The 40635-nt window shown below is 66.7% G+C and carries 34 protein-coding genes and 1 pseudogene (1 of these 35 cut by a window edge); 19 read left to right on the top strand and 16 right to left on the bottom strand.

Annotated elements, in window-relative coordinates:
- The first annotated feature begins 121 nt into the window (after positions 1–121).
- Positions 122–715, top strand: a complete 594-nt coding sequence (locus ACZY0B_RS09390; protein ID WP_463763819.1) for a TetR/AcrR family transcriptional regulator — start codon at positions 122–124, stop codon at positions 713–715.
- A gap of 19 nt (positions 716–734) precedes the next feature.
- Here ACZY0B_RS09390 and ACZY0B_RS09385 read toward each other — a convergent pair whose 3' ends face one another.
- Complete coding sequence (locus tag ACZY0B_RS09385; protein ID WP_463763818.1) at positions 735–1874, bottom strand: acyltransferase family protein; 1140 nt, start codon at positions 1872–1874, stop codon at positions 735–737.
- Positions 1871–3589 carry a DEAD/DEAH box helicase gene (locus ACZY0B_RS09380; protein ID WP_463763817.1) on the bottom strand — a complete coding sequence of 573 codons (1719 nt, stop codon included), beginning with the start codon at positions 3587–3589 and terminating at the stop codon, positions 1871–1873. Before ACZY0B_RS09380 ends, ACZY0B_RS09385 begins: the two co-directional genes overlap by 4 nt.
- A 247-nt stretch (positions 3590–3836) precedes the next feature.
- Here ACZY0B_RS09380 and ACZY0B_RS09375 point away from each other — a divergent pair, with 247 nt between their 5' ends.
- The gene (locus tag ACZY0B_RS09375) at positions 3837–4421 is read left to right on the top strand and encodes an LppP/LprE family lipoprotein (protein ID WP_463763816.1); all 585 of its coding nucleotides are present in this window, start codon (positions 3837–3839) and stop codon (positions 4419–4421) included.
- Positions 4422–4479: 58 nt separating this feature from the next.
- The gene (locus ACZY0B_RS09370) at positions 4480–7884 is read left to right on the top strand and encodes a TM0106 family RecB-like putative nuclease (protein ID WP_463763815.1); all 3405 of its coding nucleotides are present in this window, start codon (positions 4480–4482) and stop codon (positions 7882–7884) included.
- A 19-nt stretch (positions 7885–7903) separates the two neighbouring features.
- Here the strand turns inward: ACZY0B_RS09370 and ACZY0B_RS09365 are convergent, their stop codons facing one another.
- Positions 7904–9919, bottom strand: coding sequence for an MFS transporter (locus tag ACZY0B_RS09365; protein ID WP_463763814.1), 2016 nt, complete (start codon positions 9917–9919; stop codon positions 7904–7906).
- A 266-nt stretch (positions 9920–10185) separates the two neighbouring features.
- Here ACZY0B_RS09365 and ACZY0B_RS09360 point away from each other — a divergent pair, with 266 nt between their 5' ends.
- The 4 genes from ACZY0B_RS09360 to ACZY0B_RS09345 all read left to right on the top strand — a co-directional run bounded on the left by ACZY0B_RS09360 (position 10186) and on the right by ACZY0B_RS09345 (position 16734).
- Positions 10186–10974, top strand: coding sequence for a hypothetical protein (locus ACZY0B_RS09360; protein WP_463763813.1), 789 nt, complete (start codon positions 10186–10188; stop codon positions 10972–10974).
- Positions 10975–11164: 190 nt separating this feature from the next.
- Entirely contained in the window at positions 11165–14878 is a 3714-nt protein-coding gene (locus tag ACZY0B_RS09355) for a multifunctional oxoglutarate decarboxylase/oxoglutarate dehydrogenase thiamine pyrophosphate-binding subunit/dihydrolipoyllysine-residue succinyltransferase subunit (protein ID WP_463763812.1), read from the top strand.
- A gap of 78 nt (positions 14879–14956) precedes the next feature.
- Positions 14957–15823 (top strand): SDR family NAD(P)-dependent oxidoreductase, encoded by an 867-nt coding sequence (locus ACZY0B_RS09350; RefSeq protein ID WP_463763811.1) that lies wholly within the window; start codon positions 14957–14959, stop codon positions 15821–15823.
- Positions 15824–15903: 80 nt separating this feature from the next.
- Positions 15904–16734: an SDR family NAD(P)-dependent oxidoreductase gene (locus ACZY0B_RS09345; protein WP_463763810.1), complete on the top strand. Its 831-nt coding sequence runs from the start codon at positions 15904–15906 to the stop codon at positions 16732–16734.
- Positions 16735–16738: 4 nt separating this feature from the next.
- Here ACZY0B_RS09345 and ACZY0B_RS09340 read toward each other — a convergent pair whose 3' ends face one another.
- Genes ACZY0B_RS09340 through ACZY0B_RS09330 form a run of 3 tightly spaced genes read right to left on the bottom strand, consistent with a single transcriptional unit; the run spans position 16739 to position 19821 of the window.
- Complete coding sequence (locus tag ACZY0B_RS09340; protein ID WP_463763809.1) at positions 16739–17617, bottom strand: glycine betaine ABC transporter substrate-binding protein; 879 nt, start codon at positions 17615–17617, stop codon at positions 16739–16741.
- Positions 17614–18810: an NAD(P)-dependent malic enzyme gene (locus ACZY0B_RS09335; RefSeq protein ID WP_463763808.1), complete on the bottom strand. Its 1197-nt coding sequence runs from the start codon at positions 18808–18810 to the stop codon at positions 17614–17616. The genes ACZY0B_RS09340 and ACZY0B_RS09335 overlap by 4 nt, the downstream gene beginning before the upstream one ends.
- Positions 18811–18831: 21 nt before the next feature.
- Positions 18832–19821, bottom strand: coding sequence for a malate dehydrogenase (locus tag ACZY0B_RS09330; RefSeq protein WP_463763807.1), 990 nt, complete (start codon positions 19819–19821; stop codon positions 18832–18834).
- A gap of 206 nt (positions 19822–20027) precedes the next feature.
- On the opposite strand from ACZY0B_RS09330, the gene corA reads away from it, so the two are divergent.
- The gene (gene corA, locus ACZY0B_RS09325) at positions 20028–21128 is read left to right on the top strand and encodes a magnesium/cobalt transporter CorA (protein WP_463763806.1); all 1101 of its coding nucleotides are present in this window, start codon (positions 20028–20030) and stop codon (positions 21126–21128) included.
- A gap of 105 nt (positions 21129–21233) precedes the next feature.
- Here corA and ACZY0B_RS09320 read toward each other — a convergent pair whose 3' ends face one another.
- Genes ACZY0B_RS09320 through ACZY0B_RS09295 form a run of 6 tightly spaced genes read right to left on the bottom strand, consistent with a single transcriptional unit; the run spans position 21234 to position 26764 of the window.
- Entirely contained in the window at positions 21234–21845 is a 612-nt protein-coding gene (locus ACZY0B_RS09320; protein WP_463763805.1) for a suppressor of fused domain protein, read from the bottom strand.
- Complete coding sequence (locus ACZY0B_RS09315) at positions 21842–23023, bottom strand: ABC transporter ATP-binding protein (RefSeq protein ID WP_463763804.1); 1182 nt, start codon at positions 23021–23023, stop codon at positions 21842–21844. Before ACZY0B_RS09315 ends, ACZY0B_RS09320 begins: the two co-directional genes overlap by 4 nt.
- Positions 23024–23027: 4 nt before the next feature.
- Positions 23028–23867 (bottom strand): carbohydrate ABC transporter permease, encoded by an 840-nt coding sequence (locus ACZY0B_RS09310; protein ID WP_463763803.1) that lies wholly within the window; start codon positions 23865–23867, stop codon positions 23028–23030.
- Positions 23857–24759 carry a carbohydrate ABC transporter permease gene (locus ACZY0B_RS09305; RefSeq protein WP_463763802.1) on the bottom strand — a complete coding sequence of 301 codons (903 nt, stop codon included), beginning with the start codon at positions 24757–24759 and terminating at the stop codon, positions 23857–23859. Before ACZY0B_RS09305 ends, ACZY0B_RS09310 begins: the two co-directional genes overlap by 11 nt.
- Positions 24760–24808: 49 nt before the next feature.
- Entirely contained in the window at positions 24809–26221 is a 1413-nt protein-coding gene (locus tag ACZY0B_RS09300) for an extracellular solute-binding protein (protein WP_463763801.1), read from the bottom strand.
- A 15-nt stretch (positions 26222–26236) separates the two neighbouring features.
- The gene (locus ACZY0B_RS09295; protein ID WP_463763800.1) at positions 26237–26764 is read right to left on the bottom strand and encodes a YflT domain-containing protein; all 528 of its coding nucleotides are present in this window, start codon (positions 26762–26764) and stop codon (positions 26237–26239) included.
- A gap of 86 nt (positions 26765–26850) precedes the next feature.
- On the opposite strand from ACZY0B_RS09295, the gene ACZY0B_RS09290 reads away from it, so the two are divergent.
- The 5 genes and pseudogenes from ACZY0B_RS09290 to ACZY0B_RS09270 all read left to right on the top strand — a co-directional run bounded on the left by ACZY0B_RS09290 (position 26851) and on the right by ACZY0B_RS09270 (position 31916).
- The gene (locus ACZY0B_RS09290) at positions 26851–27423 is read left to right on the top strand and encodes a DUF4190 domain-containing protein (RefSeq protein WP_463763799.1); all 573 of its coding nucleotides are present in this window, start codon (positions 26851–26853) and stop codon (positions 27421–27423) included.
- Between the two features lie 59 nt (positions 27424–27482).
- A pseudogene (locus tag ACZY0B_RS09285) lies at positions 27483–28791 on the top strand (magnesium transporter MgtE N-terminal domain-containing protein); the annotation flags it as partial.
- On the top strand, positions 28790–29299 hold the full coding sequence (locus ACZY0B_RS09280) for a DUF1003 domain-containing protein (protein ID WP_463763798.1): 510 nt from the start codon (positions 28790–28792) through the stop codon (positions 29297–29299). The pseudogene ACZY0B_RS09285 and the gene ACZY0B_RS09280, both read left to right, overlap by 2 nt.
- 184 nt (positions 29300–29483) lie before the next feature.
- Positions 29484–30713: a lytic transglycosylase domain-containing protein gene (locus ACZY0B_RS09275; RefSeq protein WP_463763797.1), complete on the top strand. Its 1230-nt coding sequence runs from the start codon at positions 29484–29486 to the stop codon at positions 30711–30713.
- Between the two features lie 45 nt (positions 30714–30758).
- Positions 30759–31916 (top strand): Mrp/NBP35 family ATP-binding protein, encoded by a 1158-nt coding sequence (locus ACZY0B_RS09270; RefSeq protein ID WP_463763796.1) that lies wholly within the window; start codon positions 30759–30761, stop codon positions 31914–31916.
- A gap of 8 nt (positions 31917–31924) precedes the next feature.
- Here the strand turns inward: ACZY0B_RS09270 and tatB are convergent, their stop codons facing one another.
- The 4 genes from tatB to sigE form a co-directional block, all read right to left on the bottom strand.
- The gene (gene tatB / locus ACZY0B_RS09265) at positions 31925–32335 is read right to left on the bottom strand and encodes a Sec-independent protein translocase protein TatB (protein ID WP_463763795.1); all 411 of its coding nucleotides are present in this window, start codon (positions 32333–32335) and stop codon (positions 31925–31927) included.
- Positions 32336–33850 carry a serine protease HtrA gene (htrA, locus tag ACZY0B_RS09260; protein WP_463763794.1) on the bottom strand — a complete coding sequence of 505 codons (1515 nt, stop codon included), beginning with the start codon at positions 33848–33850 and terminating at the stop codon, positions 32336–32338.
- A 159-nt stretch (positions 33851–34009) separates the two neighbouring features.
- A complete protein-coding gene (gene rseA, locus ACZY0B_RS09255) occupies positions 34010–34405 on the bottom strand; it encodes an anti-sigma E factor RseA (protein WP_463763793.1) in 396 nt (131 codons plus the stop codon).
- A gap of 120 nt (positions 34406–34525) precedes the next feature.
- On the bottom strand, positions 34526–35281 hold the full coding sequence (sigE, locus tag ACZY0B_RS09250) for an RNA polymerase sigma factor SigE (protein ID WP_463763792.1): 756 nt from the start codon (positions 35279–35281) through the stop codon (positions 34526–34528).
- Positions 35282–35483: 202 nt separating this feature from the next.
- Between sigE and ACZY0B_RS09245 the strand changes: the two genes are divergently transcribed.
- The 6 genes from ACZY0B_RS09245 to ACZY0B_RS09220 form a co-directional block, all read left to right on the top strand.
- The gene (locus ACZY0B_RS09245) at positions 35484–36152 is read left to right on the top strand and encodes an O-methyltransferase (protein WP_463763791.1); all 669 of its coding nucleotides are present in this window, start codon (positions 35484–35486) and stop codon (positions 36150–36152) included.
- 152 nt (positions 36153–36304) lie between these two features.
- A complete protein-coding gene (locus tag ACZY0B_RS09240; RefSeq protein WP_463763790.1) occupies positions 36305–36943 on the top strand; it encodes a TetR/AcrR family transcriptional regulator in 639 nt (212 codons plus the stop codon).
- Positions 36933–37853, top strand: coding sequence for an ABC transporter ATP-binding protein (locus tag ACZY0B_RS09235; protein ID WP_463763789.1), 921 nt, complete (start codon positions 36933–36935; stop codon positions 37851–37853). Before ACZY0B_RS09240 ends, ACZY0B_RS09235 begins: the two co-directional genes overlap by 11 nt.
- On the top strand, positions 37853–39484 hold the full coding sequence (locus tag ACZY0B_RS09230) for an ABC transporter permease (RefSeq protein ID WP_463763788.1): 1632 nt from the start codon (positions 37853–37855) through the stop codon (positions 39482–39484). The genes ACZY0B_RS09235 and ACZY0B_RS09230 overlap by 1 nt, the downstream gene beginning before the upstream one ends.
- Positions 39481–40155 carry a methyltransferase family protein gene (locus ACZY0B_RS09225; RefSeq protein ID WP_463763787.1) on the top strand — a complete coding sequence of 225 codons (675 nt, stop codon included), beginning with the start codon at positions 39481–39483 and terminating at the stop codon, positions 40153–40155. The genes ACZY0B_RS09230 and ACZY0B_RS09225 overlap by 4 nt, the downstream gene beginning before the upstream one ends.
- Positions 40156–40184: 29 nt before the next feature.
- Positions 40185–40635: the start of a CocE/NonD family hydrolase gene (locus ACZY0B_RS09220; protein ID WP_463763786.1), read on the top strand. Its footprint extends 1238 nt past the window's final position; only the first 451 of its 1689 coding nucleotides appear in the window; the start codon lies at positions 40185–40187; its stop codon lies beyond the right edge, outside the window.

Below are 40635 nucleotides of genomic sequence, written 5' to 3'. Positions count from 1 at the left end.
TCGCGCTGACCGAACTGTTGGCCCGTTGCCCGGATTTCGACGTCGACGAGAATTCGATCGTGTGGGCGGGCGGTAGCTATGTGCGGCGTCCGGTGTCGGTGCCGATCACGGTGAAGTCCTGATGCCCGGCTCGGCAAAGGGGAAAGACTGGCTTGCGTTGAGCCGCAGCGAAGCTGCCGCGGACCGGATACTCGACGCAGCCGAGCACCTCTACACGCAGCGCGACTCGGATTCGATCGGCATGAACGAGATCGCCAGGGCCGCAGGCTGTTCCCGCGCGACGCTGTACCGGTACTTCGAAAACCGGGAGGCGCTGCGAACCGCGTACATCCACCGCGAGACGCACCGGCTGGGCCGCGAGATCATCGCACGGACCGGCGGCATCGAGGAGCCCCGCGAAAGGCTGATCGTGAGCATCCTCGTCACGCTGGGTATGGTTCGCGAAAGCCCCGCGCTGGCATCGTGGTTCGCCACCACCCGGCCGCCGGTCGGTGGCGAGTTGGCCGGACAGTCCGACGTGATCGCGGCCTTGGCGGTGGCGTTCCTGCACTCGCTGGGCCCCGACGATCCCGCCGTCGTCGAACGCCGGGCCCGTTGGGTAGTCCGGGTGATCGTCTCGCTGCTGACGTATCCGGGACGCGACGCTCAAGAGGAGCGGGCGATGATCGAGGAGTTCGTCGTCCCGATCGTCGCCCCGGCGAGCGCCCGCCGTTAATGGCGCGCCGCGGTAGAACTCAGCCGGGTACGCGGGTGAAGCGGTGCAGCAGCCAGGCCAGCGGGATCGTCACCACCAGCGTCGCGATGAACAGGTAGAGCATCGACCCGGTATAGACGTGGGCCCGCACGATGTAGACCATCGCGAATTCCATGGTCACCAGGTGGATCAGGAAGATCTCGTAGGAGATCTCGCCGACCCACACCATCGGCCGGCTGGCCAGCAGCTGCCAATACCAACCGTGGCCCTCCAGGGCCAGCGGTGCCACCGCCAGGGTGGCGATCACGGTGTAGAAGACCGTCTTGACGACCGCCTCCGGCGTGGATGCCGGTGACGTCGTGGGTGCGCCGCCTATCGGGGTGGCGACGATGAAGTAGCAGATGACCGCCAGCGGTATGGCCGCGAACGCGTAGCAGCGCACCCCCATCGCCTGCAGCACCGCGAGCAACATGCCGCCCAGAAACCAGGCCAGGTAGGTCGGCAGCCACAGCCGGGCGCCGTCGGGAAACCAGTGATCGGTGTGCACCAAGACAACCCATGCCGGGCTGATCAAGGCCATCGCCAGCAGAGTCCCCACCACCAACCTGGGCTGCCAGCGCCGCCGGCAGATGACGGCAAACAGCAGGTATGCCAAGAACGGCAGGACTATGTAGAAGGACGCCTCCACCGCGAGGCTCCACATCTGGGTCAGGCCCTGATGCAGGTACTTGCCGAGGTAGCCGTCGGTGTAGATCTGCGTCAACGTGAGGTTGCGGACCAGCCCGTACCAGCTGTGCCCCGGGTTTGGTCCGGCTTCGCGGTAGTGGTACAGCACATAGGCGATCAGCACGGTGATGACGTAGGCGGGCATGATGCGCCGAACCCGGTGCCGCGCATAGCGACTCACCGAGGGTGACGGCCCGCCGGTCCGAGCCGACTTCACCCAGGGGCGGAACAGCAGGAAACCGGACAGCACGAAGAAGATCGGCACGCCGATCTCCATCCGGGCACCGACCAGGCCCCAATACCCGTGCGTGTACTTGCCGGTGCTGTAGGCGGCATGAGTGCCGACAACCAGGACCGCGGCGACCGCGCGGATACCGGTCAGGGAAGCGACCCGGTCGACGTGCGAGACCTGCTCGAGTCCGCCTTGGGCGTCCCGCTCCTCGGACAGGGTCATCCAGCGTCTTTTCTGCGTGGTTTGCCACCACCGCGACGGGGTTTCTCGGAGGACTTGCCGGACGATCGGTCCGGCTTGAGGTCGATCAGCACGCCCGAAATACGGGTTTTTTCTAGCTTTTTCAACGTCGCGGGAGAAAGTTTTGGCGGCAGCTCCACCAGTGAGAAGTCCGGTCCGATCGAGATGTGGCCGAAATCGCTGCGGTGCAGACCGCCCTCGTTGGCGATGGCGCCGACGATGGCGCCCGGCCCGATCTTGTGACGCTTGCCCACCGCGATTCGATAGGTCGCGAAATCTCTTGTTTGCCTTGGCTTGTCCGTGTGATCCCGACGTTCGGTGTTGCGTTCGGGCCGCTCACGTCGCTGCGGCGGCGGTTCGGGTGACATCAGGAACGCCTCGCCATCGCGGGACTGCAAGGCCAGCGCCGCGGCGATGTCAGCCATTGGGACGTCGTGCTCGCGCTCGTAGTCCTCGACCAGCCTGCGGAACAGCTCGATTCCCGAACCCCCGAGCGTGTCGGTGATGGAATCGGCGAATTTCGCCACCCGCTGGGCGTTGACGTCCTCGACGCTGGGCAGCTCAACCTCGGTCAACGTTTGCCGGGTCGCTTTTTCGATCGCCTTGAGCATGTGGCGCTCGCGCGGGGAGACGAACAGCAGCGCGTTTCCCGAACGTCCGGCCCGGCCGGTGCGTCCGATGCGGTGGACGTAGGACTCGGTGTCATGCGGGATGTCGTAGTTGAGCACATGCGAGATGCGCTCGACGTCCAGCCCGCGCGCAGCCACGTCGGTGGCGACCAGGATGTCGACTCTTCCATTCTTGAGCGCGGCGATGGTCCGCTCGCGCTGCGCCTGCGCGATGTCGCCGTTGATTGCGGCCGCGGAAAACCCTCGGGCACGCAGCTTTTCGGCGACCTCCTCGGTCGCCTGCTTGGTGCGCACGAAGACGATCATCGCCTCGAACGGCTCCACTTCGAGGACCCTGGTCAGCGCGTCCATCTTGCGCGGTCCGGCCACCTGGACGTAACGCTGCGAAATGTTCTCGGCTGTCGTGGTTTTCGCTTTGAAGGTGACTTCGAGCGGATCGTGCAGGTACTTGGTGGTGAGCTTGCGGATGGCCGACGGCATGGTCGCCGAAAACAGGGCCACCTGTTTGAATTCCGGCGTCTCGCTCAAGATGCGGTCGACCTCTTCGGCGAACCCCATGGTGAGCATCTCGTCGGCCTCGTCGAGCACCAGGTAGTCCACGTGCGATAGATCCAGCGTGCCGCGTTCCAGGTGGTCGATGACCCGGCCCGGGGTGCCCACCACCACCTGGGCGCCGCGCCTCAAACCGGCCAGTTGGACGGTGTAGGACGCGCCGCCGTAGATCGGCAGCACGTTGATCTGGGGCAGGTGAGCGCCGTAGCGACTGAACGCCTCGGCGACCTGCAAGGCCAGCTCGCGGGTGGGCGCCAGCACCAGGGCCTGAGTCGCCTTGTTGGTGACGTCGATCTTGGACAGGATCGGGATGGCGAACGCCGCAGTCTTGCCGGTGCCGGTCTGCGCCAGCCCCACCACGTCGGAACCCGCCACCAGCGCCGGAATCGTCGCCGCCTGAATCGCGGTCGGCGATTCGTAGCCGACGTCGGCGATGGCCCGCATGACCGACGGGTGAATCTGCAGGTCGGCAAAGGAAGCAGCGGCCGCGCCAGGCGAGCCGTCGGGGACTGTCATCGTGCATGAAGTTTAGTGGTGATCGCGAGCGCAGCGCAGCTGGGCGTGGCGGGTCACCACCAGTCAGGCCCAGTAGTGATCGCGAGCGCAGCGCAGCTGGGCGTGGCGGGTCACCACCAGTCAGGCCCAGTGGTGATCGCGAGCGCAGCGCAGCTGGGCGCGTGGCGGCACTCCCCCGCAAGCGGGAGGTACCCCCACCCGCTCGCGGGGAGGGTCACCACCATCGGGCCCGCAGACACCGGTACGGTTGCCCAACGTGTGGTCGCTACCGTGCCGTGCCCAGCTACTGACCGTCGGCGTCGTGCTCGCCGTGACGTTGACCGGCTGCGGTTCTGGAGATTCGACGGTCGCGAAGACGCCGCAAGCCACGACGGCAACCGCGTCGATCACCGCCCCCGCCACACCCAGGCCGAACGAAGCCGCGTCACCCGGCAGTAGCGCGCCGGCCGACCCGTGCGCGGTCAACCTGGCCTCGCCGACGATCGCGAAAGTGGTCTCGGACTTGCCCCGCGATCCGCGCAGCCAGCAGGCATGGAACCCGGAGCCACTGGCCGGAAACTACAACCAGTGCGCCCAGCTCTCGGCGGTGATCATCAAGGCCAACACCAACGCGGTCAATGCGACGACCCGCGCGGTGCTGTTTCATCTAGGGCAGTTCATCCCGCAGGGCGTGCCGGACACCTACGGGTTCAACGGCATCGACGCGGCACAAACGACCGGCGACACGGTGGCGTTGACCTACCCCAGCGGGATCAACGGCTTGAACACCGACGTGCGATTCCACTGGAACGGCAACACCGTCGAGCTGATCGGTAACGCCACCGGGCGCTGACCCGGCACACCCTCGCAGAACCCCTTCGCTGTCGGTCGCCTGACCTACAGTGGCTGCTGTGTTCGTCACCGACGACAGCATTGTGTACAGCGCGTCGGACCTGGCCGCGGCCGCCCGATGCGAGTACGCGCTGCTCAGGAATTTCGACGCAAAGCTGGGCCGGGGTCCCGCCGTCGACATCGAGGACGAATTGCTGGCGCGTACCGCCGCCCTCGGCGACGAACATGAGCAGCGCGAACTCGACCGGCTGCGGGAGGAGTTCGCCGATGGTGTCGCGGTCATCGGACGTCCGTCGTACACCCTCGCCGGCTTGGCCGCTGCCGCCGAGGCGACCCGGCGCGCCATCGCCAACCGCGCGCCGGTGGTGTATCAGGCCGCAATGTTCGACGGCCGCTTCGTCGGATTCGCCGACTTTCTGGTCGCCGATTGTGAGCAGTATCGGCTCGTCGATACCAAGCTGGCCCGCTCCCCCAAGGTCACCGCATTGCTGCAATTGGCGGCCTACGCCGACGCACTCACCGGTATGGGCGTGTCCGTCGCGGACGAGGCGGAGCTGCGACTGGGCGACGGCTCGATCGTGCGATATCGCGTCTGCGATCTGATCCCCGTCTTTCAATCGCAGCGCGCGCTGTTGCAGCGGCTGCTCGACGACCACTACGCCGCCGGCACCGCGGTGCGGTGGGAAGACGAGGGCGTGCGGGCATGTTTTCGGTGTCCGCTGTGTATCGAGCAGGTGCGCGCAGGCGATGATCTGCTGCTGGTCGCCGGCATGCGAGTCAGCCAGCGGAGCAAGCTCATTGACGCCGGCATCGCCACGGTCGCGGACCTGGCTGAGTACGTCGGACCGGTGCCCGAGCTGGCACCCAGCGCGCTGGGCAAGCTGACCGCTCAAGCGAAACTACAAGTACGGCAACGTGATACCGGTGTTCCGCAATTCGAGGTCGTCGATCCGCAGCCGCTGAGGCTGTTGCCGGAGCCCGACCCCGGTGATCTGTTCTTCGACTTCGAGGGCGATCCGCTGTGGAGCGCCGACGGCCACGACTGGGGCCTGGAGTACCTCTTCGGAGTCTTGGACGCCACGGGGAGATTCAGCCCGCTGTGGGCGCATAACCGGGTGGACGAGCGCAAGGCCCTGATCGATTTCCTCGCGATGGTGGCCAAGCGCCGCAAACGTCGACCCAACATGCACATCTACCATTACGCGCCGTACGAGAAGACCGCCTTGTTGCGACTTGCCGGACGCTACGGGGTCGGCGAGGACGAGGTCGACGAGCTATTGCGCAACGGGACGCTGGTCGACTTGTACCCGTTGGTACGCAAGAGCATTCGGGTGGGTGCCGAGTCGTTCAGCCTGAAGGCGCTCGAGCCCCTGTACATGGGGACGCAGCTGCGCTCCGGTGACGTCACCACGGCCGCCGATTCGATCACCTCCTACGCCAAGTCCTGCGAACTGCGCGAAGCCGGCCGCGTCGACGACGCCGAAACGGTGCTCAAGGAGATCGAGGACTACAACCACTACGACTGCCGGTCGACTCAGCAGCTGCGCAACTGGCTGTTGGTGCGCGCCTGGGAATCCGGCGTCACACCGGTTGGCGCGCAACCGGTTTCCGGCGGCAACACCGTCGATGACCATGACGAGCTGGCAGCCGCTTTGTCGGCGTTCACCGGGGATTCCGGCGTCGGCGACCGAACACCGCAGCAGCTCGCCGTCGCGCTGGTGGGCGCGGCGCGCGGCTACCACCGGCGTGAGGACAAGCCGTTCTGGTGGGCGCATTTCGACCGGCTCAACTTCCCGGTCGACGAGTGGGCGGACAACACCGACGTCTTCATTTCCGAGGAGGCGTCGGTCAGCGTGGACTGGCATCTGCCGCCTCGCGCCCGCAAGGCGCAGCGACGGGTGGTGCTGCGCGGCGAACTGGCCCGCGGCGACCTGATGGCGGAGGTGTTCGCGCTCTACGAGGCGCCGGCTCCGCCCAGCATGAGCGACAATCCGGACCGACGCGGGGCCGGGCGTGCCCAGATCGTCGAGGTCGACGACCCGGCAGTGCCCACCCAAGTCGTCATCCTCGAACGAGTCGGCAGTGACGGCAACGCATTTCACCAATTGCCATTCGCGCTGACGCCCGGGCCGCCCATTGCCACGACCGCGCTGCGCGAATCGATCGAATCCACGGCAACCATCCTGGCCGCCGGGCTGCCGCAACTCCCCCGCACCGCGATGATCGACGTCCTGCTGCGCAGCGCGCCCCGCACTCGCAGCGGCGCCACGCTACCGCGCAGCGACGACACCATCGCCGATATCACCGCGGCGGTACTGGACCTGGACTCGTCCTACCTGGCGGTGCATGGCCCGCCAGGGACCGGAAAGACGTACACCGCGGCGCAAGTGATCACCCGCTTGGTCACCGAACACCGCTGGCGCGTCGGTGTGGTGGCGCAATCGCACGCCACGGTGGAGAACCTGCTCGGCGCCGTGATCGATGCCGGGCTGGACCCGGGACGGGTAGCGAAGAAAAAGTACGAACACCGCACGCCGCGCTGGCAGGAGATCGACAGCGGCGACTACGGGGCATTCATCTCGGCCGGCGCCGGATGCGTGATCGGCGGTACGGCTTGGGATTTCGCCAACGCCAATCGGGTGCTGCCGGGCAGCCTCGATCTGCTCGTCATCGACGAGGCGGGCCAGTTCTGCTTGGCCAACACGATCGCCGTGGCGCCCGCGGCGGTGAATCTACTGCTGCTCGGGGACCCACAGCAGCTGCCGCAGGTCAGTCAGGGCACTCATCCCGAACCGGTCGACAGGTCCGCCCTCGACTGGCTGGTCGACGGTCAGCGCACGCTGCCCGATGAGCGCGGCTACTTCCTGGACCGCTCCTACCGGATGCATCCGGCGGTCTGCGCGGCGGTCTCCGAACTGTCCTACGAAGGCAGGCTGCATTCGGTCACCGAGCGCACCTCCGCACGCCGTCTCGACGGCTGTCAGCCCGGTGTGCGGGTGCTTTCCGTTCGCCACCAAGGCAACTCGATCGAAAGCCTCGAAGAGGCCGACATGATCGTCGCCGAGATCCGGCGACTGCTCGGGTCGTCCTGGACCGACGAGCACGGCACCAGAGGATTGGCCGCCGCGGACGTGTTGGTGCTGGCGCCGTACAACGCCCAGGTGTCGCTGGTGCGCCGGCGGTTGGCGTCCGCCGGTCTGGGCGAAGTCCGGGTCGGAACCGTCGACAAATTCCAGGGCGGGCAGGCGCCGGTGGTCTTCATCTCGATGACGGCGTCGTCGGCCGATGAAGTGCCACGCGGAATCTCGTTCCTGCTCAACAGGAATCGGCTCAATGTCGCCGTCAGCCGGGCGCAGTACGCGGCGGTGGTCGTGCGTTCGGAATTGCTGACCGAGTACCTGCCGGGCACGCCGGCCGGCCTGCTGGAACTCGGCGGCTTTTTGGCGTTGACGGCGAGAGCCTGAAGACTGCCCGTCGGCCGGCCTACCGCCCCGCGGAATGCCGGCCGTGGCCTTTGGCGTCATCGTCCGGATCGTGGCCGTAGTGCCGGCCTCGCGGTGCCTCACCCTCGGTGAGCCGATGCCGGATGGAACCGTTCACGCGTCGTCCCGTCGGCGGCGCGCCGCGATCGTTGCGGGTGGCGGGACCGTGCCAGTGCGGCGGAAGCTCGACCATCGGGCGAAAGCGTTTTTCATGGCCGATGTGAGACCCGTTGTGGGCGAATCCAATCGGTTCGGGTCGCGACGGCGCGTCATCAAGCGGGCGGCGCCGCGATTCGACGGGTTTGGTGCGCCGCGCCGCTGCCGGTGCGGTCGCGGCACCAGGCCCCGGTCCCGCCCTGGGCTCAGGACTAAGCCCGCGGCCCGGCTCACGCCGCAGGATGACCTCGACATAGTCGTCGTCATCGCGATCGTCATCGTCATCGCGCTCGGACGCTGCGCCGCCGATGCCCGCGCGAGACAGCAGCGACGGCGCGAAGCCGACCAGGAACAGCGCGGCGACGATCCCGAACAACGCGACGAACGCGGGCAACAGCACCGATTGCGACATCGCGGCAGAGAACGGCTCACGCACGAATTCGGGCAGCTGCAACCGGATACCGCCATCGACCGCGTCCTGACCCGACACGTTGGGCGGCATCTCGGCGCCGATCCGCCACGTCATGAACGCCGCCATGGCGGCGCTGCCCAGCACTGCCCCCAACTGCCGGACGGAGTTGTAGACAGCGGAGCCGGTTCCGGCCAGCTGCGGTGGCAGGTTGCGGGTCGCGGTGGCCGTCAGCGGCGACCACACAAACGCCATCCCGACACCAATTGCGCCGAACGGCAACAGCAGCCGCCAGATCGGCGTGTCCGGAGCCATCTCGAATGAAAGCCAGGTCAGCGCGATCGCCAGCACCGAAAAGCCGAAACCGAGCACCGGCCGCGGGTGAAATCGGTCGACCATCCGGCCGACGAACGGCGCCAGCACGCCATTGGCGATCGCCATCGGCGCGATCAGCAGAGCCGAACGGGTCGGCGACAGCCCACACACCGTCTGGGTAAAGAAGATCAGCGGCAACATCATTGCCGTCGCGGCGAACGAGGTGATGGCCACCCCGACGCTGCACAGGCTGAAGTCGCGGTCGGTGAACACGTCCAGTGGGATCAGCGGCTCTCGGGTGTTCACCGACTGCCAGTAGACGAATGCCGAAACGAACCCGGCCCCCGCGACGATCGTCGCCCAGATCCACGGCTGCCATCCGGCGGCCTGGCCCTGCTGCAGACCGAACACGATCAGGAACATGCCCACGCCGGACAAGGCGACGCCGACCAGATCGAGTCGGTGCGCCTGAGTGGGCAGCTCGGGAACGAGCCACACCGCCAACGCCAGCCCGACGACGCCGATCGGGACATTGACGAAGAAGATCCACTCCCACCCCAGCCCGTCCACCAGCACGCCACCGGCCAACGGACCCACCAGGCTCGCGACACCGGCGGTGGCCCCCCACACGCTGACCGCCACCCCGCGCCGCTGGGGCGGGAAGATCCGGGTGATCGTCGACAAGGTCTGCGGGGTGAGCACCCCGGCGCCGATCCCCTGCACCACCCGAGCGGCGATCAGCATGCCGGCGCTACCGGACAGCCCGCACCACACCGACGCGATGGTGAACACCACCAGACCGATCAGGTAGAGATTCTTCGGGCCGAACCGGTCACCGAGCCGACCGGCCACCAGCAACACCACCGCATAGCCCAGCAGGTACGAGCTCGTCACCCAGACCACGGCGTCGTACCCGATGTGCAGGTCGCCCATGATGGTCGGGTTGGCGATCGCGACGATGGTCGAGTCGACCATGATCATGAAGAACCCGATCATCATCGCCCAGAGCGCGTTCCATGGATTTCCGCTCTTCAGCGCGGCAGACGGGGCGAGAAATTTGCGGTCCTTGGCCAGGTCGGCACGACTCGGCCCGGCGCGCCGGGGACCCCCGGACGAACCGGACATGGCCGTGGTCATGCACTCACCTCGCTTCAGCGCCCGACGGCGGGCTGACCGCCGTGAGCAGGTGTGATACAGCCCGCATGCGGCGAGTCCCCCAACGGCGCCCGACAGACGGCCCGCATCGCCACCGGCCTGTGTCCAGCCTGCATTATTCCGGGTTGGCCGACCAGCTGCGCACCCCCCATCATCGGCGGTCGGGATAACGCGCACGCCCTGCGGCTAACACCGCGTTCAGCAAACTCGCGTTAGCCTGAAGGAACGCCATTCGCAGGAGAGGCACTATGAGCGCTCGACGCAATAGGTCAGGGATTTGGCCCCTGAAACGATCTGAGCAACTGCCGGAGAACTCCCCGCCCGGCGGCTCCGGTCGCCCCAAGGCTTCTGCGCGCGCATTGGCGCAGGTCATCGAGCGTAGTTCGCGGATGCAGGGCCCCGCCGCGGAGGCCTATGTGGCGCGGCTGCGGCGGGCATTCCCCGGCGCGAGCCCCGCGGAGATCGTCGGCAAGCTGGAAAGCCGCTACCTGGCGGCGTTGACGGCCAGCGGCGCCGCGGTGGGTTCGGCGGCGACATTCCCCGGGATCGGGACGTTGACGGCGATGTCGGCGGGCGCCGGCGAAACCGTGTTCTTCCTGGAGGCGACCGCGATCTTCGTCCTGGCAGAGGCCCAGGTCTACGGCATCCCGGCCGACCACCATGAGCGGCGTCGCACGCTGGTGCTGTCGGTGCTGGTCGGTGACGACAGCAGGAGGGCCATCGGCGAGCTGATCGGTCCCGCACGCACCAACGGCGGCTGGCTGGCCGAGGGCATGGCCTCGCTGCCGCTGTCGACTCTGGGCCGGCTGAACACCCGGATGCTCAAGTACTTCGTCAAGCGGTATGCGGTGCGACGCGGCGCACTCATGTTCGGCAAAATGCTGCCCGTCGGCATCGGCGCCGCCGTCGGTGGCGCCGGCAATCGCATCGTGGGCAAGAAGATCGTCCGTAATGCCCGCCAGGCATTCGGCGCTCCGCCGGCCCGCTGGCCGAACACCTTGCACGTGTTGCCGACGGTGCACGAGGCCAGCCAGTAGCCGCCGGAACCCCCGGTTCCGCCGTCTCGCTGGCGAAATAGCGGCGAAGGGTTAGCCTTTATGAGGCGGAGGCGTTGAGGACCGCTACGGGTGTGAGGTACCTCGTCAACTGAGGTGCGCGGAGTCGCAGGCGTCGGGCAATAGCGCTCATAGGGCCCGCAGGACATGAGAATTGAGGCGAACAGCGGCCGTGAGCAACATCAGTTCACCATTCGGGCAAAACGAATGGCTGGTCGAGGAGATGTACCGCAAGTTCCGCGACGATCCCTCCTCGGTGGATCCGAGCTGGCACGAGTTCCTGGTGGACTACAACCCCGAGCCGGGCGCCTCGGCCGTCCAGGACACCCCGAGCCCCGCGCAACCGCAGGCCGCCGCTGCCCCGGCGCCCACACCGGTCGCAGTCGCCGAGCCGCCGGCCGCACCGCCCGCCGCCGCCAAGCCCGCCAGCCCGGCTCCCGCCGGCAACGGGTCCGCCACGCCACCGCCGGCCGCCAAAGCCCCCTCGCCGCCGCCCGCCGAAGGCGACGAGGTGCAGGTATTGCGCGGCGCCGCCGCGGCCGTCGTCAAGAACATGTCCGCGTCGCTGGACGTGCCGACGGCGACCAGCGTCCGTGCCGTCCCGGCGAAGCTGCTGATCGACAACCGGATCGTCATCAACAACCAACTCAAGCGCACTCGCGGCGGCAAGATTTCCTTTACACACCTGCTGGGCTACGCGCTGGTGCAGGCGGTCAAGAAGTTCCCCAACATGAACCGGCACTACGCCGATGTCGACGGTAAACCAAACGCGGTCACCCCGGCGCACACGAATCTCGGTCTGGCCATTGACCTTCAGGGCAAAGACGGCAAACGCTCCCTGGTGGTGGCGGGCATCAAGGGCTGCGAGACCATGCGGTTCGCAGAATTCGTCTCCGCCTACGAAGACATCGTGCGGCGCGCCCGCGACGGCAAGCTGACCGCCGAAGACTTTGCCGGCGTGACGATTTCGTTGACCAACCCGGGCACCATCGGCACCGTGCACTCGGTGCCGCGGCTGATGGCCGGCCAGGGCGCGATCATCGGTGTGGGTGCGATGGAGTACCCCGCCGAGTTCCAGGGCGCCAGCGAGGAACGCATCGCCGAGCTGGGCATCGGCAAGCTGATCACCCTGACCTCGACCTACGACCACCGCATCATCCAGGGCGCGGAGTCCGGCGACTTCCTGCGCACCATCCACGAGATGTTGCTCTCGGATGGGTTCTGGGACGACATCTTCCGCGAGTTGGGCAACCCGTACCTGCCGGTGCGGTGGAGCACGGACAACCCGGACTCGATCGTCGATAAGAACGCCCGGGTGATGGAACTGATCGCGGCCTACCGCAACCGCGGGCATCTGATGGCCGACATCGATCCGCTTCGGTTGGACACCAGCCGATTCCGCAGCCATCCCGACCTCGAAATCCTCAATCACGGCCTGACGCTGTGGGATCTGGATCGGGTGTTCAAGGTCAACGGCTTTGCCGGTTCCGAGTACAAGAAGCTGCGCGACGTGCTGGGTCTGCTGCGCGACGCGTACTGCCGCCACATCGGCGTGGAATACACCCACATCCTCGAGCCCGAGCAACAGCGATGGCTGGAAGAGCGGGTCGAGACCAAGCACGTCAAACCGACGGTGGGCGAACAGAAATACATTCTGAGCAAGCTCAACGCCGCCGAGGCCTTCGAAACCTTCTTGCAGACCAAATACGTTGGGCAGAAGCGGTTCTCGTTGGAAGGCGCCGAAAGCCAGATCCCGCTGATGGACGCGGCGATCGACCAGTGCGCCGAGCACGGCCTGGACGAAGTGGTCATCGCGATGCCGCACCGAGGCCGGCTCAACGTGCTGGCCAACATCGTGGGCAAGCCCTACTCGCAGATCTTCAGCGAGTTCGAGGGCAACCTCAACCCATCGCAGGCGCACGGGTCCGGCGACGTCAAGTACCACCTCGGCGCCACCGGCGTGTACCTGCAGATGTTCGGCGACAACGACATTGCGGTATCGCTGACCGCCAACCCGTCGCACCTGGAAGCCGTCGACCCGGTGCTGGAGGGGTTGGTCCGGGCCAAGCAGGACCTGCTGAACAAGGGTGACGGCGACGACGGCTTCTCGGTCGTGCCGCTGATGTTGCACGGCGACGCGGCCTTCGCCGGCCAGGGCGTGGTCGCCGAGACGTTGAACATGGCACTACTGCCCGGTTATCGCGTCGGCGGCACCATCCACGTCATCGTCAACAACCAGATCGGCTTCACCACCGCACCGGAGTTCTCCCGGTCCAGCGAGTACTGCACCGACGTCGCGAAGATGATCGGCGCGCCGATCTTCCACGTCAACGGCGACGACCCGGAAGCGTGTGCGTGGGTCGCGCGGCTGGCCGTGGACTTCCGCCAGACGTTCCGCAAGGACGTCATCATCGACATGCTGTGCTACCGCCGTCGCGGGCACAACGAAGGCGACGACCCGTCGATGACGAACCCCTACATGTACGACGTCGTCGACACCAAGCGCGGGGCCCGCAAGAGCTACACCGAAGCCCTGATCGGCCGCGGTGACATTTCGATGAAGGAAGCCGAGGACGCGCTGCGCGACTACCAGGGCCAACTGGAGCAGGTGTTCAACGAAGTCCGTGAGGTGGAAAAGCACGGCGCGCTGCCCAGCGAGTCCGTCGAATCCCTCCAGCCTGTCCCCGCGGGGCTGGCCACCGCGGTGGACAAATCGCTGCTGGCCCGCATCGGCGACGCGTTCTTGGCGGTGCCGGAGGGATTCTCCGTACACCCCCGCGTGCTGCCCGTGCTGGAGAAGCGCCGGGAGATGGCCTACGAGGGCAAGATCGACTGGGCCTTCGGCGAGCTGCTGGCGCTCGGATCTCTGGTCGCCGAGGGCAAGCTGATCCGGCTGTCCGGCCAAGACACCCGTCGCGGCACCTTTTCTCAACGGCATTCGGTGATCATTGATCGCCGCAACTGCGCGGAGTTCACGCCGCTGCAGCTGCTGGCGACCAACAAAGACGGCACCCCGACCGGGGGTAAGTTCCTGGTCTACGATTCACCGCTGTCCGAGTATGCCGCGGTGGGTTTCGAGTACGGCTACACCGTGGGCAACCCGGACGCGCTTGTGTTGTGGGAGGGGCAGTTCGGCGACTTCGTCAACGGCGCGCAGTCCATCATCGACGAATTCATCAGTTCCGGTGAGGCCAAGTGGGGGCAGCTGTCCAACGTGGTGCTGTTACTGCCGCACGGCCATGAAGGCCAGGGCCCGGACCACACCTCCGGCCGGATCGAACGATTCCTGCAGCTGTGGGCCGAGGGTTCGATGACGATTGCGGTGCCGTCTACCCCGTCCAACTACTTCCATCTGCTGCGCCGGCACGCGCTGGACGGCATCCAGCGCCCGCTGATCGTGTTCACCCCGAAGTCGATGCTGCGCAACAAGGCGGCGGTCAGCGACATCAGGGATTTCACCGAGATCAAGTTCCGCTCGGTGCTGGAGGAACCCACCTACGAAGAAGGCATCGGCGATCGCAGCAAGGTCCGGCGGATCCTGCTGACCAGCGGCAAGATCTATTACGAGCTGGCGTCCCGCAAGGCCAAGGACAACCGCGACGACGTCGCGATTGTGCGCATCGAGCAGCTGGCGCCGTTCCCGAAGCGGCGGCTGGCCGAAACACTGGACCGCTACCCGGACGCCAACGAGTTCTTCTGGGTGCAGGAAGAGCCGGCCAACCAGGGCGCATGGCCCCGCTTCGGCCTGGAGCTGCCCGAGTTACTGCCGGACAAATTGACCGGGATCAAGCGGATTTCGCGCCGGGCGATGTCGGCGCCGTCCTCGGGCTCGTCCAAGGTCCACGCCGTCGAGCAACAGGAGATACTCGACACCGCATTCGGCTGAGGTTCATCACTCTCGCCTTGGACCGCCACAGGTACCGGCTAACCTCGACGCATGGGGCGGACTTGAGGAAGGGTGTTTATGAAGAAGTTCGCCGGCAAGGTCGCCGTCGTCACGGGCGCCGGTTCGGGTATCGGCCAGGCGCTGGCCGTCGAACTCGCCCGCTCGGGTGCCAGCGTCGCGATCAGCGACGTTGACGCCGAGGGACTGGCCCAGACCGAGCAACAGCTGAAGGCCATCGGTGCGCCGGTCAAGGCGGATCGGCTCGACGTGACGGAACGCGAGGCCTTCCTGGCCTACGCCGACGCCGTCAACGAGCACTTCGGCAAGGTGAACCAGATCTACAACAACGCCGGCATCACCTACATCAGCACCATCGAGTTCAGCCGGTTCAAAGACATCGAACAGGTGATGGACGTCGACTTCTGGGGCGTCGTCAACGGCACCAAGGCCTTCCTGCCGCACCTGATCGCCTCCGGCGACGGCCACGTCGTCAATATCTCCAGCGTGCTCGGGTTGATGGCGCTGCCGGGTCAGCCTGCCTACGTCTCGGCCAAGTTCGCGGTCCGCGGCTTCACCGAGGCGCTGCGCCAGGAGATGGTGGTGGCCGGGCACCCGGTGGGGGTCACCGCGGTACACCCGGGCGGCATCAAGACCTCATTCGGTACCAAGGCCGAGATCGCCGAGGGCATGGGAATCACCCAGGACGAGATCCTGGAGAACTTCGACCAGCAGATTGCCAAGACGACTGCGGAACAGGCCGCCCGCGCCATCTTGGCCGCGGTGGGCAAGAACAAGGCCCGGGTGCTGATCGGCTCGGATGCCAGATCCGCAGACCTGATGGTGCGGCTGTTCGGTGCGCGATATGGCGAGCTGATGTTCGGCGGGCCGACGCTGCTGGGCCGGTTGGCGACCAACGTGCGCAGGTTACTGGCGCGCAAGAGCTGATCCGTCGGGCACCCAGCTGCTATCCGGGACCGCTGGTACCGGTAATCTCCAGACAATTGTGGACACGAGGGAGGGTGCACATGCAGGGTTTCGCCGGCAAGGTCGCCGCGGTGACGGGCGCGGGTTCGGGTATCGGCCAGGCGCTGGCCGTCGAGCTGGCCCGCTCGGGTGCCAGCGTCGCGATCAGCGACGTTGACGCCGAGGGACTGGCCCAGACCGAGGAACAGCTGAAGGCCATCGGGGCGCCGGTCAAATGCGACCGACTCGACGTGACCGAGCGCGAGGCCTTCCTGGCCTACGCCGATGCGGTCAACGAGCACTTCGGCAAGGTGAACCAGATCTACAACAACGCCGGCATCGCGTTCACCGGCGACATCGAGGTCAGCCAGTTCAAGGACATCGAACGGGTGATGGACGTCGATTTCTGGGGCGTCGTCAACGGCACCAAGGCCTTCCTGCCACACCTGATCGCCTCCGGCGACGGCCACGTCGTCAACGTCTCGAGTGTGTTCGGGTTGTTCGCCGTACCGAGTCAGGCCGCGTACAACGCGGCCAAGTTCGCGGTTCGCGGTTTCACCGAGGCGCTGCGCCAGGAGATGGTGGTGGCCGGCCACCCGGTGAAAGTGACCACGGTGCACCCGGGCGGCATCAAGACCGGGATCGCGCGCAATGCCACCGCCGCCGAAGGACTCGACGCGGCCGAATTGGCCAAGGTATTCGACAAGCGGATGGCCAACACCACTCCGGAGAAGGCCGCGCGAGTCATCTTGGAGGGGGTTCGCAAGAACAAGGCTCGGGTGCTGGTCGGCACGGACGCCAAGGTGCTGGATGCCCTGGTGCGGCTGACGGGCCCGGGCTATCAGCGGCTGTTCGGACCCGTCGCGCACAGGTTCACTTCGACCAAGCGATAGGCCCTCAGCGGCCCAGCGGATGTTCGGCGAGCCACCCGCCGGCGACCGCCAATGCATCGGCGCCGCCGGCGACTTGGCGGCGCATTTCGGCTAAGGCCGCAGTGTCCAGCACACCCGCCACTTCGTTGATCGCCAGCGCCTGCCGATCGCTCAGGACGTTGCGGCGGTAGAGCGGCACCACATTCTCCGCCCGGATCAGCGCGGGTGTGCCGTCGGCCAGTGGCACCAGATCGCCCGGAATCGCGGGGTCGGCCGTGGTGGTCCACCCCGCGGTCAGCTGCCCGGCTCGCACCGCGTCGAACATCGTTGTGCTATCCGGGAATTCGCGCGGGGCGGGCAGCCGGCAGGTGCCGACCACCGACGGCGCTTGGCGGCCGGTGAGGATCCCGACGGTCAGCCCGTCGCAGTGCTTTCCCAGCGTGCTCAGATCCGCGCTGCGGTCCTGGCCGCCCCAGGCCTTTGCGGTGGATTGCGTGACCAGCAGGACGGGTTTGTCTTCGGCTGCCGTCGTGTAGTCGCCCGCGGCGACGCCCTCGGGCAGCGCCGACACCATCGCCCGGTAGACCTGCGCATCGGACAGCGCCATCGCGCCGGGCTGCAAGGCCTCCAAGGTCTGGCCGGTGAAGGCCGGCGTGACGGTGAAGGCGCCGGAGTCCAGTTGCGCCATCGGGTTGTCGCCGGTCCCGGCTTGCGCGGCGAAACCGTAGGACCGCAGCGCGACCAGGTAAACGCCGGCCAGCAGCCTCGACATGGCGTCGCCGCGGGAACCGACCACCAGCGACGGCGCGCCACGATGGTCGCCGGGGCCGGCCGCACAGCCGGCGCAGAACGGTGCAGCGAGCACGGCGGCGAGCAGAAGCGCCGCGAGCCTGCCGATTTTCACTCCGAGGTATCTGCAGCCCGCGCCACGGCTTGCGCCACTGCCTCACCGACGCCAGGGTCCAACGGGCTGGGCACGATCCGGTCGGGTGCGAGGTCGTCGCTCACCACGGAGAAGATCGCCTCGGCCGCGGCCACCATCATCCTTTCCGTGATCCGCCGCGCTCCGGCATCCAGCGCGCCGCGGAACACACCGGGGAACGCCAGGACATTGTTGATCTGGTTGGGGAAGTCGCTGCGGCCGGTGGCCACCACGGCGGCGTATTTGGCCGCGACGTCGGGATGGATCTCCGGATCGGGGTTCGACAGCGCGAACACGACGCAATCCGAGGCCATCGTGGCGATGAGCTCCTCGGGCACCACGCCGGCCGAAACCCCGAGAAACACGTCGGCTTCCTTGAGCGCTTCCACCATGCCGCCGGTCAGACCGCGCGGATTACTAGCGCGCGCCAGATCGGTCTTGACGATGTTCATGTCGTCGCGGCCGGCGTGCAGGATGCCCTGCGAGTCGAGCACCGTGATGTCCGAAACACCCATTGTGAGAAGAATTTTCGAGCACGCAACGCCTGCGGCCCCGGCGCCCGAGACCACTACCCGCATCGAGCCCATGTCGCGGCCGAGCAGCTTGCTGGCGCCCATCAGCGCGGCCAGCACGACGATCGCGGTGCCGTGCTGGTCGTCGTGCATCACCGGGCAGTCCAGCGCCTCGATGACCCGTCGTTCGATCTCGAAGCAGCGGGGCGCCGAGATGTCCTCGAGGTTCACCGCGCCGAACGTCGGCCGCAGCCGCACCAGGGTTTCGACGATCTCGTCGGGCTCCTTGGTGTCCAGCACGATCGGGATCGCGTTCAGATCGGCGAACTGCCTGAACAGCGCGCTCTTGCCCTCCATCACCGGCAGCGCCGCGGCCGGTCCGATGTCACCCAGACCGAGGACGGCGCTGCCGTCGCTGACGACGGCCACCAGCCGGTTCGCCCACGTGTAGCGGTCGGCCAGAGTGTGGTCCGCGGCGATCGCCCGACTGACCTGTGCGACGCCCGGCGTGTAGGCAATCGACAACGCGCGCTGCGTGTCCAGCGGGGCCTTCATCTGGACCGAAAGCTTCCCACCTACATGGGCCTCGAAGATCTCGTCGTCCCCGATGACGATCTGCGGCGGCACGATTTCGGACACGCGCCCAGGGTACTTACTACCCATTAGTAGCCCTAATTGACTGCCTCAGATCAGCTTCAGTTCCGTGACGGCGGCGCGCTCGTCGACCAGCTCGGCGGTGGTCTTGTCGATGCGGCCGCGGGAGAACTCGTCGATCTCCAACCCTTGCACGATCGACCAGTTGCCGTCCTTGGTGGTCACCGGGAACGACGACACGATTCCCTCGGGCACGCCGTAGGAGCCGTCGGAGAACACCGCCATCGACACCCAGTCACCCTCGGGGCTGCCCAGCAGCCAGGAACGGGCGGCGTCGACGGTAGCCGACGCGGCCGAGGCGGCAGAGGAGGCGCCGCGTGCGTCGATGATCGCCGCGCCGCGCTTGGCGACCGTCGGGATGAAGTCGTTCTCGATCCAGTTCTGGTCGTTGACGACCTCGGCCGCGTTCTTACCGCCGACCTCGGCGTGGAAGATGTCGGGATACTGCGTGGCCGAGTGGTTGCCCCAGATCGTCAGCTTCTTGATGTCGGTGACCGAGGCACCGGTCTTCTTCGCCAGCTGCGAGATCGCCCGGTTGTGGTCCAGGCGGGTCAGCGCGGAGAACCGCTCCTTGGGGATGTCGGGGGCGTTGCTCAGCGCGATCAACGCGTTGGTGTTGGCCGGGTTGCCGGTCACGCCGATGCGAACGTCGTCAGCGGCGACCGAGTTCAGGGCCTTGCCCTGCGCGGTGAAGATCGCGCCGTTGGCCTCCAGCAGGTCGCTGCGCTCCATGCCCGGGCCGCGCGGCCGCGCGCCGACCAGCAGCGCCAGGTTCACGCCGTCGAAGATCTTGTTCGCGTCCGCGCCGATCTCGACACCCGACAGCAGCGGGAACGCGCAGTCATCGAGCTCCATCACGACGCCCTCGAGCGCCTTGAGCGCAGGCTCGATCTCGAGCAGCCGCAGCTCGATCGGGCGGTCGGGCCCCAGCAGCGAGCCGCTCGCCAGGCGGAACAACAGGCTGTAGCCGATCTGGCCGGCAGCGCCGGTGACGGCCACCTTGAGTGGACTTGCGCTCACGTCGGTTTACTCCTTATGGAGAAGGTCTTGCGGTCGCCCACGAAACTAGCGCACCGCTGGCAGCACGAAATCTCCGGTCCGAATTCGCTGTGGCCCGTTGGGCAACGGTCGTCAGCCGGTGGCCGCGCCATTTCATGGCGCGTTTTACCAGCACGCGTAGCATTGAGCACCGCTCTGCCAGACCTGCGCCGCGATAGGAGGATGAGGTGTTCGAGGGTTTCGACGCACTGCCGGAAGCGCTTCGAACGATCGCGCACGAGCCGCAACCACAGCCCGCTCCTGAACCCCCCGCACCCCACGAGGCCCTGGTCGACTGCGCCGTCTACGTCGGAGGCAACCGGCTTCCCGGCAAGTTCACGTACCAGGCCGCCTGCAGCAAGGTGCACCAGATCGAGATGCTGGGCCACGATGCGTTCGTCTGGGTTGGCTTGCACGAGCCGGACGAGACCCAGATGAAGGAAGTGGCGGACGTTTTCGGGTTGCACCCGCTGGCCGTCGAAGACGCGGTGTGCGCACATCAGCGACCCAAGCTCGAGCGCTACGACGACACGCTGTTTCTTGTGCTGAAGACGGTCAAGTACGTCCCGCACGAGTCGGTGGCGCTGGCGCGCGAGATCGTGGAGACCGGCGAGGTGATGGTTTTCGTCGGCAAGGACTTCGTGGTCACCGTCCGCCATGGCGAACACAGCGGGCTGGCCGACGTGCGCAAGAGGATGGAAGCCGACGCTGAACAGCTACGGCTGGGGCCGTACGCGGTGATGCACGCGATCGCCGATCACGTGGTGGATCACTACCTTGAGGTGACCAAGCTGGTGGAAGCCGATATCGACAGCATCGAGGAGGTGGCGTTTGCCCCCGGCCGCAAGCTCGACATCGAACCGATTTACATGCTCAAGCGTGAGGTCGTCGAGCTACGCCGCTGCGTCAACCCGCTGTCTACCGCATTCCATCGAATCCAGGTGGAATACAAGGAATTGATCTCCAAGGAATTGCGGCGCTACCTGCGCGACGTCGGCGACCACCACTCCGAAGCCGCAGACCAGATCGCCAGCTACGACGACATGCTCAACTCGCTGGTGCAGGCGGCGCTGGCCCGCGTCGGCATGCAGCAGAACAACGACATGCGCAAGATGGCGGCCTGGGCCGGTATCGCGGCGCTGCCCACCGCGGTAGCCGCGATCTACGGGATGAACTTCCATTTCATGCCCGAGCTGGACTGGACATGGGGTTACCCGGCGGTCATGGGCTTTATGACGGCCTCCTGCCTGATCTTGTATTTCCAATTCCGCAGGAACAACTGGCTTTAGCTCAGTTGGGTGTGTGCTCAGGGCGTCGAGTGTGCACTCTGGGCGGCATTTTCGCGATTTCGCCGCCATGGATGCACACTCGACGGGTAGCGGGTCGGCGCTAGCTCAGTTCGGTTGTGCCGCCCGACGATTCGGATCCAGCACGTCGACGCCGTCGCTCTCCCAGGCCTGTCGCATGGCCTCGGCGCCCTTGAGCCGCACCCAGGCCGCCTCGGTCGCGGTGATCGGAGTCGCCGACAGAAACACCACCGGGTCGCGCGGCGCCTCCAGCGGCAGGTCCGGAATGTCGCTGTGGCCCAACAGGACAGCGGTGAACGGCACCCGTCGCGACGGCCATGCCCATAGCGGCGAGCCGAGGTCGACCAGCGCGTCAGGGCCCAGCACCACACCGTCGACAGCCGGCGAGGCCGCCAGCATCGCCAGGCTGCGGGCGATTCCGGTGGCCGGCCCGGGATCTCGCAGGCACAGTGCCACTTCGGCGCGCGGGCCGTGCAACGGGTCGACGACGACTTCGGTGGGATCGCCCATCGGATGGCGCGCACACCCCACCGACACGTACTGCACCAATCCGTCTGTGGCGCGGAATCTCAACACCTCGATGGGTTCGGTACCCAGAAATGTCACGCTCGCCGAATCGGGTTCGCCCCACGCCCCCGCGCTCGCCTTGGCGAAGTGGTCGCGCAGGTGCGCCCGTACCTGGTCCCTGATTTGTGTCACTGGGCTGCTTGCGCCCCGGCAATGGTCAGGTTGACCCCGGAGTCGGCGTCGAAGACGGCGAGTTTCCCGGTGTCGAAAGCCAATTCGACAGATTCGCCGATGACGGCCTTCGACTCGGCGGGAACCCGCGCCACAAACTGGTTTTCGGCCACCTCCGACTCGGCGGCCAGCTCGTCGAGCCGCGCGGAATGGACGTCGCATCCCGCGCTGGCGAAATACACGTACTTGTCGGCCCCGAGCGATTCGACCAGGTCGACCTTGACCTGGAAGGCCGTCGCCGTGATGCGCTGGTATCCGTCGATCAAGGCGGCATCCAGCAGATGTTCGGGCCGCACCCCGACAATGACGCTTTGCGGCTTCGGGTGCCTGGCGATCACCTCCTGGACCTCCGGCGCCAGCATCACCTCCCCGAAGGGCAGGGTCAGACCGTTCGGCGTCAGCGTGCCGGGGAAGAAGTTCATCGGAGGCGACCCGATGAATCCCGCCACGAAGAGATTCGCCGGACGCTCGTATAGCTCCCCCGGGGTGCCGATCTGCTGCGCGACACCGCCGTGCATCACCACAACGCGGTCACCCAGCGTCATCGCCTCGGTCTGGTCGTGGGTGACGTAGACGGTGGTGGCGCCCAACCGGCGCTGCAGCCGGGCGATCTCGCCGCGCATCTGCACCCGCAGCTTGGCATCCAGGTTGGACAGCGGCTCGTCCATCAGGAACGCCTTGGGATGGCGCACGATGGCCCGGCCCATCGCCACCCGCTGGCGCTGCCCACCGGAGAGCTGGGAGGGCTTGCGGTCCAGAAGTTCGGTCAGGTCAAGGATTTTGGCCGTCTCGGCGACCTTCTGCGCGATGTCGGCCTTCGACATCTTAGCCAGGGTCAGGGGGAAGGCGATGTTCTGCCGAACCGTCATGTGCGGATACAACGCATAGGACTGGAACACCATCGCGATGTCGCGGTCCTTCGGCGCCTTCTCGTTGACTCGCTCGCCGCCGATACGCAACTCACCCGACGAGATGTCCTCAAGTCCGGCAATCATATTCAGCGTGGTGGTCTTGCCGCAGCCGGAAGGGCCCACCAGGATCAGGAATTCGCCGTCGGCGATGGTGAGGTTCAGGTCCTGCACCGCCGTGTGCCCGTTGGGGTAACTCTTGTTGACGTGCTCCAGCACAATCTCGGCCATCGCGCTATCCCTTCACGGCGCCGGAGGTCAATCCGGCGACAATCCGTCGTTGGAAGATTAGAACAAACACGATGATCGGCACCGTAATCACGATGGCACCGGCCGCGATTGATCCGGTCGGTTCCTCGAATTGCGAACTGCCCGGAAAATTCGCGATCGCCACTGGCGCGGTGATCGCCGCCTTGGTGGCGGTCAGCGACAACGCCAGCAGCAGGTCGTTCCAGGCGAATATGAACACCAGGATCGCCGCGGTCACCAGTCCGGGCGCGGCCAGCGGGACGATGACCCTGCGGAAGGCCTGCGCCGGCGTGGCGCCGTCCATCTTGGCCGCCTTCTCCAGATCCCAGGGAATCTCCTGGAAAAAGGCAGACAACGTGTAGATGGCAAGGGGCAAGGCGAAGGTGATGTAGGGCAGGATGAGTCCGGGCCAGGTATCGAAAAGCCCCACGGCGCGTTCGATTTCGAACAACGGCGTGACCAGAGAGATCGCCGGAAACATGGTGATCAGCAAGGCGGAGCCAATCAGCAGCCGCTTGCCGGGAAAGTTCAGCCGGGCGATCGCATAGGCCGCCATCGCGCCCAGCAGCACCGCGATCCCGGTGGCGATCAACGCGATCCCGATGGAGTTGATCAGCGCCGAGGTGAAGAAGTCACCCCGGAAGATACCGCGATAGTTTTCCAGTGTCACCGACGACGGAATCAGCTTGCCGTCCTTGACAGTTGATGTCGGCTTGAGCGACAGGCTGAGAATCCACAGCACCGGCAGCAGGGCGTACACCACGACCAGCGTATTGATGACGGCCCACATCGCCGTGCGCCGTACAACCGTCAACTCAGCGTCCATCGACGTCACCACCCGGTGCCGCGGCGCCGAACACCTTGACGAAGATCAGCGCGATGACGCCCACGCAAAGAAAGATCAGCACGCTGATCGCCGAGCCCAGCCCGACGTCGAAGCCTTCGAAAAGGTTGTCGTAGCCCAGGATCGACACCGAGCCGGTGTTGTTGTTGCCCTCGGTCAGCACGTAGATGTTGTCGAAGATGCGGAAGGCGTCCAGGGTCCGGAATAGCAGCGCGACCACGACCGCCGGCTTGATGATCGGCAGCATGATCCTGGTCAGCCGCCGCCAGGCGCTGGCCCCGTCGACCTGTGCGGCCTTCAGTAAATCCTCTGGGACCAAGGCCAATCCGGCGAGCAACAGTAGCGACATGAACGGCGTCGTCTTCCAGACTTCGGCGATGACGACAATGCCCAACGACGGAATCTGTTCGGTCAGCGGCGCACTGCCTTGTGGCAGCAAGCTGGCCAGATAGCCGGTGCCCGGCGTCCAGGCGTAATACCAACTGTAGGAGGCGACCACCGTGACGATGCCGTACGGCACCAGCACCGCGGTGCGAACCAGGCCTCTGCCGAACAGGGTGTGGTGCATCACCAGCGCCAGCGCCAGGCCGAGCACGAACTCGATCGACACCGAAACCACCGTGATGGCCAGCGTCACCACCAGCGCCGTCCACCAATACCGGTCGGTCAGAATCGTTTGGTAATTGGCCAGTCCGATGAATCTGCTGTCGTTCGGGGTGGCTAAATTGTTGCGCTGCAGGCTCAGCCAGATGGAGTAGGCGATCGGATAGGCCGTCACCGCCAGCATCAGCGTTGCCGCGGGCGCAACCAGGATGAAGGCCAGGCGCTGCTCGGGCGGACGGTTCCAGAGTCGGGGGACGCCGGCGCGGGTCATGAGCGCCACTCCTCCTCATCGCTTCGCTCTGCATCGTCGCTGGCGCGGGTCACGGCAAAAGCCCCTTCCCGTCGATGGCCTTCTGCACCTGCGTGGTGAGTTCGTCGGCCGTGCGCTCCGGGTCGATCTCGGTGATGGGGCTCAACGTCGTCGCCAGCCGGATCCCCACCGCCTGGTATGCCGGCGTCGCGGGACGCACCGCGGCATCGGTCAGCTGCTGGCGAATGATGGTGTACATCGGGTACTTGACCTGGAATTGCGGGTCGGAGTACAGCGACGTCCGCACTGCGGGCAGACCGCCTTCGATCGAGATGTACTTCTGATTCTGCAGGCTGCGTAGGCATCTGATCGCTTCGAAGGCTTCGGCTTTATGGCGTGTCGTGCTGGCCACCGCCAGGTTCAGCCCTCCGATCGTCACCTTGGCCGGCCGGCCCGGCACCACACCGGGGTAAGGCGCGAAGCCGAACACCTTCTGGGCGGCCTGATACGCGATGCGGAACTGCTCGTCGTTGGGCACGAAAGTGCCGAACTGGTTGATGCTGCCGGCCAGGTCCGGATTCTGGTTGAGCGGAAGGAAGTTCACACCGCCCTTGACCGCGTTCTCCAGCATCGACGCCAGCACAAACGGCCAGTTGACTTCGAGTGCTGCTCGGCCCTGTTCGACCGCCAGTCGCGCCGTGCTCTCGTCGGTGCGGGTGATCGACGGGTCGGCTCCCGGCGCGGTGGCGACCGACTTGAGAATCCGCAGCGCGTTGACGGTGGCGGCCCGGTGTGCGGGCGTGTCGGTCAGGGTGACGTGCTGGCCGTCTTCGGAGAGCACCTGGCCGCCGGCGCTGACCAGCAGCGTGTTGAACCACACCACCAAACCCTCGCCCTGATTGGCCTGCACGGCGATCCAGCTGGGCTGGCCGGTGGCGTGCAAGCGGGTCGCCTCGGCGACCATGCCATTCCAGTCGTGCGGCGGCTGATGCACCAAATCTGATCGGTACCAAAGCAATTGGGTGTTGGTGGTGATGGGCGCGGCGTACAGCTTGTGCTTCCAGCCGGCGGTCGCAAGCGGGCCCGGCAGGGTGTCGACGATGGCGTCGGCCTCCGCCCGTCCGGCCGGGTCGTCGGACAGCGGCAGCACCCAGCCCGCTTCGGCGAACTCCGCGGTCCAGATCACGTCCAGCGACATCACGTCCAGCGTGTGATCATGACCGGCAAGCCGGCGGCCGTATTGCAGCCGTTGTGCGCCAGGGGCTCTGGGAAGGCTGACGTGCTGCACGGTGTATCGGCCGCCGGAGTCTTGGCTGCAGCGCCGGGCGACTTCGGCGAACGTGGCGCCGTCGGCGGCCGGTGAGTAGAAGGTGATCACCAGCCCGGTGTTGGCCGACCCACAGGCCGACAGCAGCGAAACAGTGGTAAGAATCGCCAGCACGACCGCGCCTGCTCGGCGCACGCGTGCTCGGCGACTCACCACCAATTCATCCGGCCGTCAGATCGCCAGGCGCGCAAGCAAATCCCGAGCCTTCTCTGCGTTCTGCGGATCGCAGAGTACGTCGTAACGGCCGGCGACCAATTGCATGGTCGAACTGAAATCCCTTGTGCCGCGCGCCATTGCGTACGGGACAGCGGACGTGATCAAGCCGAAGAACACCCCGGCGACCAAACCCGTCGCCAGCGCACCCCACGGGCTGGGGCTGAAGAAGCCGAGCACCAACCCGATGAACAGCCCGAGCCAGGCCCCGCTGAGCACGCCACCGCCGAGCACCTTGGGCCACGTCAGCCGGCCGGTAACCCGTTCCACCTGCATCAGGTCGACGCCGACGATGGTCACCTGCTGCACCGGGAACTGCTGCTCGGACAGGAAGTCGACGGAGCGTTGCGCCTCGGCATAGGTGGGATAAGAGCCCACCGGCCAGCCCTTGGGCGGGGTCGGCAACTGCGGCACACCCCGCCGCCCGGAGGCCCCGCCCGTGGGCGTCGCGCCGGGGACTTGGTTAGGTTGGAAAGGACTAGTCATTTCGGCTCATTCTCCTCCGCCGCGGCCATAGTTTCACCTCGGCCCTCCCACCCTATCTAGGCAGCCTGCAGGCTAGGTTGAAGTACATGACAGCTCCCGGCGGTGCCAGCGGCGAGGACGCCGCTGATCCGCACTCGGCCGCTGCGCAGCACCCTGAGCGGCCGGGTTGGGCAGCCCCCTGGGATTCCCCGGCATCACCACCACCAGCCGACTATCCGCCCTCCCCTTACCCGCCGCCCGGCGTTCCGCTCGACTACCCATCGGGCACCCCGCCCTTCGGGTACCAGCAGCCGCCCGGCCACGGCGGCCCGCCCTACCCGCCGGGCCCGCCGCAATACGGCTCGCCACCCGGCTACGGCGCTGCGCCGTATCCCGGCGGCTACTACCCGGCGCCGGATTACCCGGGCGATTACTGGTCCCAAGACGTCACGGCGCCCGGGACGAACCCAATGGCGATCGCGTCGCTGATCGCGTCGTTCACCGGCTTGTTCTGCTGCATCGGCGGGATCGCGGCCATTGTGCTGGGCACGATCGCGATCGACCAGATCAAGCGGACGCGGCAAGACGGTTACGGCCTGGCCGTCGCCGGCATCGTGATCGGCATCGCGACCTTGATCGTGACTCTGATCGTGATGATTTTTGCGGTGCATTCCCGTTAGCGGGGCTCGCCCGAGCCGGTTCGCTGCCATCACGCGACTGGCTGCCTAGGCTCTCTCCCATGGCATCGGTCAACAGGGTGTACGTCGCGCGGCTGGCGCGGATGTTGGTGTTGGGGCCAATGGGCGAAAACTTCGGGCGCGTCCGCGATGTCGTGATCAACATCAGCATCGTTCGCCAGCAACCGCGGGTGCTTGGGCTGGTTGTCGATTTGGCGACCCGGCGCAGCATCTTCATCCCGATTCTGCGGGTCGCCGCCATCGAGCCCGACGCGGTGACACTCAACACGGGGAGCGTGTCCCTGCGCCACTTCGGACAGCGTCCGGGCGAGGTGCTGGCAATCGGCCAGATACTCGACACTCCGGTCACGATCAACGACCCCGAACTACCGGAGTTGGTCGGCCGCGAGGTGGTGATCACCGACCTGGGCATCGAGCAGTCCCGGACCCGCGACTGGCTGGTGACCAGGATCGCCGTGCGCAGCCAGCGTCGCCTGGGACGGCGCGGGCCGGCCCATGTGGTCGACTGGCAAAGCGTGCACGGGTTGACACCGTCGGCGTTGGCGATGCCGGGTCAGGCGGTGGCACAACTGCTCGGCCAATTCGAGGGGCGCCGCGCGGTCGACGTGGCGGACGTCATCCGCGGGCTGCCGGCCAAGCGACGCACTGAGGTGTTCAGGGCCCTGACCGACGAGCGGTTGGCCGACGTCCTGCAGGAGTTGCCCGAGTCGGAGCAGGCCGATGCGCTGTCGCAGCTGGGCACCGAACGCGCGGCCGACGTGCTGGAGGAGATGGACCCCGACGATGCCGCCGACCTGCTCGGCGAGCTGAATCCGACGGACGCCGAGCTGTTGCTGGCCCGGATGGACCCCGACGAATCCGCCCCGGTGCGTCGGCTTTTGAAGCACTCCCCGGACACCGCGGGCGGGTTGATGACCTCCGATCCGGTGGTGCTCACCGCGGACACGACGGTTGCCGAGGCCCTGGCACTGGTCCGCAATCCCGACCTCACCCCCGCACTGTCGTCGATGGTGTTCGTGACGCGACCGCCGACGGCCACGCCCACCGGGCGGTACCTGGGCTGCGTACCGCTGCAGCGGCTGCTTCGCGAGCCGCCGAGCGAGCTGATCGGCGGGATCGTCGACAGCGACCTGCTCACCCTGACCCCGGAGACCACACTGACCGCCGTGACCCGCTACTTCGCCGCCTACAACCTGGTATGTGGACCCGTCGTCGACGCCGCAAGCCACCTGCTGGGGGCGGTCACCGTGGACGACCTGCTCGATCACCTACTGCCGCACGACTGGCGCGCCCACGCCCAAGAGGTGAGCGCCGGCATCGGACGCGCCGAAGCAACCGAGGGGGCCTCGTGACCAAACCGACGGCACCGCGGCGGCTGTACACCCCGCGGACATCGCGCGGGATCTCAGTGCGATTCGACCCCGAGACGGTCGGGCAAAGCACCGAGGCCATCGCGCGCTTCTTCGGCACCGGCCGCTACCTGCTGATACAGACCCTCATCGTGATCGTGTGGATCGCGATAAACCTGATCGCGATCGAATGGCGCTTCGACCCGTACCCGTTCATTCTGCTGAATCTGGCCTTCTCCACGCAGGCCGCCTACGCCGCGCCGCTGATCCTGCTGGCTCAGAACCGTCAAGAGAATCGGGACCGGGTCACACTCGAAGAAGATCGTCGTCGCGCCGCACAGACCAAGGCCGACACCGAGTACTTGTCCCGTGAGCTGGCCGCCCTGCGATTGGCCATCGGCGAGGTCGTCACCCGCGAATACCTGCGCGACGAGCTGGACGAACTGCGCGCCTTGCTGACCGGTCCGGACGTGCACATCCCGGCGGAGGAGCCCCCGGTGCGCCGCTGACGCCACGGTGCACAGCACTAAGAGATCCCCGTGAATACCGGATCCGCCATTGCGCCACTCCCGTCACAAGAGTTATGTATGGTGATCTAGTTCACGATGCTAAGAAGAGGTTTCCGGCAGCTCACAGGGTTTCTGACGGCCAGCTCACAGAGTTTCTGACGGCCCAAATAATTAGGACGGTGGAGTGCGCATAGGGGGTCGCTTGGGTGCACACCCGGCCGTCGCGGCGGTGCGGAAGCGGGGGCTTCCGGTAACTCGGGCACAGGCATTCAGCGTGGCGGTGATCAGTCCGCTGGTGTTCGCGGGTGCCGTCGGCGCCACGCCTGAGCCGCTACACGGACACGGAAAGAGCCCCATCCCGTCGGTGCATGCGGTCATTACCCCGGTCGCCGCCGTGTCCCCGACCGTCCCCGACCTGTCCGGGCCGGTGGTCATCGCCATCGACCGGGCGCCGACGGCCTTCCACGTCGCGGCGGGCGCGGCATCGGCACCGCCACCACCGAGGGTGGTGAATACGCCTGGCGCGCTGGGCATTCCGATGATGGCGCTGTCCGCCTACCGCAATGCCGAACAGAAGATGGCAGTCTTCGACCCCGCCTGCGGCGTCAGCTGGAACTTGCTGGCCGGCATCGGGCGCATCGAGTCCGGCCACGCCGGCGGCGGAGCCGTCGACGCGCGCGGCACCGCGGTCAACCCGATCTACGGTCCCGCGCTGGACGGCACGCTGCCCGGCAACGAGGTGATCATCTCCAGCAGCGCCGGCAATCGCGTCACCTACGCCCGCGCGATGGGGCCGATGCAGTTCTTGCCCGGCACCTGGGCCCGCTACGCCGCCGACGGCGACGGCGACGGCATCGCCGACCCGCAGAACCTGTTCGACTCCACGCTGACGGCGGCCCGCTACCTCTGCAGCGGCGGGCTGAACCTGCGCGACCCGGCACAGGTCATGGCCGCGATCCTGCGCTACAACAACTCGGCGGCCTACGCACAGAACGTGCTGGGCTGGGCCGCGGCCTACGCCACCGGCGTGGTCCCGGTCGACCTGCCCCCGATCACCGGCCCGCCACCCCCGCTCGGCAATGCACATGACGAGCATCCGGAGGGGCTCGGACCCGGCCTGCCGATAAACATGATCGGCCTGCCCCAGGACGACCCGATGGCGCGGATGCCGCTGATCGACCTGACCGGCCAGCCTCAGCAGGCCAGCCCGTCGCAGCCGATGTTCCCCTGGATGACGCCGCCCAACCCGCCGGCGTCGCAGGGGCACATGCCCGGGTGCACCGTGATCTGCATCAACTCGCAAACCCCGCCGCCGGGTGCACCCGGCATGCCGCAGCCGTTTGCACCGCTGGCCCCCCCGCCGCCACCGAACGCCGCCCAGCCGCCGGCGCCGGCACCGGCGCCGCCCGGCTGACGCCTGCCAACAGGTCGAAAGCCGAGCCGCCTACACTCGGCGGTGATGTCTGGTCATGACGCCCCCGATTCGCAAGACGACCGCAATGCTGCTATCCGCGCCGCACTGGGCAAGGTGATCGACCCCGAATTGCGGCGGCCCATCACCGAACTCGGGATGGTCAAAAGCATCGACGTCGACGCGCAAGGCGGCGTGCACGTCGAGATCTACCTGACCACCGACGCCTGCCCGAAAAAGGCCGAAATCAGTGAGCGCGTCAGCCAGGCCGTCGCCGACGTACCCGGCACCGGCGCGGTGAAAGTCAGCCTGGACGTGATGAACGACGAGCAGCGCACCGAGCTGCGCAAGCAGTTGCGCGGCGACGCTCGCGAGCCGGTCATCCCGTTCGCCCAGCCCAGCTCACTGACCCGGGTCTACGCGGTTGCGTCCGGCAAGGGCGGCGTCGGCAAGTCCAGCGTCACGGTCAACCTGGCCGCCTCGATGGCGGCCCGTGGCCTGTCGGTCGGTGTGCTCGATGCCGACATTCATGGGCACTCCATCCCACGAATGATGGGCACCACCGACCGGCCCACCCAGGTGGAGTCGATGATCCTGCCGCCGATCGCGCACGAGGTGAAGGTCATCTCGATCGCCCAGTTCACCGAGGGCAACACCCCGGTGGTGTGGCGCGGGCCGATGCTGCACCGGGCGTTGCAGCAGTTCCTGGCCGACGTGTACTGGGGCGATCTGGACGTGTTGCTGCTCGATCTGCCGCCCGGGACCGGCGACATCGCCATCTCGGTGGCGCAGCTGATCCCCAACGCGGAAATCCTGGTCGTGACCACGCCGCAGCTGGCCGCCGCCGAGGTCGCCGAGCGAGCCGGCAGCATCGCGCTGCAAACCCGCCAGCGCATCGTCGGCGTCGTCGAGAACATGTCCGGGCTCGTGCTGCCGGACGGCTCAACCCTGCAGGTGTTCGGCGAGGGCGGCGGCGAGCAGGTCGCCGAGCGGCTCTCCCGCGCGGTGGGCGCCGACGTGCCGCTGCTCGGGCAGATCCCGCTGGACCCGGCGTTGGTCGCGGCCGGCGATTCGGGCGTGCCGATCGTGCTGAGCGCGCCCGATTCGCCGGTGGGCAAGGAACTGCGCAGCATCGCCGACAAGCTGTCGTCGCGAAAGCGTGGATTGGCAGGCGTGTCGCTGGGGCTCGACCCCACCCGGCGTTAGAAAACCGCTCAGGTCGCGTCGCTGTCGAACGGCGCCGGGCCGTGCTGTGGGGCCCCAAACGCCGGGTTCCCGTTCGGCCCCGACGACTCGGCCGACGGCAGCGGCGGAGTTCCATTGACCGGCCGCTCGAAATTGCCGGTGAGGAATGAATCGTCGCCGTCCAGCAGGTGCTTGGTCAGTGCCGCGCGCGGCGTCATCCCCCGCAGTTTCTGCAGTTCGCTGAGGGGGGCACGCAGGTCGTCGAACTCGGGCCCCAGATCCTGGCGCAGTTGGCTGGTCATGCCACTCAGGTAGTCACGCGCCTGCCGAAGCGAGGTCGACGTCCAGCGGATCGCACCCGGAAGCCGCTCCGGCCCAAGGATCACCAGCCCGACCACCACGAGGACCAGGATGTGCTCCCAGCTGAGGTTCCCGAACATCTACCCGTTGTCGGGGTCGGGTTTGACGGTCAGGGTGACGTTGCGGCCATCGCGGACCACCTCGATCGGAGAGTCCTGCCCGATCGTCAGCTGTCGCACGGCGACGACGAACTCGTCGGAATCGGCGACCTTGCGGGTACCGACCTTGACGATGACGTCGTTCTCCAGGATTCCGCCCTTTTGCGCCGGACTGCCGGCCTTCACGTTGGCGACCTGGGCGCCGGCGGCGATCGAGTTGCTCACCGACCGGGTGCTGACGCCGAGCGTCGGGTGCACGATCTTTCCGTCCTTGATCAGAGTCTGTGCCACCGACTTGACCTCGTTGACCGGGATCGCGAAGCCCAGCCCACTTGCGCTGTCGGACAACGACTTTCCTGCGGTGTCGATGCCGATCACCTGAGAATCCATGTCGATCAGCGGGCCACCGGAGTTGCCGTGGTTGATCGAGGCGTCCGTCTGGAGGGCGTCGATGACGGTGTCGGTGTCAGATCCCTCCCCCGACAGCGGGACCGGGCGGTGCAACGCGCTGATGATGCCGTGCGTCACGGTGCTGCGCAGCCCCAACGGCGCACCCGCCGCGATCACCTCGTCGCCGACGCGAACCTTGTCGGAGTCGCCGAGCCGCGCCACGCTCAGGTTGTCGACGTTGTCGACCTTGAGCACAGCCAGGTCGGTCTTGGGGTCGCGGCCCACCAGGTTGGCGGGCACTTCCTTACCGTCGTTGAACACCACGGTCGTCTTGAACTGGCTGGGGTTGTTGGCGGCCTCGGAGATCACGTGGTTGTTGGTGACGATGTAGCCGCGCCCGTCGATGACGACGCCGGAGCCCTGCATGCCTTCCTGCTCGCTCTTCGACTCGATGGTCACCACCGAATTGGCGGTAGTGGCCGCAACTTTGGCGAAGCGGCCCGCCGGCTCTTCGGTGTTGCCGTTGGTCGACAGCGTCACCTTCGAGGTGGTGAAGGCGTCGACGACCTCGGCCGTCTTGCGACCGATCAGCCCGCCGACGGCGCCGATGACCAGCGCGATGGCGAGCAGGACGGCCAGCGCGAGGTAGGACACCTTCCGACCGAAGAGGACGTCGCGCACGCCGAGCTTGCCGCCATATCCCGACGGAGTGTGCGACGTGGCGTGGGCAACGGCCGGACTTCCCAGCGCCGCCGCGGCCCCCGGGTCGCGCCATGGATCGTCGGACTCGTCCTCGTCGAAGCCGTTCTGTTCGGCGGCCAGCGCGCTGGCGTCGACGGGGTGGCGCTGCAGTGACTCGCCGCCGCCGACCGGCTTGCTGAACGCCTCCTCCAGCACCGGGTCGCGGCGTTGATCGTGCGGATTGAACTCGCCTTCTTCGCGGTACTTCGACGGACGCACCCGCTCCGCGACGAAAGACCCCTGCTGCCCGTCCGGGCGACTGAACGCTTGACGCGAGGCGGGGTCGACCGGTGGCCGGGAAATGGGGCGCGGCGCCAGGCGGTTGCCTCCGTTGTTGCCGCTGTCGTTGCCCTGGTCGGAGGTCACGTTACCCCTTTTGAATCCGCTACTTGAGTGCTCGAAACGGGCCTCGCGCAGGGCCCCTGTCCAGGGCAAGCACCAGGCACGGCGTTGTTCGTGTCCACCCTAGTATCCACGGTTGCTGATCGGTCGGCTTGAACGCACGAGCTGGCGGCAGCCCGGCTGCTACCGGCGCTTACGCTGGTCGCGCACGTCGCGATCAGCGAAACCGTCGGGTGCCTGCGATGGCGTGTCATCGCGCGGGTAGTGCGGAATCTGCGACAGCATCCCTAGCAGCGTGCTGGGAATGCGGATGGGATGGGAGTCACGCAGCGCACTGCGCGCCCGGCTCTGGTCGTCGACTTCGGCCGCGCATTGCGGGCACAACGAGAGGTGATGGGCAGCCCGCAAGTGGGCATTCATCCGCAGCTCACCGTCGACAAATGCGGCGATCGCCTCGATGGACAGATGCTCGGTCGAACCGAATTGCCGCGGGGCGCCCACCGGGGCATCACTCTGGGAGGCGAACTGCGCGGGGAGCCAGGAGAACGCACGACGGAACACATGTCCCCGGTCGGCCATCACCAGTTCCTTTCGCTGCCACGTACCCCTCGAATGTAGCGCGACAACGTGCCGAGCACCGCTATGCATCCCGCGAAATCGCATGATTATCGGCGCGTGAGGCCGGGGGGCGAAACCGGCCTAGGCCGATTTGGCGTGGGCTTCCGGTTCGGAGTGCGCGGCCAGGTAGTCGCGCAGCGCCTGACGTCCGCGGTGTATCCGGCTGCGAACGGTGCCCAGTTTGACGCCCAGCGTGGCGCCGATCTCCTCGTAGGACAGGCCTTCGATGTCGCACAGCACCACCGCGGCACGAAACTCCGGCGGCAGCGAATCCAGCGCGGCCTGCAGGTCGGGCCCCAGGTGCGCGTCGTGGTAGATCTGCTCGGGGTTGGGCTCGTCGGCCGGCACCCGGTCGTAATCCTCCGGCAACGCTTCCATCCGGATGCGCGCGCGCCGGCGCACCATGTCGAGGAACAGATTCGTGGTGATGCGGTGCAGCCAGCCCTCGAAGGTGCCGGGCTGATAGTTCTGCACCGACCGGAAGACCCGGATGAAGGTCTCTTGGGTCAGGTCCTCGGCATCTTGCTGGTTACCCGACAGCCGGTAGGCCAGCCGGTACACCCGGTCGGCGTGCTGACGCACCAGCTCGTCCCAGGACGGCATCGTGGTCTTGTCCCCGGTCGCGTCGAATACGGCTGTGCCCTGCAGCCCATCCGCCGGCTCGACCCATTCGTCGTCCGGGCATTCCTGAGCGTGAGGCATAGTGCTCGGGCTTAAGAGAGTGGTGTTGATCGAATCCTCCGAAGAAGTTGCCCTGCCGAGTAATGACAGTTCGTCATCCGCCGCAACACGAAGTTGCCAATCTGTATTCCCCGTCCAACGTCCTCCACGTTCCATACGGACACCGTCGCGTATCGGCGTATGCGCGATATAGGAGCAATCTGAGGTTTGGCTGAGAAATCATTTCGTTACCTGGCATAAGCAGGGTAAACCCGTCGCGGAGTGACTTGGGCCGCGTCGGCCGGTCCGGGCGTGTCGGAAAGGGGCCGGCCCAGGCGCGCCTGCCGTACCGCGCCCCGGCATGGAATACGCTGCGGGCATGGACGGCACCGAGGAAGAAACCCCCGGCCAGGCGGCTCCCAGTCGGGCCGAATCGCTCTCCGCGCACGCCGAGGGATCGATATCAGAGGACGCGATCCTGGCGGGCGCCCGTGAGCGCTCCGTCGACATCGGTGCCCGGGCGGTCACACCCGCGGTCGGCGCACTGCTGAGCCTGCTGACCAAGCTCAGCGGCGGCAAGGCGGTCGCGGAAGTGGGAACCGGCGCCGGGGTCAGCGGCCTCTGGTTGCTGTCGGGGATGAGCGACGACGGTGTGCTGACCACGATCGACATCGAGCCCGAGTATCTGCGGATGGCCAAACTGGCCTTCACCGAGGCCGGCATCGGCCCGTCGCGCACCCGGCTGATCAGCGGGCGCGCTCAAGAGGTCCTCACTCGCCTCGCCGACGAGTCCTATGACCTGGTGTTCGTCGACGCCGACCCGATCGACCAGCCCGATTACGTCGTCGAGGGCGTGCGGTTGCTTCGATCCGGCGGGATCATCGTCGTGCACGGCTCGGCGCTGGGCGGGCGGGCTGGTGATCCCGCAGCGCGCGACGCCGAGGTGGTCGCGGTCCGGGAAGCGGCCCGACTGATCGCCGAGGATGAGCGGCTGACGCCCGCGCTGGTGCCGCTCGGCGACGGCGTCTTGGCCGCGGTCCGCGACTAGCCGACCGGGCACCCCGCACGAGCCCACCGCGGTAGTGCTGTCGCCGAGGTGACCGCACGCGGTTCTGCCCAGCATCGCGCAGATTTCTTTTACGTATCCCTTACGGGGTGTCCCCTTGACCTTCGGCTGAACGTGCGTTTAATGTACTGAACATGCGTTCAGCCGACCTGACCGCCGTCGCCCGGATTCGCGATGCCGCGATCGAGCAATTCGGCCAGCACGGCTTCGGCGTCGGGCTGCGCACCATCGCGGAGGCCGCCGGCGTCAGCGCAGCGCTGGTCATTCATCACTTCGGCTCCAAGGAAGGCCTGCGCAAGGCCTGCGAGGACTACATCGCCGCAGAGATCTACAGCAGCAAGTCAGAGGCGCTGCGCTCCAACGACCCGGCGACCTGGTTCGCGCAGATGGCCGAGATCGAGGGTTACGCACCGCTGATGGCTTACCTGGTGCGCAGCATGCAGACCGGTGGCGAGCTTGCGAACATGCTGTGGCGCAGAATGATCGACAACGCGTACGCGTACATGGAAGAAGGCGTGCGCGCCGGGACGATCAAGCCCAGTCGCGATCCCCAAGCCCGGGCCAAATATCTGGGCATCACCGGCGGTGGCGGCTTTCTGCTCTACCTGCAAATGCACGAAACCCCAACAGATTTGCGGGCAGTCCTTCGTGACTACGCCCGCGATATGGTGCTGCCCGCCCTCGAGATCTATACCGAAGGCCTGATGACCGACAGGACCATGTACGACGCATTCCTGGCCGCAGAAGATCAAGGAGAATCCCATGGCAGTTGACCACGACGCGCCCATCGAAATTCGCAACCTCACCAAGAACTTCGGTGCGGTGCGGGCACTCGACGGCCTCGATCTGACGGTGCGTCAAGGTGAAGTACACGGCTTTCTGGGCCCCAACGGCGCCGGAAAGTCCACCACTATCCGCGTCCTGTTGGGCTTGGTAAAAGCCGACGGTGGAAGCGTGCGGCTGCTGGGCGGTGACCCGTGGACCGACGCCGTCGAACTACATCGCCAAATCGCTTATGTGCCGGGAGATGTCACGCTCTGGCCGTCACTGTCCGGCGGCGAGACCATCGATCTGCTGGGCCGCATGCGCGGCGGCATCGACGGCGCGCGTCGCGCCGAGCTGATCGAGCGCTTCGACCTCGACCCGACAAAGAAGTCGCGCACCTATTCCAAGGGCAACCGGCAAAAGGTCTCGCTGATCTCGGCCTTCTCGTCGCAGGCCAGCCTGCTGCTGCTGGACGAGCCCAGCAGCGGGTTGGACCCATTGATGGAGAACGTTTTTCAGCAGTGCGTCGCCGAGGCCCGCGACCGTGGCGTGACGGTCTTGCTGTCCAGCCACATCCTTGCCGAAACGGAAACGCTGTGCCAAACGGTGACCATCATCCGGGCCGGCAAAACCATCGAGAGCGGTTCGCTGGACTCGATGCGGCATCTCAGCCGCACCTCCATCAAGGCCGAAATGACCGGCGATCCCGGCGATCTCACCCGAATCAAGGGAGTCGAGGACGTCAGTGTCGACGGCAACACGCTGCGGGCCCAGGTCGACAGCGAAAGCCTCGGGGAACTCATCCGGGTGCTGGGCGACGCCGGCGTGCGCAGCCTGATCAGCCAGCCGCCGACGCTCGAGGAGCTCTTCCTGCGTCACTACGACACCGGGCGTAGCGGGAAGAAGGTCTCAGCGTAATGAGCACCCCAACCCTGGATCGCACGAAATACGTTGCTCCGCGACGAAATTCAAACTTCACCGGGACGGTGCGAATGTTGCGGCTCTATCTGCGCCGCGACCGGGTCTCAATGCCGTTGTGGATATTGCTGCTGTCATTGCCGTTGGCGACGGTCTACGTCGGAAGCATCGAGAAGGTCTACCCCACCCAAGCCGCCCGCGCCGGGTTCGCGGCGTCGATCATGGCCAGCCCGGCACAGCGCGCCCTCTACGGGCAGGTCTACAACGACAGCCTTGGCGCGGTTGGTATTTGGAAGGCCGGAATGTTCCACGTGCTGATCGCGGTCGCCGTCATTCTCACGGTGATCCGGCACACCCGCGCCGACGAGGAAAGCGGCCGGACCGAATTGGTGGACTCGACCGGGGTCGGACGGTATTCCAGCCTCACCGCGGCGCTGATCCTCTCGTTCGGCGCCTCGATTGCCACCGGCGCGATCGGCGCGGCGGGATTGCTCACCACCAAGGTCCCGCAAGGCGGATCGCTGGCGTTCGGCGCCGCACTGGCCGGCTCCGGGGTGGTGTTCACGGCGGTGGCCGCCGTGACCGCGCAGCTTTCGGCGAGCGCACGGTTCGCCCGCGGCGCCGCCTTCTCCGTGCTGGCGGCCGCGTTCACGCTGCGCGCCATCGGTGATGCCAGCTCTGGCACGCTGTCCTGGTTTTCGCCGCTGGGGTGGTCGCTGCAGGTGCGGCCCTACGCGGGTGATCACGGGTGGGTGCTGCTACTGCATCTGGCCGCCGCCGCCGTCCTCACCGCCGTGGCGTATCGGCTGCTCGCCGGGCGCGACGTCGGTGCCGGGCTCGTCGCCGAGCGTGCCGGCCCACCCCACGCCGCGGCGGGATTGAGCAACGTCTTCGGTTTGGCGTGGCGGCTGGATCGCGGCGCGCTGCTGCTGTGGACGGTGGGCCTGTGCCTTTATGGCCTGGTGATGGGAAGCGTCGCGCAGGGCATCGGCGACCAGATCGGCGACGGCGTGGCGCGCGACATCGTCGCGCGGATGGGCGGCACCACCGCTTTGGAGGAGGCCTTCCTCGCGGTGGTATTCGCGATGATGGGCATGGTGGCTTCCGCCTTCGCCATCTCGCTCACGCTGCGGCTGCACCAGGAAGAAGCCGGCCTGCGAGCCGAGACGACACTGGCCGGGGCGGTATCGCGAACCCGTTGGTTGGCAAGCCATTTGGCGGCCGCGCTGCTCGGCTCCGCGGTGGCGATGCTGCTCGCCGGGGTAACGGGCGGGCTCGTCTACGGCGTCGCCGCAGGCGACGTCGGCGGCAAGTTGGCGGACGTGGTAGGCACCGCGGCCGTACAGTTGCCGGCCGTCTGGCTGGCATCGGCCGTGACGGTCGGATTGTTCGGTCTCGCGCCACGGTTCACACCGGTGGCGTGGGGCGTACTGATCGGGTTCATCGCCTTGTACCTGATCGGTTCGCTTGCGGGTTTCCCGCAGTGGGTGCTGGACCTCGAACCCTTCGCGCATGTTCCGCGGGTCGGCGGCGACTTCACAGCGGTGCCCCTGCTGTCGCTGCTGGCGGTCGATGCGGCATTGATCACGTTGGGCGCCATGGCATTCCGACGTCGTGATCTGCGCTCGTGAACACCGGTGTCCGCGCGACGGCATCGTCGGTGTTCGGGCTGGCCATATTGAGCTTGCTGCTGTTCTTACCGGCCGGCACGCTCGACTATTGGCAGGCATGGGCTTTCATCGTCACCGCCACGGTGGCGACGATCTTTCCCAGCATGTACATAGCCCGGACGAACCCGGCCGCGCTGCAGCGTCGTATGCATGCAGGGCCGACAGCTGAGACCAGAATCGTGCAGAAGATCGTCATCTTCGGCGCGTTTCTGACCCTTGTGGGGATGTTGGCGTTCAGCGCGTATGACCATCGGGTGGGCTGGTCGCACCCGACCGCGTCGGTGTGCCTGCTCGGCGATGTTCTGGTAGCGGCTGGGCTCGGTATCGCAATGCTGGTCATAGTCCAGAACGGTTATGCCGCCCCCACGGTCACGGTGGAGTCAGCCCAAAGGGTGGTTTCCAGCGGCGTCTACACGTTGGTCCGGCACCCGATGTATGTCGGAAACGTGATCATGATGGTCGGTGTCCCCCTGGCACTGGGCTCGTACTGGGGGCTTTTGTTCGTCCTCCCGGGTGTGGCGGCACTTGTCGTCCGTATCGGCGACGAGGAAGCGATGCTCACCCAGGAATTGGCCGGCTACCGCGAGTATGCGCAGCACGTGCGCTACCGGTTGATGCCCTTCGTCTGGTAGAGCCGAGCAAAAACGCCTTAGGGTGTGCTGTGGCCCGAACCCTGGCACCTGCGCTGGATCAGCCGTGGCGACGTTCCGGCGCCTTCCGGTACGCGCTAGACCGGATTCGCGGCGTCGCCAGACCTCCGGTGACCGTCACCGATCCACCCGCCGACATCATCCTCGAGCGCGATGTCAACGTCCCAACACGCGATGGAACGGTGTTGCGGATCAACGTGTTTCGGAAGGCCGATAAGCCGGCCCGGCCGGTCATCCTGAGCATCCATCCCTACGGCAAGGACAACCTCCCGCGGCGGCGGCGCGGGAGGTGGACGTTCTCGGTGCAGTACCGCGTTCTGCGCCAGCCGAAACCGGTGACGTTTTCTGCCCTGACCGGCTGGGAGGCCCCGGACCCGGCCTGGTGGACCGCGCAAGGCTTCACCGTGGTGAATGCCGACGCGCGCGGCTGCGGCCATTCCGAGGGCACCGGAAAGCTGCTTT

It is taken from the genome of Mycobacterium sp. IDUB_19 (assembly GCF_055419445.1).
This window is presented reverse-complemented; position numbering and strand designations above follow the sequence as displayed.

Excerpts from the sequence above, each read along its gene's own strand:
- ACZY0B_RS09390 (WP_463763819.1), top strand. The coding sequence starts at position 122 with ATGCCCGGCTCGGCAAAGGGGAAAGACTGGCTTGCGTTGAGCCGCAGC.
- ACZY0B_RS09385 (WP_463763818.1), bottom strand. The coding sequence starts at position 1,874 with ATGACCCTGTCCGAGGAGCGGGACGCCCAAGGCGGACTCGAGCAGGTC.
- ACZY0B_RS09380 (WP_463763817.1), bottom strand. The coding sequence starts at position 3,589 with ATGACAGTCCCCGACGGCTCGCCTGGCGCGGCCGCTGCTTCCTTTGCC.
- ACZY0B_RS09365 (WP_463763814.1), bottom strand. The coding sequence starts at position 9,919 with ATGACCACGGCCATGTCCGGTTCGTCCGGGGGTCCCCGGCGCGCCGGG.
- ACZY0B_RS09360 (WP_463763813.1), top strand. The coding sequence starts at position 10,186 with ATGAGCGCTCGACGCAATAGGTCAGGGATTTGGCCCCTGAAACGATCT.
- ACZY0B_RS09350 (WP_463763811.1), top strand. The coding sequence starts at position 14,957 with ATGAAGAAGTTCGCCGGCAAGGTCGCCGTCGTCACGGGCGCCGGTTCG.
- ACZY0B_RS09345 (WP_463763810.1), top strand. The coding sequence starts at position 15,904 with ATGCAGGGTTTCGCCGGCAAGGTCGCCGCGGTGACGGGCGCGGGTTCG.
- ACZY0B_RS09335 (WP_463763808.1), bottom strand. The coding sequence starts at position 18,810 with ATGGGTAGTAAGTACCCTGGGCGCGTGTCCGAAATCGTGCCGCCGCAG.
- ACZY0B_RS09315 (WP_463763804.1), bottom strand. The coding sequence starts at position 23,023 with ATGGCCGAGATTGTGCTGGAGCACGTCAACAAGAGTTACCCCAACGGG.
- ACZY0B_RS09310 (WP_463763803.1), bottom strand. The coding sequence starts at position 23,867 with ATGGACGCTGAGTTGACGGTTGTACGGCGCACGGCGATGTGGGCCGTC.
- ACZY0B_RS09305 (WP_463763802.1), bottom strand. The coding sequence starts at position 24,759 with ATGACCCGCGCCGGCGTCCCCCGACTCTGGAACCGTCCGCCCGAGCAG.
- ACZY0B_RS09295 (WP_463763800.1), bottom strand. The coding sequence starts at position 26,764 with ATGACTAGTCCTTTCCAACCTAACCAAGTCCCCGGCGCGACGCCCACG.
- ACZY0B_RS09290 (WP_463763799.1), top strand. The coding sequence starts at position 26,851 with ATGACAGCTCCCGGCGGTGCCAGCGGCGAGGACGCCGCTGATCCGCAC.
- ACZY0B_RS09270 (WP_463763796.1), top strand. The coding sequence starts at position 30,759 with ATGTCTGGTCATGACGCCCCCGATTCGCAAGACGACCGCAATGCTGCT.
- tatB (WP_463763795.1), bottom strand. The coding sequence starts at position 32,335 with ATGTTCGGGAACCTCAGCTGGGAGCACATCCTGGTCCTCGTGGTGGTC.
- rseA (WP_463763793.1), bottom strand. The coding sequence starts at position 34,405 with ATGGCCGACCGGGGACATGTGTTCCGTCGTGCGTTCTCCTGGCTCCCC.
- sigE (WP_463763792.1), bottom strand. The coding sequence starts at position 35,281 with ATGGAACGTGGAGGACGTTGGACGGGGAATACAGATTGGCAACTTCGT.
- ACZY0B_RS09245 (WP_463763791.1), top strand. The coding sequence starts at position 35,484 with ATGGACGGCACCGAGGAAGAAACCCCCGGCCAGGCGGCTCCCAGTCGG.
- ACZY0B_RS09240 (WP_463763790.1), top strand. The coding sequence starts at position 36,305 with ATGCGTTCAGCCGACCTGACCGCCGTCGCCCGGATTCGCGATGCCGCG.
- ACZY0B_RS09235 (WP_463763789.1), top strand. The coding sequence starts at position 36,933 with ATGGCAGTTGACCACGACGCGCCCATCGAAATTCGCAACCTCACCAAG.
- ACZY0B_RS09230 (WP_463763788.1), top strand. The coding sequence starts at position 37,853 with ATGAGCACCCCAACCCTGGATCGCACGAAATACGTTGCTCCGCGACGA.